The sequence below is a fragment of the Microbacterium cucumeris genome, assembly GCF_058349845.2.
This window is the reverse complement of the sequence record NZ_JBYRIZ020000005.1, coordinates 1-57671: the sequence shown is the minus strand read 5'-3', so window position 1 is coordinate 57671 and position 57671 is coordinate 1. Positions and strand designations below refer to the sequence as shown.

The window sequence follows — 57671 nt, the reverse complement described above, 5'->3', positions numbered from 1 at the left end:
GCGCTCCGCCGCGGCGGGGAGACCGGTTATCACGTCGTCGGGGCGACGCTGTTCGACCGGAACGCGGCCGAGCTCAGCGTCGACGGGGATCGGTACGCCGTGCTGGGCAACGTCAACACGGTCGCGACCGTGGCGACGCAGCTCAGCGCGGACACGATCATCGTGGCGAGCCGTCCGGATGGGGATCCGGACTTCGTCAAGCAGCTGGGCTGGCAGCTGGAGGGCACGGCGGCCGAGCTGGTGCTCTCCAGCCGCCTGACCGACGTCGCCGGCCCCCGGGTCTCGCTGCGGCAGGTGGAGGGCCTGCCGCTGATCCAGGTGAAGATCCCGACGTACGAAGGCGGCCTGCACGTGCTCAAGCGTCTGCTCGACGTCGCCGTCGCCGCGATCGCGCTCGTCCCGATCGCCCTGATGGCGCCGCTTCTGGCGCTCATCATCAAGCTGGACTCCCCCGGGCCGGTGTTCTTCTTCCAGGAGCGGGTCGGGCGGGACGGAAGGACGTTCCGGATGGTGAAGTTCCGGTCGATGCGGACGGATGCCGAGCAGCGGCTTGCGGAACTCAAAGAGCAGAACGAGGGCGCCGGCGTCCTGTTCAAGATGAAGGACGACCCCCGCGTCACTCGAGTGGGCAGGGTGCTGCGCAAGCTCTCGCTCGACGAGCTCCCGCAGTTCTGGAACGTGCTGGTCGGCGACATGAGCGTCGTCGGCCCGCGCCCGCCGCTGCCCAGCGAGGTCACCGCCTACGACGGCACCGTCTACCGGCGGCTGTACATCAAGCCCGGCATCACGGGCCTCTGGCAGGTGTCCGGACGCAGCGATCTGTCGTGGGACGAGAGCGTGCGCCTCGACCTGCGGTACGTGGAGAACTGGTCGGTCATGAACGATCTGCAGATCATGTGGCGCACGGCGAAGGTCATGGCGCGACCGAGCGGAGCATACTGAGCACATGAGGAGTGGGGACACCCTCACCATCGCGATGGTGGGGACTCGCGGGGTACCCGCGGCATACGGAGGGTTCGAGACGGCGGTCGAGGAGGTCGGTCGTCGGCTCGTGGAGCGCGGCCATCGGGTCGTCGTCTACACGCGAGGCTCCGCGCTGCGCGAGAAGGAGTACCTCGGGATGCAGGTCGTGCACCTGCCCGCGGTCCCCGTCAAGCAGGTCGAGACGCTCAGCCACACGGGTCTGTCGGCGCTGCATCTGGCGCTGCGCCGCAAGCCGGACGCGACGTTCGTCTTCAACGCCGCGAATTCCCCGTTCCTGCCTCTGCTGCGTCTACGCGGAGCGCGCGTGGCGCTGCACATGGACGGGCTGGAGTGGCGCCGGTCGAAATGGGGCGCACGGGGCAAGGCCTACTACCGGTGGGCGGAACAGTTCGGAGTGCGCACGGCGGACGCCCTGATCGCGGACGCCCCCGGCATCGCCGACTACTACCGCCACCAGTTCGGAGTGCCGACCGAGCTGATCCGCTACGGAGCGCCGATCCTGGACACGCTGCCCGAGCGCGGCGTCGCGGAGTTGGACCTCATCCCGCATGGCTACCATCTCGTCGTCGCCCGCTTCGAGCCGGAGAACCACGTGCTCGAGATCGTGGAGGGCTACCGTCGCAGCGCCGCGAAGCTGCCGCTCGTGGTGGTGGGTTCCGCGCCGTACAGCGCCGAGTACACCCGCGCCATCGACGCGGCCGCAGACGGCGACGATCGCATCCGCCTCGTCGGAGGTGTCTACGACCAGGAGCTCCTCGACGCTCTCTACGCGCATGCGGCCTCGTATCTGCACGGTCACTCGGTGGGCGGCACCAATCCGTCGCTGCTGCGTGCGATGGGGGCGGGGACCGCAGTGATCGCCTACGACGTGCCGTTCAACCGGGAGGTGCTGGACGATCGGGGCTGGTTCTTCACCGACGCCGACGACGTCGCGGCGCAGCTCGCCGAGGCCGAGGCGGATACCGAGGCGCTCGTCGAGATCGGTGCCGGAGTTCGCGAACGGGCCCGAGAGCAGTTCCGCTGGGACGACGTGGCAGCCGCGTACGAGGCGCTGGCGCGTCGGCTCGCGGACGGCGCCACCATCCATGGATCGGCGCGCCGGGCGAGGCGCCGGGCGGATGAATGGGAGCCGGACGACGTCAGGGCGTCTCTCTCATGACGTCATCACCGCGGCCGACCGTCTTGCTCGCTCATCCGGGCGCGGAGATGTTCGGTTCGGACCGCATGCTCCTCGAAAGCGCGACCGGGTTGGTGGATGCGGGCGCGAGAGTGGTCGTCGCCCTGCCGGAGAGGGGGATGCTCGTCGCATCGCTTCGCGCGATCGGGGCGGAGGTGGTGATCGTCCCGATGCTCGTCCTACGCAAGACCCTGCTGTCGGTCCGGGGGCTGCCTGTCCTGCTGCGCGACCTTCTCCGGGGGTGGGGCGCGGCGTGGCGACTGCTCAGACGCATCCGACCCGACGTGGTGTACGTGTCGACGATCATCGTGCCGCAGTGGCCCCTCGTGTCACGGCTGCTTCGGATCCGAGCCGTCAGCCACGTACACGAAGCCGAGGCGTCAGCGCACCGACTGATCAACGCCGTCCTCTACCTCCCGCATCTGGCCTCGCGGCGCGTTCTGGTGAACAGCCGGTTCAGCCTGGAGACGATTCGCGCCGCACTGCCGCCGCTCGCCCGACGCGCAGAAGTGGTCTACAACGGGGTCGCCTCACCCCAGAGCCCGCCTGAGCCGCGCGAGCTGCTCGACGGGCCCCTGCGCGTCCTCTTCGTCGGACGTCTCTCCCCGCGCAAGGGACCGGACCTCGTCATCGACGCCGCAGCCGCCCTGAAGTCGCGGGGCGAAGACGTCAGGGTGACGCTCCTGGGCGCCGCATTCACGGGATACGAGTGGTTCGAGGACGCCTTGCACGACAAGGCCCGCGTGTCCGGGGTCGACGTACGATTCGCCGGATTCCACGCGGAGATCTGGCCGTTCCTCGCCGACACGGACGTACTCGTCGTGCCCTCCAGGGTGGACGAGCCGTTCGGCAACACCGCTGTCGAGGGCATCCTGGCCCGACGCCCCGTCATCGCAAGTGACAGCAGCGGTCTACGAGAGGCCGCCGGCGGCTACCGCACCGCCTGGCTCACCCCCGCGGGAGATGCCGCAGAGATCGCCGCAGCGTTGGAGCGGATCTCGGCGCGGTGGCCCGAGGTCGCAGACGGCGTCGACGACAGCCGCGCCGCCGCGCTGAAACGGCACTCGCCGACGAGCTATCGCAACGCGGTCCGGAGGATGGTCCTGGATGCGCCAGACGTTTGACGGCCCGGACTTATCGGAGACCACCACCGGAGGCCGAGGCCGTGAACGCGCGCGCGAACATTCCGACGGCGTCCTCGATGGACCGGTACACCACGGAATGCCGCTGCGTCTCACCGATGTGCGCATCGGGGATCGCGATACCGAAACGCGCCGAACGCGTCGTCCATCGTCCGCGATGCACGGGCGGGAGCGTCACACGGCCTCTTCGGGCGTTCATCATCTCGGCGAGTCCCGCCAGCGTGGACGGTCGTTCGGTCTCGCTGAGAGCCTTCGCACTGTGCGCCGCTTCGACCAGCGTGAAGGTTCGCGTGCGAGCCTCGGGCGACCGGACCGCGACCGCGGAGCGTTCGCTCGGCGATGCGGTCAGAATCAGGTCCGCCCGGCCGATGAGATCTGTGTCGAGCCGCCGCACCACGTGCTGCTGCACGAAGCGGGAGCCGTCCGGCAGCGCAGTGATGCGCTGCCGGGTGAAACGGCAGAGCGCGTCTCCCGCGCGAGCGGCGACCCCGGCGCTCTCGACCAGAAGCCCGGGAAGCTCTCGTCCGAGCAGGAAAGCGGCGAACGGGGAACGACAGACGTTGGCCGCGCACACGATCAGCACGGTCCCGTCGACAGATGCAGACACGGCGATCGCTCCGGCTCGGCTAGACTCACGTTAGGGGCAGCCTTCATGATAGTGCTCCTGCGGGGGTGGGGATCATGACAGTCGGCGACTACGCCCGCGCGGTGCTTCGGAGTTGGCTGGTGGTGGTCGTTCTGGCCGTACTCGGCGCGACAGGCGGTTTCGTGCTCGCGAAGCTGACCCCCGAGACGTACAGTTCGACCGGAGCGCTCCTCGTCACCAGCGACCGCGGGGAGAGCACGTCCGAGCTCGTCCAGGGAAGCGCCTACGTCCAGGATCTGGTCGCGACCTACGTCCTCCTGGCGCGATCCGAACTCGTACTCCAGCCGGTCATCGACGAACTCGAGCTCGACACGACTCCGCGCGCTCTCGCTTCGACGATCACTGCGTCGTCTCCGCTCAATTCGGTCGTGATCGAGGTGAGCGCCACGAGCAGGTCGCCGCGCCTCGCGCAGGAGATCACGTCAGCGGTGATGGCGAGCCTTGCGGTTGTCGTCACCAATGACGTCGCACCCTTGGATGCGAACGGCAACCCCACCGTTCGCCTGACCGTCATCGAGAATGCGAACGAACCGCGCTTCGCCGTCTCGCCGAGCACCCGGAACTACGTCCTCATCGGCGGCCTGATCGGACTTGCGCTGGGCATCGCCTTCAGCGTGCTGCGCGCCTTCGCCTGGCAGACGGTCCGCGACCGTGGCGACGTCCAGCGATTGACGACGGTCCCGGTGCTCGGCGAGGTCGTGGAGACGCGGCGCGGAACGACGCTTCCTGCGGCGATCCTGAACAACCCGCTCGGCATCGAGGCGGAGTCCGTCCGCGCCGTCGCCGCGAACCTCAACTTCCTCAAGGTGGACGGCGGCCTCCGATCGATCGTCGTGACATCGGCGGCCTCTGGCGAGGCCAAGAGTTCGCTGGTGATCGCGCTCGGCCTGATGATCGCCGAATCCTCCAAAAGGGTTCTCCTCGTCGACGCCGACCTCCGCAGCCCGTCGCTGGCCGAGTACACCCAACTCGACGGCGGCCTCGGTCTCACCAATGTGCTCATCGGCGAGTCCTCCCTGGCTGAGGCCGCCCAGGATTGGGGTACCGATGGCCTGTCGGTGCTCACCAGCGGCGCGAGCGCTCCGAACCCCAGTCAGCTGCTGACCAGTCAGCGGATGACCGACCTGCTGGCGGAAGCGCGCAAGGAGTTCGACTTCGTTCTCATCGACTGCGCTCCCCTGCTCGCTGTCACCGATGCGACGTGGCTGGGCAATCAGACGGACGGTGCCGTGCTCGCCGTGCTGTACAACAAGACCACCATGCGCGGGCTCGAGAAGGTCCTTCACGCAGCGGAGGTGGGCGGGCTCTCTCTGCTGGGATCCGTGCTGACGCGAGTTCCACGGCGCGGCGTGAGTCGCTACGGTGTGGGCAGCTACGGAACCCAGCCGGCGCAGGACCCGACCGGCCTCACCCAGCGCCTGCGCCGACGCGGGCGCGCCCGGTAGCTGCGATGTCTCTGTCGGTCCTGCCCGGGCTGCAGCCCGATACCCCCCGCAATGAGACGCGGACGCGGCTGGCGCAGGCCGCGGCGCTTGTCGTCACCTTCCTGATCGGGATGCGGATCGACGTGGACTACGGTCTCACGATCGGCGGCGTGGCCGCCGTCGCGCTCGCGCCGGTGTGGTTCGGAACGCTGCTGCGAAGCGCGTGGAGCCGTGCGCTCGTGGCGCTCGCGCTCACGGCAGCGCTGGCGGGCGTGCTGCTGACGACCCTCAATGCCGCCGATCACTCCGCGGTGACGGCGAACCTCATCGAGCGGTCGATCGAAGTCGTCCAGCTCGGCGTCCTCGTGGCTTTCCTGGTATGGGCCTACCGAGTGACCTCAGTGGCACGGGTCTGCGTCGCCTTCGCGTCAGGCCTCGCCGCAGCGATCCCCCTGCATTTCAGCGCAGACCCGAACGTCTGGCGCTTCACGCTCTCGATCCCCCTCGGCGTTCTGGTCCTCGCCATCTGTTCGCTGACCGACCGGCTCATCGTCACGCTCACCGCCGTGGTCGCACTCGCCGCTGTCGGACTCGTCAACGACTCCCGCTCGAACTCAGCCTTCCTGCTTCTGACCGGGGTGGTGATCCTGTGGCAACGTCTCTCCGTCGCCGGCTCCCGCCGAGCACGAGGATGGGGCGGCATACTCTCGCTGCTCGCGGCCGGCCTGGCACTCGCACTGCTCCTGCAGGGTGCCATCCTCGAAGGCTACTTCGGCGAGGTGACCCGCACGCGCACGGCGGAGCAGATCGAACGCGGCGGAAGCGTGATCGTCGGTGGACGCCCCGAGATCGCGGCGAGTCTCGCGCTGATCTCGCGATATCCCTGGGGCCTCGGGTCGGGTCTCCGAGCGAACTATGACGATGTTCTGGCCGCCAAGACGGCGATGTCCGAGATCGGCTACGACCCCGACAACGGCTACGTCGAGCGGTTCATGTTCGGCGCGGGAATCGAACTGCACTCCGTCATCGGAGACCTCTGGATCTGGTTCGGACTCGTGGGCGTCGCGCTCGTCGCCCTCGTGCTCGTGCTGCTCATCCTCGCGACCAAGCGCGGATACGCGGCGGGCGCTCTCACGCCCCTCCTGGTCTATCTCATCCTGCGCGCCCTGTGGGATCTGCCCTTCAGTCCGTTCGATTCCGCGATGCGTCTCTGGCCGCTCACTCTCGCGCTGTCCATCGCCTATGCGACGTGCCGGTTCTCTCGGCCCCGCGCCGATCTGCACGTCCTGATCCCTGTTCTCGCCGCGCAGCCGTACCGGGAGAGCCATCGGTGAATCACGCCACGAAACCGCGGATCGATTGGGTGGATGCCGGGCGAGGCCTGGCGATCGCACTCGTCGTGCTCTTCCACTCCACGAACTGGTTGGGCGAGGCGGGACTCGACGTCGTCGGGTGGCAGGTCTTCGACGACACGATCGCTTCGATCCGGCTCCCTCTCTTCTTCACGATGTCCGGCCTGTTCGCCGTGAAATGGATGCGCGCGAGCTGGCGCGACCTCTGGCGCGCGAAGATCTCGCTCTTCGTATGGGTCTTCGCACTCTGGAGCGTGATCGCGACGTTCTCCTTCATGCTCGGCCTGAATCTCCAGGGCGCAGAGGGGAACTACCTCGGCCAGCTGAAGGACCTTCTCTGGGCACCGTTGCTCCCGCGTTTCGAACTGTGGTTCATCTGGGCGCTGGCGCTGTTCTTCGTGGTGGCGAAGCTCATCCGCCGGCTTCCCGTCGTGGTCCAGCTCGGCGTCACCGGCATCCTCTCCGTCGTCGCGCTCTCCGATCTCCTGATCGGCAACGCCGGGTGGGTCGGCAGCGCGAAGTACTTCTTCTTCTTCCTCTGCGGCATCCTCCTGCGCGATCGGATCATCGGATGGAGCACCAGCGCTCGCCCGCTGACGCTCGTCGTCTGTTTCGTCGCCTGGGTCGTGCTGGCCGTGTCCGGGACCGTATTCGCGCTGAGCGCGGTTCCCGGCTATTACTTCCTCTGCTGCATCGCCGGGGTCTTCGGCGGGGTGGCGGTCAGCCATGTTCTGGCGAAGATTCCCGGTCCGCGGTTTCTGGGCACGCGTACGCTGCCGGTCTATCTGACGCATACGACGGTGATCCTCGTCCTCGTCTGGATCCTGTGGTGGACCCTTCCGCTCGAGGATCTCAGCGGACTCGGAACCGTGCTGCCTCCCGTCATCGCAGCGGCGGCCATCGCGACTTCCCTCTGGATCAGCCGAGTCGTCGCGACCCGGCCCGTCCTGCGTCACCTCTACGAGCAGCCCGCGTGGTTCGCTCGCTGAGATTCACACCGCGACGGCGTCCGACTGCAGATTCGCGCGGCGTCGACGTCGAAGATCGACCCGGACGTAGATCAGATTCGGGACCACCTGGCATACGGCCACCGCGACGCAGACCGCGGCAAGGTTGCCCGCCGCACCCATCGACGGTACGAGCAGCAGCGAGCCGGCCCACACGATCGGGATCATCGCGATCGTCGGCAGGACCTGGAACCGCAGACCGGCGAGATCCGTCATGTACATGCCGACGGGGTACTTGGCGGATTGCAGAGCGACGAACACGACGAACGCGGCGATCAGCATCCATGGCAGCTGCAGCGCACCATCGGAGATGACAGCCGCCAGCCACGGCGAGATCACGGCCATGCCGCCCGCGATCACCAGTCCACCGGCGAGGAACCACACGGTCGGGACCCACGGGGTCTCGATCCGGCCCGATGCTCGGGCGCGGGCGAAGACCGGCCACAGCGCGACACCTGCGGCGGAGACCGTCTGCAAGGCGATGCCGAAGATCTGATAACCGAGGTTGTACGCAGCCAGTTCCGTGACGCCGCCCAGGTGGCTGACCAGGATGCGCCCGGTCTGCATCGCCACGGGCAGGGCCAGAAGCTGTACGAGCATCGGCCAGGCCATGTTGATCACCGGGACCCCTGGCGCCTGGCGGATCCGAGGGAGCTCCCTCACCAGCAGACCGAACTGCGGTGAGATGAGCCGCGCGGCGACCGCGAGGGCGACGCCGGCCACGGCGGTGGACGCGAGGTAGGTCGCGACCGCGAGATACTGATCCGCCGGGATGCCGAAAAGCACGCAGGCTCCGATCATCACGAAGATCAAGGGAGCCGTGATCACCTGCGTGGCGATCTGCGTCGTGTTGCGGCCCAGTCCGATGAGGATTCGCGGTCCCAGCGTCAAGGGCAGCGCCAGTCCGAAGAGCGCCAGGCAGATGCCGGCGACGATGTTCCCGCCGGGAAGAAGGCCTTCCCCGAGGATCAGCGGCCACGCCTCGAGCAGCGTGAGCAGGAATGCGACGGCGACGATCACAGCACCCGCGAGCATCAGCAGTCGAACGGTGCTGACGAGAGTCCGCCGCATCTTCGCATCACGCCGCGGATCATCCGACTCGGCGACGGCGTTGATCACCACGGCGGCGAGTCCGAGATCGGCGAACGGCAGAAGTGTCGGCAGGCTGGCGAGCAGTCCGTACTGGGCATACGCTTCGACCCCGTACCCCTGGATGATGAGACGGCTCGTCACGAGGCCGACGAGACCGGTCAGTCCCATGACGGCGACCTTCACGACGGCCGCTGAGCCGACGTTGCGCCACATGCTCATCCCCCGGTCTCCCCGGTCAGGATCCAGTGCTCGGCATCCGCTCTCCCGTCGCGCGGCGGCAGATCCGCGACGATGTCCGCAGGAGAACGAGTGCTCAGCAGAGCGGTCTGAATCGCCTGAGCGAATTCGCTCGCGTCCGAAGGGTCCTCGATCACCGCGTGCCCGTGCTCCTCAAGCCATCGGGCGAGCCCCGTCTCGGACGTCGTCGCGATGAGGCAGCCCCTGCCGAGCGCCTCGACGATGGGCAGCCCCACCTGTTCCCGCCATCGCGGCCGCGGCTGCGACGCGAACGCGAGCACCTTGGTCTGGGCGAGCAGAGCGAAGATCCGCGCACGAGGGGGATCGATCTCCACCGTGACGGCGTCGTCGCGTGCCGCCAGGTCATGCGCCTCCGTTTCCCCCCCTCCTTTTCCGATCAGCACGAGTCGCGCCCCGGGCACCGCGCTCTTCACCTCCGGCCAGGCGCGGAGCAGCAGCGGGAAACCCTTGCGTTCCGAGAACTCACCCAGGAAGGTCACCGTACGCTCGCGCGGGGTCGAGCCAGCCTGCGCGATATCGGCCACCGGCAGAGCAGGGATGAGCCGCTGATCCGCACGCGAGGCACCGAGAAGCCGGGTGTACAGGTTCTGCGACTGAGATGTCCCGTACGCCACGCGATCGAGCATCGACCACACGCGCCGCACGAACAGGCGTTGCGCCCGCCATTTCATGCGCGTCCGCGACGGCAGCGTCTCGAAGCCGTCCCGAGGGTCCTTGTTCTCGATCGCGTAGGTGACGATCATCGGTCGCGCGCCGCGAAATCCTGCTCGGACGCGCGCGCCCACGATCGCGGCGAACGACCGCGGCGCCGCGCGGACGAGCAGCGGTTCCGCCACCTCGAGCACGTCGATGTGATTTCGCAGCGTGTACCAGAACGCGCCGAGCAGACCGGTGCGGCGGGCCCCGGTCTGCTCGGCGAGGCGGGCATCGAAGTCGTATCGCCGTTCGGAGTAGAGGACCGTCGTCGGAGATCCCGACCGCAGAATGCGCTCGAAATGGGCCGTCCGGGCGACGTCGTACACCTGAACGTGCTGAAGAGGGCGGATCACGAGCCGGTCAGTTCGGGTCGGTGACGGTCACCGAATGGAACGACACCTTCCCCCCGGCGACGTTGTTCGGCACGTACGTGAACAGGGAGACCGCTCCGGGTGCCTGCAGGTCGGCCTGCGCGTTGGTGCCCTCGCGCTGCCATGCCGGCTCGGCCTCGGACTGCTTCCACGCCTTGGCCTTGATGGTTGTCGGGCTGGTGCCGGTGACTTCCATGCTCAGCACATACGGCACACCGGGCTCGATGGTCAGAGGCAGCAGGACCGACGGCGTGATCGAGGTGGCGCCGTCCTGGAGGAGATACATCCTCACACCGCCATCCGCCTGAAGCCGCAGCCGCGCGATGTAGTTGTACGCCCCTGTCCGGCGGCCGACGACAGCGACGTACTGCCCCTCGGTGAGCGCATCGACGCTGAACACGGCGTCCACTCGCGTGCTCGTGCTGGACACGCCGTTCAGGTCCGCATAGACGGTCTGCGCCGTCGCCGCCGGGATGGTCATGGTCCCCGCGCCGTCCGCGACCGCGAATCGGCTCGCCGTGCCGCGCAGGGTCCAGGCCCCGCCGACATCCGCGGTACCCCATCCGTTGGACACCGTGCGATCGAAGTCGTCGCTCGCGAGCAGCCCCGCGCCGATCTCCGCCACGACCACCTCGTGGGTGTCCGTCCCGGTCGCACCTTCGTCATCCGTGACGGTCAGTGTGATGGTGTACGTGCCTTCGGAGGCGTAGTCGTGCGTCGCCGAAGCTCCGGAAGCTGTCCCGCCATCGCCGAAGTCCCAGGCATACGACGCGATCGAGCCGTCCGGGTCGTTCGACGCGGAGCCGTTGACGGTGACCGACAATCCGTCAACAACCGGTGATCCGATGTCGGCGATCGGCGCCTGATTGGGCACCGGGGCCACGGTGACCTCCGTGGTCTTGCTGCCGGTCGCGCCCTCGTCATCGGTGACGGTCAGCGTGATCGTGTACGTGCCGGCCGTGTCGTAGGTGTTGGTCGCGGTCGCTCCCGTAGCCGTCGTGCCGTCGCCGAAGTCCCAGGCGTAGGACGCGATGGTGCCGTCCGGGTCGGAACCGCTGCCGGTCACGGACACCTCGAGCCCGTTGACGACAGGAGCGGCGATCGACGCCGTCGGCGGGGCGTTCGGGATCGTCGCGGTGGTGCCGACCGTGTAGTGGGATGCGACCCGCTGCGGGGACAGCGCCCCGGAGTAGACCGCGACCTCGTCCACGGTGCCTTCGAACTGTGCGCTCGACGGCGCACTCGGCCAGCCGCTGAGGGTGTCGTTGCCCACCCGCCAGTATCCGTCATAGGCCTGGCCGTACGTGGTGTCGGCTCGCTGTGCGGCGAGCTCCCCATCGACGTACAGACGCATCCCGTCAGCGCCGAGCGTGGCGACGACGTGGTGCCAGTCGCCGTCGCGGTAGGTCTCCGTGGTGTTGATCGTCCGCACTTCGCCTGGATAGACGCCGAAGTACAGCTGCCCGGAGTTGTTCATGTAGACGTGGCGATCGTAGGAGCTCGAGGAACCGGTCTGGGCGCTGCCGAAGCCGATGATCTTCCCGCCACTGCTCGTGGTGGTCTTGAACCATGCCTCGACGGAGAAGGAGTTGGGTCCCGTCTCTCGCGTCGAGGAGTACCCGTTCCCGTTGTTCTGGCTCGCGAAGACGCTGTTGTTGAACGTGATCGCCGTGTTCGGATCATCCGTCAGCGCGCCGCTCTGGCCTCGGGACATCCGTCCCGCGAGGTTCAGGTTCGACGTGCCGAAGACGTCGGTCGACGCGCCGCTCGACTCTCCGAGCCGCCACAGGTGCGTGACGCTGTCGCTCGCGATGTCCTGGACGTACGGCGACACGGCGCCTTCGGAAACCGTGGCATTGACCCAGTCCGACTTGAAGCTGTTGCCATACGGGTCGCTCACCACCACACGCATGCGGTGAGTGGACCCTGGTTCGAGTCCGCTCGCGACCGCCGAGAGGGTCTGGTACTGCCAGAAGGGCGTGTCGAGTTCGATCTCCTTCACAAGTCCCGAGGCGTTCTCGGTGTCGAGATAGACGCGGTAGGTCAGGTCAGCGTCATCCCGATCGAAGACGGTGGTGAACGAGGCCCGCAGCGTCCCGGGGATCGTATTGCTGACCTTCGGCGCCCACCACGTGCTGAAGGACTGCCCTGCGTCGTGGGCCTGGCGCTCCTGCTCCTGCGACGGTCGTGGCCCCTCGTCGTTGGGCGCATTCGACTTGACGGTGTATCGCACCAGTCCCTGCTGCGCCGTCCCGTTCACCGAGGTGAACTCGCCGCCATACACGACGTACTGCTGGTTGCCGTCCACGGTCCACACCGCCTGGTTCTTCCCCGTGTACGACCCGGCGGGAGTGTACGGGAACCAGTACAGCAACTGCGGGTGAGCAGTGCCGGGGTGATCCGGGTACCCGTAGGTGTCCGGAGTGTTCACTCCTGCCGCGACTTTGCTCCACGCGGTGGAGTGGTAATACGTCCACCCGCTGTCCACCTGCGGGAATCCACCCGAGTTGGCGCAGTAATGCTTATGCGAGGCGGTGTACACCATTTCACCGACGGATGCGATGTCGTAGGTGTCGCCGTGGCAGTCGTCGATCCAGCCGATCTCGCCATCGGACCAGTCGATAGCGAAGGAGCCCTCGATCGTCCCTGCGCTGCCCCAGTGCCCACCCGTGCCGTAGGCATAGGTGCCGTCCGATGTGAGGGAGAACAGCCAGGCGTTGCCGCCCGCGTTGCGTACGGCCGTGTTGGCGTTGATCGGGATCGCCCGCGAGCCATCCGCGGTGTCGAACATGGCGAGACCGTAACCCTGGGAGTTCCCGTCACGACCGTTCGATGTCGTGTAGGCGACGGTCCCCGCTCCATTGGCGAAGCCGGCGCGGGTGAAGTTGCCGCCGGCGATCAGCCGCGTCCCGTCGCCGTTGACGGTCAGGGCGAGGACCTGGTTGTCGGGGATGGTGGGCTGACGCGTGCCGTTCGTGTCCGTGAACCGCGTCCGGAACCCGGTGACGATGTTGCCGTTGGTCAGCCGGACGGCGCCGAGCCGTGCGCTGGATTCACCGTTGACGGCGCTGAAGTAGCCGCCGACGTAGGCGACCGTGTCCGTGACCGCGACGACCCCGGCCGGACCGTTCAGATCGGGCGTCCTCGAGAGGCTCGCGAGCTGCCCGGTGGCAAGATCGAAGATCGCGATCCGGTTGCGGGTCTGGCCGTTCACCTGGGTGAAGTTGCCGACGACGACGAGCTTCGAGCCGTCCGGTGTGACGGCGACGTCCTTGACGACGGCATTGAAGGTCGGAGCGAAGGGCAGCAGTTCCCCGGTCGTGACGTCGAACGCGAGGAAGTTGCCCCGCGAGACCTGACCGGTGCCCGCCGGTGCGCCTGCGGGACGCGCTGTGCTGAACTCTCCGCCCGCATACGCCACATTTCCCGACACCTCGACGCTCCAGATCACGCCGTCGCCGATCTGCACCGTCGGCAGAGCATCGGCCGAGACCGGTTCCGGCCACTCCTCGCGTGGGAGCTGATCCTCCCAGGGCGCGGCGTTCGCGGCGGTGACGGGGACGAGCGCGAGCATCGCCCCGACAAGCGCGGCAGCGATCACGGCTGCCAGCGGTTTCCGAACTGACGTACTCGTGCGCATGGACGTTCCCCAACTCCCATGAGGCCGTCGAACGGCCTGTCCCCAGTAAAGTGCCGCCTGTTTCCCCGACAGGTCGACTTATTGACTCTAGAACTCCGAGCCTGCGAAGTAAAGCACGAATATGACAAATCGTCCGAAGCGGATCACGCCGGACGGCTAGGACACGGCCCCCTCGAACAGGACGACGGGAACGTCGAGCGAGAGGTCGACCTCGACCACGACGTGCCCCCGAGCGTCCGTCGGCACGCTGAAGGCGTACACCCCTTCCGCGGACGCGCCCGCTTTCACCGAGAGCGGCAGCTCTTCACGAGGGCGCACGAGGATGTTCGCCGGTGTGGCGTCGTCGCCGTAGTACACGTTGACGATGAGGGTGTTGGTCAGCGCTTCACTTTCCCCGAGATTCTCCACCTTCACGGTGATCTCGAGGGCAGGACCGGCCACTTCACCGGGGACCGATGCCTCCCCGGTGATCGCTTCAATGGAGGACAGAGAAACGCGCACGTCCTCGACGGGTTCGATCGACTCGTCGAGCGCCACGGGCGGAGCGGTCTCGCGGGCGCCGTCCGCCGGCGGCTCGTCCGTATCCGACGGCGCAGGGCTCTGACTCGCGGACGGCTCAGGCGACCCGTCCGCGGTCTGCTGAGGCGCCGGACTCTCGGTCGCGCCGCCGCCCGGCTGCGGCGCGCCGGCACCCCATCCCGTCGCGAAGCCGATCACCAGTATCACGGCGACGGCGGCCGCCGCGGCGCCGGCGATCCACCACCAGCGCCGGGTGCTTCGCGCGTCGGCAGGAGCTTCTTCAGTCATCCATGGCCCCCTGCCTGCGTCGTACTGCCTCGGGAACACTGTAGCCCCGGCCGTCGCGGACGCCCCGGAAGGCGGCCCGCAGAGGCTTCCATGGGCGAAGGAACTGTCGACGCCCGCCGCGCAGCAGGACCTCTCGCGCGGACGCCCACGCGCCTCGACGCCACCGTCGCGCGTCGTCCGTATCGAGGTGTTTGGCGGCGAACAGGAGCCGGTTGCGGATGTTGTAGTAGTAATAGCCCTCGGACTTGGCGCGTTGCGGCGCACCCACTCGCTGGGTACCGCCTTCGTCGTGGATGGCCGTCGCCTCCGGCACGACGTACAAGGAGCCGCCCGCCCCCACGATTCGACGGGAGAAGTCCACGTCCTCCCAGTACAGGAAGTAGTCCTCGTCGAAGCCGCCGCTCATGCGCCAAGCGGCGTCGGTGACGAGCAGGCATGCACCGGAGAGCCATTCCCATCGCACCTCGCCCGGACGCTCGAACCGTTTGCGCACGCTTCGGGTCACGCCGTCGGACAGGTACACATCCGCACCGTCGAACCAGACCTTTCCGTCGCTGTCGAGCACGAGGGGCGAGAAGACCGCGTCGCGCTCGGTGGACGCACGCTCCTGAAGGATCCGCACCGACTCGGCCGAGATGGAGGCGTCCGGGTTCAGCAGCAGGATGTCCTCGGCGCCGAGCTGCAACGCGCGCTGCACTCCGAGATTCACGCCCCCGCCGAAGCCGAGGTTCGATTCCGCGGCCACCAGATCCCAGCCCTGGCTCCGGGCGAGCTGGCCGACGCGATCGAGCTCGGCTCTCGATGACCAGTTGTCCACGACGACGACATGATCAGGTCGCACGTCGGTCGCGGTCTTCACGAGGTGTTGTCGCAACAGGCCCGTGGACGCGAAGTTGACCACCACGATGGCGAGGGGCGCGGCCATCTCAGACCGTCCGCATCTCGCGGAACCAGCGGCGCGCCGCCAGGATCAGGAACGCAGACGCAGCCGCAGCGAGCAGCGAGTACACGATGAGGAACGCGTTCGGCCAGCCCCAGAGGACGAACACGAGGCAGACGACGCCGAAGTCGGTCGGCAGCAGCAGGAGGGAGCGGCCGGCGGTGCCACCACCGCGAGCGTGAGTCGATGCGATGCCACGGGAGGCCTTGAGCAGGTCGTTCAGGAGCATCCCGACGAACGTCACGGTCGAGACCGCGGAGAACAGCAGTGGCACGATCAGCCACGGGGTGTCGCGCAGCGGGGTGTGCAGCCAGAGCCCGACCAGCACCGCCAGGTGCAGCACTGACAGCTTCGCCGCGTCGACGAAGTGATCCAGCCACTCCCCGGCCGCACTGCCGCCTCCGGACAGTCGTGCCACCTGACCGTCCGCGGAGTCCCAGGCGTAGCCGCCCGCGAGCAGCAGGGCCACCAGGAATCCCGACCACCATGACGGCGGGAGTGCGACGATGAGCACGATCGCGGCGAGCGTGTGAAGTGCGCTGATGGCGGTGACCTGGTTGGGTGTCCATCCTCGCGCGAACGCGAAGGCGGCGAACACGCGCCCGATCCTCCGATTGACGTAGACCGAGTACGCCGGAGCCCCCCGCGCATGCCCCTTCTGCGCCGCCTTCAGTCCGGCGAAGGCGTCCTGGAACGTCGTTCTCTGCTCCGGCATGCGTGTCCCCTTGTCCCCTGTGTCCGCACCCGTTCTTCCCGAACGCGACTATCGGTCCCCGCCACCACCGTACAACTCCGGCGATCGATTCAGTGCGCCTTCGAGGCTGCCTGTTCCCCGGGCGCACTCGCGACGACCGATCGCGTCAAGACGTTCCGAACGAAGCAGACCACCGGCGATGACTCGAGCGACGCCGCCCGCCCATCGTCCGACGCCGGCGACGACGGCCTTGATCCTCACCCGCGCTCGGGCCGCCGGCGAATCGGCGAGAGCGAGTGCTACCGTCACGCCGACGGTCGCCATACCGCGTGTGCGTCGGAGTGCGTGCTCCCTGGTGCGACGCTGCGCGGGGAGGTGGTCCAGAACTCCCGCCTCCGCGCACCAGACCATGCGGCCGCCGCGGCGATGCAGCTGCGACGTGAACAGGGAGTCCTCGCCACCGCTGCGCGCGAACCGGGGGTCGAACCTCAGCGCTTCGCGACGGACGAAGCGCATGTCGAGCAGCAGATTGTTCGTCGCAGCACGGGCGATCCCGTCCCCTGTTCCGAGCCTGGCGCGATGCGCCCGAGCGAAGAACTCGCCCGCGACGATCCAGGAGTCGAGCGGATCATCTGCGACGGTCCGCACGGGACCGGCGACAGCTTGCGCGTCGTATGTCCGCCAAGCGCTCAGCAGCCTGCTGAGCCACTGCTCGTCCGCGGGCGTCTCATCGTCGTCGATGAAGACGAGGACGTCGGCATCGGCGGACTCGTCGAGCGCACGGTTGCGCACGGCGACGACGCCGCGTTCGGCCTCGACCGCGTAGCGGCACGCGATCGGCGCAGCCCGCGCGACATCCCGAGCGCCAGCCGAAGGGTCGTTGTCGATCACGATGACGTCCACGCGGCCGGCGCGCCCGCTGCGCTGCGCCGCAGCGATCGTGGCCGGCAGCAGCGAAAGCAGCCGCGAGAGATCGTCCGGGCGCTGGAATGTGGGAACGCAGATCGCGACGTTCGGCACCTCCGCTGCAGTCGTCACCGGACACCCTCCCCAGATCGGGCCCCCTTGCGGATGGACAGACTCATCCGGTGCCCTGTATGACTTAGTATTCAACAAGTCGTGCTTCGGGGACAGGCGCGACGAGCCGACTGGGGTTGGGCGAGGGGGACATCATGCGTGCGCACGCGGATCCGGGCGCGGACGATCGGCGCCTGCACGTGCTGATCGGAGCATACGCCTGCGGGCCCGTGTCCGAACCCGAAGCTCGTGCTGGATGGGAGTTCGCGCGCGCTGCAGCGCGAGATCATGATGTATGGGTCATCACCCGCGAGCGGTTCCGGGGCCCGATCGAATCCGCCTTGGCCGCGGACCACGAGCTCAGCGCGCATCTGCACGTCGAGTACCTGGATCTGTCTCCTCGCGTCATGCGGTGGAAGAAGCACTCCTGGGACCTGTACTGGTACTACGCCGCATGGCAGCGGGCGCTCGGGCGCGTCGCCCGGAAGCTGCACGCGGCGCACGGGTTCGATGTGACCCACCACGTCTCCTTCGCGAACGACTGGATGCCGTGCGGGCTGCGTCGGTTGAGCGACGTGCCCCTGGTCTGGGGCCCCGTCGGCGGCGCGAGCGCGCCGCCGGTTCGCCGCCTGGCCCGGTGGCTCGGAGTGCGCGGGACCGTAACCGAAGTCGTACGCGCGACGTTCACCGGGATCGTCCGGCAGTTCGTCGGCGACCGTGTCGCCCGTCGCGCTGCGCTCATCGTCTGTCAGAACGATCAAGTCGCCTCTCATTTCCGCAGGCGCTCGTCCTCGGTCGTCGTCGAGCCGAACGCCGCTCTGGAAGACCTCCCGGCACGCGCGGCGCGGATCATCCCCTACCGGGCGGTTTTCGCGGGCCGTCTGATCGCGCTCAAGGGCGCCTCGCTCGCGATCGACGCGATCGCGCGAACCGACGAATGGACGTTGCAGATCTACGGAAGGGGATACGAAGAGCAGCGACTGCGCACGCGCGCCGCCCGCCTCCAGGTCAGCGAGCGGGTGGAGTTCCTCGGTCATCGTCCTCGCGCCGAGGTGCTGGCCGCGATCGCAGAGGCTCAGGCCTTCCTGTTCCCCTCGATGCGGGACCAGGCCGGCTGGGTCGTAGCCGAGGCGAGCTCGATGGGCTGCCCCGTGGTGTGCCTGCCCCTCGGTGGTCCGCCTGCTCTGGCCGGCACCAACGGACACGTCGCGTCGCTCGACGGAGACATCGTGCAGAACATCGTCGATGCACTCGACGATGCCCGCGTCGTCGGCGGTGCACCGACCGATCGATGGGCGACGTCACGACTTCCCGGGCTGGTCCGGACCTGGTACCAAAGCGCCCTCTCCACCGGAGCACCGCGATGACCACGCCGCAGACGCGGCTGCGCGTGCTGGAGTCGTTCCGCGAGCCCAAGGCCACGACCAATCCGTACATCACCCAGCTCTTCCGGGCCCTGAGCGAAGACGCGGACGTGATCCCCTACCGGCCGAAAGCCGCGCTGTTCGGTCGGTACGACGTGGTGCACCTGCACTGGCCCGAACTGCTCGTCGGCGGCCATACCTGGCGCGGGAGGGCCGCGCGACGTGCCGCCACCCTGCTGCTGCTGGCACGATGGGGGATCACGCGGGTCCCGATCGTCCGCACCGTGCACAATCTCGAGCGACCGACGAACATCAGCGCCTTCGATCAGTTCGTCCTGGACCGGATCGACGGGTTGACCACCCTCGACATCCGACTCAACGACCAGACCCCGCAGCGCGATGAGATCCCCGGGGTCACCATCGAGCATGGTCACTACCGGGACTGGTTCGCCGAGTTCCCTCGGAGCGCGACGACCCGCGGTCGTTTCGGCTACGTCGGCCTGATCCGGCGCTACAAGGGAGTCGAAGACCTCGTGAGCGCCTTCGTCCGCCTCGATGACCCGTCGCTGACTCTCCGCATCGCCGGAAAGCCCTCGTCGGACGACCTCGTGGCGGCTCTGTATGCGACGTCGGAGGGTGACCCCCGAGTGGACGTCGATCCGCGGTTCCTGTCGGACGCCGAACTCGTCGCGGCGATCACCGCGGCGGAACTGATCGTCCTTCCCTACCGGCACATGCACAACAGCGGCACCGTGCTGGCCGCTCTCTCGGCGGATCGGCCCGTTCTCGTGCCCGACAACGCCGTCAATCGGGCTCTCGCCCACGAGGTGGGGCCGGGTTGGGTTGTCACTTTCGAGGGCACTCTGACCGCGTGTGACCTCGAGCGCGGGCTCAGAACCGTCCGCAACCGCGGGGAGCGGCCGGACCTGTCCGCGCGGGACTGGCAGGTGTCCCGGCACAAGCACATCGCCGCATTCCGGCGCGCGATCGCCATCGCGCGCGACAACGAAGGAGTCGACTCGTGAAACTGTCCGTCATCGGCTGCGGCTACCTGGGTGCGGTGCACGCGGCCGCCATGGCATCCATCGGCCACGAGGTCGTGGGCATCGACGTCGACGACCGCAAGGTCGCCTCGCTGTCCTCGGGCGTCGCACCGTTCTTCGAACCGGGCCTTCAGGAGATTCTCACGGCGGGGCTGGCCTCGGGGAACCTCCGCTTCACGACCGACATCTCGGAGGCTCGCGGTGCCGAGGTGCACTTCATCGGCGTGGGAACGCCTCAGCAGAAGGACGGGCACGCAGCAGATCTCACGTTCGTCAACGCCGCGGTCGATGGCCTGCTTCCCCACCTGGCCGCCGGAGATGTCGTCGCCGGTAAGTCCACGGTTCCTGTCGGAACGGCAGCGGCGCTGTCGCCGCGGATCGAGGCGGCCGGTGCCGTGCTCGTCTGGAACCCGGAGTTCCTCCGCGAAGGCTTCGCGGTCACCGACACCGTCGATCCCGATCGGCTGGTCGTCGGGATCGACGCGAACGCTACCGGCGCCGAACCCGCCATCGAGAAGATCCGGTCCGTCTATCGCCCCGCAGTGGCCAAGGGCACACCGTTCATCGTCACCGACCTCGCCACAGCCGAACTCGTCAAGGTCGCAGCGAACGCCTTCCTGGCCACGAAGATCTCGTTCATCAACGCGATGGCCGAGATCGCCGAGGTCACGGGCGCCGACGTCACGCAACTCGCCGACGCCATCGGACACGATGTCCGTATCGGGCGCCGGTTCCTCGGCGCCGGCATCGGCTTCGGCGGGGGTTGCCTGCCCAAGGACATCCGAGCGTTCGCCGCACGTGCTGAGGAACTCGGACGACGCGATTCGGTCGGGTTCCTCCGCGAGGTCGACGCCATCAATCTCCGGCGACGCGAACGGGCCGCTGCGCTTGTCGTCGACGCCCTAGGCGGCTCCGTGGTCGGCAAGAGGGTCACGGTGCTCGGCGCGGCCTTCAAGCCGTACAGCGACGACATCCGGGACTCACCGGCTCTCGATGTCGCCGTGCGTCTGCGCGGTCTCGGAGCTGACGTGACGGTCACCGATCCCCAGGCCATCGAGAACGCTCGGCGTCAGCACCCTCAGCTCACGTATGTTCAGGATCGGGACGACGCCCTGCGCAACGCGGATGCGGTGATCATCGTCACCGAATGGGACGAGTACCGTCGCCATCTCACCCCCGAGCATGCCGGCAGCCTTGTGGCGGGGCGGGTCATCATCGACGGCCGCAATTGCCTCGATGCCGTGGCGTGGAGAGCGGCCGGCTGGAGCTATCACGGGATGGGGCGCCCCTAGAGCTCCCCCGGCTTCATCGCCTCGGCGTCGATCGCCCGGATGATCCGCTGCGCGGCGGTGTCCGCCTTCGGCTCCACCGCCGCCCCGGTAGCCGCGGCATCCGCCTTCCGCGCCCGTCGCGGCGCGTAGACCACGAGGGAGTGGAACAGGAACCGCGCGAAGAAGGCGACGACCAGGGAGATCGCCGTCGCGAGCACGCTGGAGATGTGCCAGCTCTCGACCATGAGCGCCATGACGGGGATGCGCAGCGCCGCCTCGACGTTGTTGAACGCGAACGATGCCGCGAATCGGGCGCCGAGGGCTCGCGCATCCGGACGCATGTCCGCGAAGACGAACCGCTCCTGCAGCAGGAAGTTGCCGATGATCGTAACCTCGGCGCCGATGATCGCGGCCCAGATGTACGGCGTCCCGAGGGATGTCAGGATCCACATGATCGCCAGATTCGCCACCGCACCGACCAGCCCGATGACGGCGAACAGCGACATCTTTCCGAAGCGCAGCCGGGTCAGATGCGCGACGAAGGTCACGCCCTGACGCAGCGAGGCCTTGGATGTGCCGTGGCGCCGCTCGTGGAACCGCATCGGCACCTCGGCGGCGCGCACGTCCGACCGGGCGAGGATCTCGAGGAGGATCTTGAACCCCTGCGGCTTCAGATCGGCGAGCTCGATGCGACGGCGATCCACAAGGAAGAACCCCGTCATCGGGTCGGTGCAGCCGGCCAGCCGGCGCGGGAACATCGCCTTGGTCAGCCAGGTGGACGCGCGCGAGACCCCGAACCGCACGGCCGTGCCGAGTCCGTGCGAGTCCCCGCCGCCGATGTAGCGCGACGCCGCCACGACATCCGCATCTCCGGCGGCATGCCTCTCCAACATGGCCGGGATGAGCTCGGGCGGATGCTGGAGGTCGCCGTCCATCACGACGCAGATGTCCGCCTCCGCCTCGGCGAGACCTCGGACCACCGCGCCGCCGAGCCCGCCGGTGTTGCGCTCGCGGCGGACCACTCGCACCGGCAGCGGCGCGGACGCCGCGACCCGCACGACCTCGTCGGCCGTCGCGTCGGTGCTGTCGTCGACGACGAGGATCTCAGCGCGCCTCCCGGCGAGCGCCGCGCCCACGCGGTCAACGAGCTCGGCGATGTTGTCGCGCTCGTTGTAGGTCGGGATGACGACGGTGACGTCGACGGTCACGTGTCCCCCTTCCCGATCCGGGCCTTGTTCCTGGCGCGCCGGTTGCCGGCATCCATCGTGTCATGTCCGGCTATGCGTTCGCGCCACGGTTCGTACCGCCGAGAGAAATGTGGTGCGCCGCGTGCGCCCGCCCGCTACACTGACCGGATACGGCTGTGGGAGCCGTCGTCGCCGGCCGTGGGGGCCGTGCTTCTGGGGAATCTGATCTGGGGAGATCATGGGGACGCGTATCGGCTATGCCGCCGGAGCATTCGACCTGTTCCATGTCGGCCATCTGAACCTTCTGCGCCATGCCAGCCGGCAGTGCGACGTGCTCGTCGCAGGCGTCGTGAGCGATGAGATGCTGCGGGAGGTGAAGGGCATCGAAGCCGTCGTCCCGACCGCCGAGCGCGTCGAGATCGTCCGGCACATCTCCTTCGTGGACGACGTGCACGTCGAGACCACGCCGTCGAAGATGGACGCCTGGCGGGAGGTCGGGTTCACGCACTTCTTCAAGGGCGACGACTGGCGCGGCACCGAGAAGGGCCTGCGCCTGGAGCGCGAGTTCCAGGCTGTCGGCGTCGAGGTCGTGTACTTCCCGTACACCGCGCACACCTCGAGCACGGCCCTGCGCCGCGCTCTCGACGCCCTCACCGCCGGCACCGCGCCCGCTCTGGCTGCGCAGCGCTGACGGCCGGTCAGGATGCCGGAGGCGTCCTGACTCCCAGCAGACTGCGCGCCATCTGTGCGACGCGGGGAGGCGTGTGCGGTCCCAGCCACAGGGTCCACGCCGCCGCGGGCTCGTCGCTGCAGGTCCACTCCACGCACCACGCGTGCACGGCCGCTGCCAGCCGCTCTCCGCGCGGCCGGGCCCGCGTGCCCTCGCCCCGCAGCAGCCACCGCACCGACATCCCTTCGGGAACATCGAGGTGCCGCTGCTGCACCCGCGCCACGGCCTCGATGAGCACGACCCCCTGCGCGTCCCAGGGCAGTCGCGCGCAGATGTCGCGGATCCCGGCGACGTCGTGGGAATCGCCGGCGATGAGCACGGCTCCCTCGAGGTTCTCCCAGTCGGGATCGTCCAGATGCTCGCATGCTGAGGTCACGGTACGACTCTAGGTAAGGGTTACCTAACTTGGCAAGACCCGTTCGACGCCCGCCCAGCCGGACGGCCATATCCTGGAACCATGACCTCTCCCGCCGCAGACACGATCACGATGTTCGGTGCCGACTGGTGCCGCGATTGCATCCGCACCAAGAAGCAGCTCGACGAGCTGGGCATCGCCTACACCTACGTCGACCTCGTCGCGGACCCTGCCGCCGCCGACGTCGCCAAGGAGATCTCCGGCCGCACCAACATCCCTGTCGTGGTGTACCCGGATGCCTCGCACCACGTCGAGCCGTCCAACGCCGACGTCGAAGCGAAGCTCCGCGAGCTGTCGCTGATCTGAAGCGGCGCCCCGCGCGTGGCCTCGCGGCCTTCGCGACCACGCACCGAGAGGGCAGCAACGCACCGTCAGGCGCAGCCGCATTGTCCTTGATTGCACTTGCGGTGCGGCATCCGGCGTTCACCCGCCGCATCCAGCGCTTCGGCGCGGCATAGGCTGAGAGCACGCGACAAGGAGGCGACGATGGCTTCGACGACCAAGGCGACCGAGGACGGACTCGATCAGGCGGAGCGCGACGCACTCGACGCCGCGATCTCGGACCTGACGGCGGGCTCACGCACCTGGTCGCACCTGTCGGTCGCGCAGCGCGTGACACTGCTGCGCGCGGTGCGTGCGAGTGTCGCGGCGTCCGCGGACGAGTGGGCGAACACGGCCGCGGATACGAAGGGCCTCACCGGCGGGCATCCGCTGCGCGGCGAGGAATGGCTGAGCGGCCCGTACAGCACCCTCGGCGCCCTGGACGCGTACATCGAGACGCTGTCGCGCATCGCGGACGGCCGCAATCCGCTCGAAGGCGTCCGCATCGACCGTGCCCCGGGCGGACGAACGCGCGTGCACGCCTTCCCGCTCATGGGCATCGACCGGATGCTGCTGTCGGGCTTCACCGGCGAGGTGTGGCTGGAACCGGGCATCACCCCTCGGCAGGTGCGTGCGGCATCCGGCCTCGCCCAGCGCACTCCGCACGAGCCGGGCGGCGTCGGACTCGTGCTGGGCGCAGGGAACGTCACGTCGATCCCTGTGCTGGACGTGCTCTACGAGCTGCTGGCGCACAACCGCGTCGCGCTGCTGAAGGTGAACCCGACCCAGGACCGCCTGGTCTCCGTGTTCGAGCACGCCCTCGCCCCGCTCGTCGAACCCGGCTTCCTGCGGATCGTGCGCGGAGGGCCGGCCGTCGGCGCTTTCCTGACCGCGCACAAGACGTTCGCACACGTGCACATCACGGGCTCTGCCGCAACGTTCGATGCGATCGTCTGGGGGCGGGATGCCGCAGGCCGGCGCCGCCGACGCGAGAATCGTCCGCTGCTCAAGAAGCCCATCACGGCCGAGCTCGGCGGCGTCTCGCCCATCATCGTCGTGCCCGGCGACTGGACCGATGCCGACCTCACCTTCCACGCCGAGCACATCGCGACCATGCGACTGCAGAACAGTGGCCACAACTGCATCGCGGGCCAGGTCGTCATCCTGTCCCGCGACTGGGCGCAGCGCGACCAGTTCCTGGCTGCCCTGCGGCACGCGTACGCGAAGGCCCCCGAGCGTCCGATCTGGTACCCGGGGTCGTCATCGCGCATGACGCAGGCGGCCGAGGACTACCCGGGGGCGCTGGCGCTCGGCGACCGCGTGCTGGTGGAGATCGGTGAGGACGAGGACGCCGCAGCTCTCGAGAGCACCGAGTACTTCGCCCCCGTGCTCGGCGTGGTCGAGGTGGCCGGGCTCGGGCAGGACTTCCTGGATGCCGCGGTGGAGCACGCGAACCAGAAGCTGCAGGGCACCCTCGGCGCGAATCTGCTCATCGACCCGGCGACCGAGCGCGCGCTCGGAACGGGATTCGAGCGTGCCCTGACGGCGCTGCGCTACGGATCGATCGCGGTGAACGCCTGGACGGCGTTCGGCTTCATCACCCCGACACTGACCTGGGGTGCCTTCCCCGGGGGCACCGTCCAGGATGTCGGCAGCGGCATCGGCGTGGTCCACAACGCCCTGCTGCTGGACGGTGTGGAGCGCTCGATCGTGCGCGGGCCGTTCCGCCCCTTCCCCCGCTCGTTCCCGATCGTGAACGGCGGCGGTCGATTCACGATCCTGCCGAAGCCGCCGTGGTTCGTGACGGCGAGGACCGGCGCGCAGGTCAGCGAGGGCCTGACGCGCTTCCGCGCGGACGGCGGCGTCCCAGGCCTCGTGAAGACGCTCCTGCAGGCGCTGCGCGCCTGACGAGGCCTGTCCCGTCTTCGTCACCGCGTTTCGACTCGCTCCGCTCGCTCAACGAACGAAAGGGGCGGGCGCAGTCAGTCGTCGGCAAACCGATCGGTCGCGCCGCGCAGGGCGCGCTGGATTCCGGGTTCGGATGCCGCATGGCCGGCGTCCTCGACCATCACGAACTCGGCCTCCGGCCACGCGCGATGCAGGTCCCACGCCGTCATCATCGGTGTGCACGCGTCGTAGCGCCCCTGCACGATGACCGCGGGGATGTGCCGGATCGCCTCCACGCCGGCGATCAGCTGCCCCTCGGAGAACCAGCCCCGGTTGACGAAGAAGTGGTTCTCGATGCGCGCGAACGCGACGGCCGCTTCCGGCTCGGACATGCGCGCGATGGTCTCGGCATCCGGTCTCAGCGTGATCGTGGACGCCTCCCAGGTGCTCCACGCCACCGCCGCCGGTACGTGCACGGCCGGATCGGGATCGGCGAGCCGGCGGTGATAGGCCTCGAGCATCCGATTGCGCTCGAGCACGGGGATCGGTGCGAGGAAGTCCTCCCACAGGTCGGGGAACAGCGCCGCGGCTCCACCCTCGTAGAACCACTCGAGCTCCGCACGACGCAGCGTGAAGATGCCGCGGAGGATCAGCTCCGTCACGGCATCCGGATGCGCCTGCGCATACGCCAGCGCGAGGGCGCTCCCCCACGAGCCGCCGAACACCTGCCACTTCGCGATGCCGAGGTTCCGGCGCAGCAGCTCGAGGTCCGCGATGAGGTGCGCGGTCGTCACGAACCGCAGGTCCGCCCCCGGGGCGCTCGCGTGCGGCGTGCTGCGACCGCAGCCGCGCTGGTCGAACAGCACGATCCGGTACTTCTCGGGGTCGAAGAACCGCCGATGCCATTCGCTGGTTCCCGCGCCGGGCCCGCCGTGCAGGAAGACGACCGGCTTGCCGTCCGGGTTGCCGCTGACCTCCCACGCGACGCGATGCCCGTCGCCGACGAGCAGCACCCCATCGTCGTACGGCTCGATCGGCGGATACAGCGCATCCAGGTTCATCGGCTTCGACCCCCCGGTCTTCGTTCTCCAGCTGCGATTCACGCTACCGCGTGCGTCAGCGCGCTTCGAGTTCAGCGGCCGGCACGGCGAACGTGTCGCAGCTCCCGAGCCCCTCCTGGTACCCCGTCGCGAACCAGAACTGCCGCTGCGCGCTGGAGCCGTGCGTGAACGACTCCGGGTTCGAGAACCCGGACATCTCCTGGATGTGGTCATCGCCGACGACGAGGGCGGCGTTGAGCGCGTCCTCCAGCTGCCGCTCGGTGGGCGTCTCGAGATACGGGACGCCCTGATCGTCCGTCTGCTCGGTCATGTCGCCGATCCATGCCCCGGCGAAGCAGTCCGCCTGGAGCTCCATGCGCACGCCGTTGCTCGCCGGGCCCGTGCCGTTGTTCGGGTACTGCGCCATCGTGCCGCGGATGTTCTGGATGTGGTGCCCCCATTCGTGCCCGACGATGTAGAGCTGCGCGAGGTCCCCCGCAGAGGCGCCGAACTGCTGCTGCATGAGATCGAAGAAGGTGGGGTCGATGTACACCGTCGTGTCGGCCGGGCAGTAGAACGGGCCGACCGCATTGGATGCCGTGCCGCACGCCGTGGGCGTCGAACCGTCGACCACGATCATGCCCGGAACCGTGTACCCGCTGAGGTTCTCTGCCCAGTACTCGTCAAGGGCGACCTGCGCGCCGGCGATGCGGCATTCGACCGTGGCGTTGGCGTCCGCACCGGAGTCGCAGTCCAGCAGCGCACCGTCCGAGCTGCTCGTCTCCTGCTCGCCCGTGCCACCGCCGAGGAACGGCGACAGGTCGATCTCTCCGCCCGACAGCAGGCTGACGACCAGCACCGCGATCGCGCCGAGACCCACCGCGCCGCCGCCGGCGATCGCGGCGGTGCGTCCGCGGCGCTTCGTGCGATGCCCGGAGATGTCGGCATCCGGATTGAACGTCATGGCAACGAGAGTAGCGCGCGGCGTAGTCTCGGGACATGAGCACCACGATCACCATCACGGGCGCGGGCGGGCAGATCGGCTACGCGCTGCTGTTCCGCATCGCGGCCGGCGACCTGCTCGGTCCCGACGAGAAGGTCCGGCTGCGGCTTCTGGAGATCCCGCAGGGCCTGAAGTCGGCCGAGGGCGCGGCCCTCGAGCTGCAAGACGGCGCGTTCGGGCTGCTCGAGGACGTCGAGGTGACCGACTCGGCGGCCGTCGCGTTCGACCGCTGCGACCTCGCCCTCCTGGTCGGCGCGAGGCCGCGCGGTCCCGGCATGGAGCGCGGCGACCTGCTGGCCGCCAACGCCGGCATCTTCGGCCCGCAGGGCGCCGCGATCGCCGAGAACGCCTCCCCCGGCGTGCGGGTCACGGTGGTCGGCAACCCTGCCAACACGAACGCCCTGATCGCGGCGGCGTCCGCCGACGGCGTCCCGGCCGAGCGCTTCACCGCCCTCACCCGGCTGGACGAGAACCGCGCCAGAGCACAGCTGGCCCTGGCGCTGGAGGCTCCCGTCGCCGCCGTCCGCCGTGTGCCGATCTGGGGGAACCACTCGGCCACCCAGTTCCCCGACGTGTCGCACGCTACCGTCGACGGGCGTCCCGCCGCGGCGGCGCTCGCCGAGCGCGTCGGGGATGTCACCGCGTGGCTCGAGACGACGTTCATCCCGCGTGTGGCCAAGCGCGGCGCCGAGATCATCGATGTGCGGGGATCTTCGTCAGTGGCCTCGGCCGCGAACGCGACGATCGACCACGTGCGCGACTGGGTGCGCGGCACGGACGACTGGACGAGCGCGGGCGTCGTCTCGCACGGCGAGTACGGCGTCCCGGAGGGGCTGATCTGCTCGTTCCCGGTGCGCTCGGTGGACGGCGAGTGGCGCATCGTCGAGGACCTGGAACCGGATGACTGGGCGCGCGAGCGCATCGCGGCATCGGTCGCCGAGCTCGTGGACGAGCGGGAGGCGGTGCGTTCGCTCGGTCTGCTGTGATTTCCGGCCGCCCGCGGGCAGAATGGATGCTGGAGGTGCGCGGATGAGTGAAACGACGGATCTGACGACGGGGTCGGTGCCGGTGCCGGACGCCCTGACGAGCCCCTTGCACCTTCCGCATCCCGCGGCGGAATGCCCGAAGTGCTTCACCGAGCTGCAGCAGAACCACGACTGGTGGCACGCGCGCCCCAAGGGCTCGCGCCTGGTCGGTCTCGTGGTCGCCCGCGAGGGTATGCCGCCGGTGGTCCAGCAGCGCAACGACCTCACGCGTTTCGGCGTCCCGATCGAGGGGTTCCGGCATCCGGCTCCGGAGATCCTGGAGAGCTGGAACGATCGCCTGGCACGCTTCATCGCGACCCTGAACCGCGGCGACGTCCTCGTCGTCGCCAACGTGCATGCGCTGGGACGGGACCGCGACGAGGAGACCCGCACGGTCGCCGAACTGCGCCGGCGCGGTGTCATGGTGAAGGTGCTCAGCACGGACTCGCGGCACCTCGCCGACGCCGTGCGCTGAGGCCTATTCCGCGTAGGGCGCCTCGGGGAACGCGGACGGCGTGGGCTGCGGCTCCAGCGGCGTGCCCTCCTCGTCCCAGTACACCGGACTGCCGTCCTCCGGGAAGTAGAACCGCGGCTGCCAGTCCGGCCCCTCGAAGGCCGGGAACCGCCGCCAGGCGTCCTCGTAGACCAGGCCGTCGAAGATCATGTCCGAGAGCTCACCGGCATCGCCGGGAAAGCATGCGGGGGATGCCGAGACCTCGATCATGCCCCGATGCGGTCGCACGGTCACCACACCGCGCACGACCGGCCCGCCCGTGGCGATCACGTTGGTCTCGGCCCGATCACCGCTCCCGTATGTCACCGTCTGCGCCTCCATGCCGGCCTCTTCGAAGGCGGCGGTGGCCGAGCTGACCACGGCGTCGACGTCGAGCTGCTCCTGCTGGAGCACACGGACCCACGAGAACCCGTAGCCGGTCGGCCTCTCGTCCAGTTCGCCGTTCACGCGGCACGGGATCGGGTCCGAGCCCCACGACTCGACCTCCCACTCGCCCTCGTGCACGGCCATGATCACGGAGTGCATCACGGTCGCGTACTCCGTGTACCGCTTCTCACCGTCCCGGTACAGGTCCTCGCCCGTGGGCGCGGCCGGTCCGCAACTCGTCATGGTCACCACCATCCCGACGGCCAGCGCCGCCAGCAGTCCTCGACGGAACACTCCGCGCATCCGTTCACCGCCACTCAGAAGTCGATGAGTGCGTACTCATCGCTGATCCACCAGTTCCCAGCATCCCAGAACCCCCGGGTGTTGCCCTCGCCACCGCGCTCCGTGCCCGGCTCACCGCTCCGGATGATCTCGGACACGTTGTGGAAGGACTCCGACCCCGGCTCGAGGTAGGCCCCGGGTCCGAGGGCACCGTGTCCGGTCGATGCGGCGAGCGGCTCGCCCGCACTGTCCACGCCGCCGTCGCTGTCGAAGACCGTCACGTGGTCGATCGTCTCCGGGGAGGTCGAGTGGCCGAACGCCGTGCCCCGACCGATGCGCGCGACGGCGTCGTCCTCCGAGATCGTGGCGTACACGCGCGGTTCTCCCGGGCGCGTCAGATTCTCGATGACGGTGTCATCGTCCGGGAACCCTGCGGAGCCCACCGCGATGAACGCGGTCACGCCGAAGCCGTCGGCCCGGGATCCGATCGCCTGCGCCGCTGTCGTGCTGCCGTAGGAATGGGCGATCACGTTCACGTCCGCGTCGGGCGAGAGCGTCCGGAGACCGCCCAGATAGGCGCCGAGCGCGGCGGCGCCGTTCTCGGCCCGATCCATGAACGGCTCCTCCGCCAGGTTGGGCGTGTCGTATCCGAACCACACGACCGTCGCGGATCCCGGTCCCGCCGACCGGTTGAGGGCGCGAGCCGACTCCCCCCACGCCTGCATGTCCTCGACCGTCGCGTTCATGCCGGGCACGAGCGTGTTGATCTCGGATGCCGTGGTGAGATCCCCGTGGGCGATGGCTGCGGTCACCTGCTCCGACCCGTCGGGGTCGAAGCTGAGGAGTGCGGGCCGCTGCGACCCCTGGCCCTGCATCAGGGCCCGCTGGATCGCCTCCAGCTCGTCGCGACGGCGTCCCGGCGGCTCGGTCTCGAGGAGGTCCTCCAGGCGCTGCATGTTCACCTCGGCACGCACGGCGTACGGGATGCCGTCGAGATTGCCGATCAGGTCCGGATGGGCCGCGATCAGCTCGTCGTGCACATCCGGATGCGCGTTCCAGAGTTCGAGGACCTCGGCGCTGCCGTCGGCGCTGAGAAGGCGTTCGAGAACGCGCAGCTCCTGCGGGGTGAGCGATGCTGCACCGGCGAGTGCCATGACCGCGTCGTCATAAGCGCTGTCCCAGCCTCCATGGAGCCGTTCGTACTCCGTCCACAGCGCAGCGAGAGCCTGCGCGGCGTCATCGCGGGCGGCGGCTGCCTCTTCCGCGGCCTGCTCGGTCAGCGCCGTCAGGCCGCCATCGCCGGCCTGCGCCGCGTCGTCGGCGCTGGACTGCGCGTCGTCGGCGTCCGCGGCGCAGCGGAGCCACTCCGCGTGCGCGGCCTCGATGTCGTCGATCATCGCGTTCGCCGGCTGTGCGTACTGGTCGTGCGCATCGGCGTAGGACTGCAGCACGCGCGCGAGCAGGTCCGCTTCATCCATGTCGACGTCGAGGGCTGCGACGAGCTTCGTCGCGTCCGCGCGCACCGCGCTCACGGCCTGACCAACGCCCGGGAGGCCGTGCGTCTGCACCGCGGCCTCGCGCAGCGTCTCGAGTCGGTCCTGCACGCGTGCGAACTCCCCCGACCACCACGACATCGAGCCGGTGTCGCCGTCGAGCCGCTCCAGGGCATATCCGCGGTTCGGGGAGATCAGCGTCATGACGACTCCTGCCCCGACAGTTCGACATCCAGATCCTGGAAGCGGTCGGCGATCCGCTGCGTCGCCGCCGCGAGACCGCTGCCCTCCTCGGTGCGCGCGAGCGCGCTCCGCCGCAGCGCCGACACGCGTCGATGCATCTCGAGACGCAGCATCGGTCGCGACGCGGGGTTCTGGATGCCGACATCCTCCGTCTGGAGGGCGGCCGACTGGTTCAGCAGCTCTGACGCCGCCTGGCCCGAGGACCCCGACGCGGCCGTCAACTCGGCGCGGAAGATCTCGACGTCACCCATGCCCACCCCTCCACGCGAACCCCTGCGGTTCGCCGTAACGCTATCGGCGGAGCAGTGCGTCACACGATGGGCACGAGTACCCATCCCCGGCGGTCACCCGGAATCACAGGAACGAAGTGGCCCGGTGCCCCAGGCGCGCGGCCAGCGCGATGATCTCGTCGACGTGCCCGATCGGAACAGCGACCAGCGGATGCGCGTCCGGCTCCTCCTCCAGGTGGACGAGGCGCAGACCATGCGGGGCCAGGACCGCGTCGGCGCGCACGATCGCCGCGACCAGATCGCCGTCGATGTCCTCGACCGTATCGAGATCCGCCCCCGCTCGGAACACGCGGGGAAGACCAGCCAGGGCCTCGGCGAGCTCCGGCCCGGCATCCTCCTCGTCCAGGTAGGCGAGGGCGCCGGCATCGTCCAGCCCGTCGATCAGCGCTTCCCACGGATCTTCGCCGGTCATGCGCACCGCCTCGGCAAGTTCCGCGTCGTCGTCGATCAGCGCGCACAGCCGCGCCCAGTCACGACCGGTGGCGGCGTCAGTCGCCATCCGCGTCGGCCTGGTTCCGGAGGGTCTCGTCGTCGAGCAGGGGCAGATCGGCGCGCGTGATCACCTGCGAGGTCACGGCGTACTCGACCAGACGCGCCCGACGGTTGGTCGCGAGCTTGCCCGGACCGCCGCGGAGCCCCTGCACCCCCATGCGGTCGAGCTTGTCGCACACGTTGTCGAGCTTGCGGTTGAACTTGCTCATGGTCCAGCCCAGACGCTGGGCAGCGGCGCTCGATGACGGGAGCTCGTTCATGCTCACACCCTCGCGCAGCAGCATGGGCTCCGCGAGCGCGACCATCAACTGCTTCTGCAAAGGCGTGAAGCTGGCGGGCATCACCGTCGTCTCACCGCTCATAGAGGCCTCGACCTGGCGGGACACCTCGTACGGCGCCTCCTCGGTGTGCAGGTTGAGCTCGTAGGTGATCGGACCAGCCGTGAAGACGATCACGTTGCGCTCGAACACGAGAGGCATGCGCGCACCGGGAGAGAGCCAGGACTGCACCGCGCCGCCGGCGCTGGAGACCGTCGCCGCGAGACGCACGCCGATGTTGGCGAGCCACCACAGTCCGTCCCGATGCTGCAGCTCGAGGAAATGGCGATGCAGGTACGGGTTGTCGTCGATTCCGAGGTCGCCTTCACGTCCGACGATGAACGGCTGCCCGACCGGCACGTCGTGCCATTCTCCGGCGAACTCCAGACGCAGCGGCGCCGCCTGCTTCTTCTCCGTCGGCCGGACGGCCTCCTCAGGCTCCACTGCAGGATTCAGATCAGTCACGTGAGGACCCCCTCGGCAATACATCCTGCCACGGAGGGGGCGCGACCGTGGGCGTCAGGCGCCGGGGACGTCGATCTCCACGCTGACGAAGGGGGAGCCCGGGATCTCCTTCACCTGGATGTCCGCCCCCTGCAGGGATGCCGGATCCACACCGAACCTCGCCGCGATCTCGGCCGTGCTGAGACCGCGGAGCACCGCGGCCTCGCTGGCGGGGGCCAGGAAGGACGCGTCCCCCTGGGCGGTGGCGCCGTACTTGTCGGGGTTGTCCTGCCCGATGGCGTCCTCGTAGAGCTCCTCGACGACCTGCCCCGGGACGTTCTTCGGGATGCCCTTCACCTCGTCGAGGACGTCCCCGGGCACGGCACGGATCTCCTGACCGACGGATCGGCCGAAGTCGCGAGCGAGGTCGTAGTCCGGATCACGGTGCCGAGGTGTCTTCCCGGACAGCTGATACTCGCGCCCGCGCGTGACGTCCTCGAGCATGTCGTACTTCTTCGCGTGCGAGGCGGGCTTTCCGTCCGCGCGGTGCTTGGGCACCTGACCGGCGTTGCGCCGGTCCAGGCCGCGGATGGCGTCCGCATCGGCGCGGTGCTTGCCGCCGCGCTTGCGGAAGGCGCCGGAGAATCCCTTCTTGAACTCGTGCCCGGTGTCGTCGACGGCATCCATGATGTCCCGGATCAGCTTCTTCATCGACATCGCTCACTCCCCCGAGATCTGCAGGTTGGCCAGGTCCGCGAGCAGGCGATCGGTCAGCTCCTCGACGTCGTCCGCGTGCGCGTCCATGTCGGCGGCGGCCTGGTCGAGGGCGACCAGGTCGGCGTAGAGCTCGTCGACGTCGCCGACGTTGTCCTCGACGACCGGCGCGTCGAGAAGGGACATCACGAGGCCCGGGACCTGGTCGACGAGCGGTTCGAGCGCCAGGGGCATCACCTCGTCGATGACCTTCTCCAGGGTCGCCTCCATCAGCATCGAGAACAGCTTCTTGCGCACGAGGATGAGCGCGGCCGCTCCACCGGCGCCGAAGGGACCGGCGGCGAGCAGCGGGATGAGCTGAGCGAGCGTCAGCGTCACCTCGGCGATGACCTTGACCTTGAGCGCGAGCACGATGTCCGCGGCGATGTCGATGCCCGACGCGGCGGGGCCCAGGACGTCCAGCAGCTGCTGCACGTTCTCGGAGCGGTTGCTGTTCCACGCGGTGACGTGGGCGGTCCCGGCCTGACCGCGCATCGCCGCAGCGATGTCGCCGTTGATCCGGCGGTCGGCCGCCTGGACGAGGGTCTCCATGTCGTCCCGGTATCCGCGAACGAGCACAGCGGCCTTGCGGACCTCGTCCTCGTCGATGTCCGGCCACTCCAGGCCCATCTTGTCCATGACCCAGATGAGCTCGTTCGGCAGCATCATGCCCACGCGACCACCTCCGCCTTCGACGCTATCCGCGGCGTGCGGGACACGCGATGGGGAGTTCAACCCATGAAACGCGTTCAGGCGTGCGCGGCGTCGCCCTGCGCCCTGGGCGGCTCGCCAGGGACGAAATAGCGCGCCGGCGAGAGTCCGGTGCGGACGATCGCGTCACCCGCAGCCTCCAGGAAGTCCTCCATCGTCGCAACGCTGAGCGCCCCGGACGGATCCGCGACCATCACGTTGTCCACCACGGGGAGGAGCGTCGCAGTGTCCTTCGGCCAAGCCGCGAACGTGATCGTCACGCCGTCCTCGCGCACGTGGATCTTCGGGTCCGCGATGTGCACGTCGGGGCGTCGCAGGGCGACCGTCTGCGCCTCGTACGCCCGCACGCTGAACAGGCGCAGCACCCGCTCGAAGCGCATCTGAAGCGACGGGAACCTCTCCCGCCACGGGAACGGCGCCCATGCGCCCTCCGCGAGGATCACCGGGTGGGCGCTGACGAGCGGACCGCCGGCTTCGTACAGCTCCTCGGCGAGATCCAGCGCCGAGGCCATCGCGGCCTCGTCGTTCTCCCCGACGATCAGCAGGCGGTCGCGCGCGAAGGCGAACACGACCGGCGCCCCCTCCAGGGGCACGGCCGCCGTGCGCGGCCGGTCGAACAGCACGGATGCGGCGAGGATCTCGTCGTCGACGCGGATCACCCCGCCGATCGGGGCCGGGATCCGGCCCGCCACCGCGATGGCCGTCGCCACGGCATCCGGGAACGGTCGCGCCGCCTTCTCGTCGTCGCCTCGTGTGACCGGCGTCCCGTCGTCCGCTCGGTCGAGTCCGATGAACAGCTCGCCGCCGACGTACTCCACGCGAGGGTGGGCGTCTCCCGGCGCGGTGATCGACAGCACGCCGAGTTCACCGGCGCCGTACACCCGCGGGACGGCCTTCACGTCGACGTTCCCGAACGCACCTGTCATGAGCCCTCACCCTCTCGTCGGCCTGCTCCGAGACTATCCGCTGATGACGCGGCGTCACGCCACGCGGCGATGTCGTTCCAGGACCAGTGCGCGTCGATCCCGGAGTGCTCGCCCTCCGCACGCCGCTCCGAGACCCAGCTCACCGGCACGATCTGCAAGGCCAGCGACCGGGAGCCCGTGCCGTCGTCCGAGGTCACGAGAACGACGCCATGCGTCTGCCCGTACTCCCACCAGAGGGCCTCGACGGCGTGCGCAGCCTTCACCGCGGCGGCGTACGACGCCACGCTGCCGGGTCCCCAGTCCTCGAGATCCGCAGCGATGCCGCGACCCTCCCGCTGCTCGAGCGCGTCGGCGACGCTCGTGGCGAGCGTCGCCATCCGGCGCCGCTGCTCGTCGCCGCCCGACGAGACATCCTGCAGCATGAGGGGCAGGATCTTCAGCGGTCCGCGATCGACGACCGGGATGCGGCCTGCACCGGAGGTTCCGTCCAGCAGTTCGTCGAGCCCCTTCAGGATGTCGCGGGCGCCCACGGGAACGCGCCACTCGCCGCCCGTCCGTGAGAAGTCACCGCGGGATGCCGAGCGCGTGACCGAGGCCTCCACGAGTGCGAGGGACTCGTCGATCGCGTCGAGTCCGAACCGGTGTTCGGTGCTCGGCTCCATGGCGGCGACGAGCGTGTCCCACTCGCCGAACGCCGGGGTCCCGGTGCGGAAGCGCTCCACGGGCTCATCGGATGCCGTACGGACGTCGTCGTCGCCCAGCGGGGACGACAGCGTCACCTCGATCACTCCGTCCGGCGAGATCTCCCGGGTGACGGTGACGACCTCGCTCGACGGCACGGTGCCGCCGGGGTCGCCGTCGGGATAGAAGAGGTCGACGGTCCGCCGGCAGAACAGACCGTCCCCCTCGCTCTCCCAGGTCGCCGTCCGGAGCGGTGTGCGGCCGGGCGTGTAGAACGTCACCGTGAAGCGGTGCCGCTTCGGGGCGACGATCAGGTACCAGCTCGGCGGATCCTGATCGGGAACGACGTTGAGGCTCCGGCCCTCGTCGTAGCGCGTCCGTGCTTCATCGACCCCGAGATAAGCGGGGTCGCCGAGCGCCTCGAGCCGGAACTTCTCGAACCGGGCGGGATAGCGCGCGCTAATCGACATAGAACTGCGTGTAGGTGCCCGTGCCCATGTCCGACACGTTGAAGACGGCTTCCGGCAGGCCTTCAGGGAGGTAACCGCCGGGGATCCATTGCGCATTCGCGCCGGCCTCGTTGCCCTGGGGCATCCGGAGGTTGCCGTTCATGATCTCCTCGAAGCTGAAGTCCGCACGAACGATGTCCACGGCATTGCCGTCCGAATCGACGAAGAAGTCCTCGCCGAGTCCGAGCATCTCGCCGAGCCTGCGCGGATCGCCGCCCGCCTGATCGATGATGTTGTCGATCTCGCTCGTCGGGAAGACGAAGGTCGTCCCTTGATTGCCAGGACCGTACTTCCCGAGGCTCTCCGCTCGGTAGAAGCGCGTGGCGCCGCCGTCGAACCGCGCGAGATGCTGTCGGATGTAGTCGGCATCGAGGTACTCGGCCGGATACGGCCGGTTCGGCTTGCCTGCGCCGACCACGCGGTCCGGCGTGTGCCAACTGTCCGTCTTCCAACCGGCGCGCAGCTCCGGCGGCACTCTGTCGAGGTCGTTGACCTCGGAGTTGCTGCGTCGGTGCGCGTTCCCGTGCTTGCGGAACATCTCGGAGAGCTGCCGCACGTGGACCGGGACCCCGTCCAGTGCGTCCTTCATCGCCCGGACTACCGGCTTCATGCTCATTCTCAGTCTCCCCCGATGTTCAGGCCGGCCAGATCCGTCATCAAGCGCTCGGTCAAGGTCTCGACGTCCGCGGCGTGCTGCTCCATCTCGCCCTCCGCCTGCTCCAGTGCCTGAAGGTCGGCGTAGAACTCGTCCGGATCACCCGCCACGGCCTCCACCACCGGGGAGTCCAGTGCCGCCATGATCGCACCCGGCAGCTCTTCAGCGAGCGGTTCGATCACCATCGGCAGGATCTGGTTCAGCGCCTGCTCGACGGCGATGTCCACGGCGGCGTTGAGCAGCTTCTTCTTCAGCAGCAGCATCGGTCCGGCGCCGGCGGCCGTGATCGGATTCGTCAGCATCGCCACGAGCGTGATCATCGTCGTGGTGATGTCGGCGATCACTTTGATCTTCAGTCCGAGAACTACGTCAGCCGCGATGTCGATGCCGGTCGGCGCCGGACCGAGAAGGTCGAGCAGCTTCTGAAGGTTCTGCGACCTGTTCGTGTTCCACGCGCTCACATACGCGGGTCCTGCTTGACCGCGCATAGCGGCCACCATGTCGCCGTTGACCTTGCGGTCCATCGCCATCAGCTTGTCCTCGAGGTCGTCTCGGAACACGCGGACGATGTCGGCGCCACGGCGCAGCTCGTCTTCGTCGATGTCGGGCCAGTCGAACCCGAGCTTCTCCATCACCCAGATCAGCTCATTCGGCAGCATCATTCCCACAGCAGGACCTCCAAGAAGACTCTAGAGGGCGTCATCGCGGGTCGGCGATGGGGAGAACAACCCATGCCGGACCGTTCAGGGGACCGTCTCCCACTGCACGGCGCCGTAGGTGAGCGGAGCAGCCACACCGCTGCGCGCCGTCACACCGGTCACGTCGCGATCCACGATGGTCACGCGCGGGTTCGTGGCGAGGGGCAGCGCCACGGCCGCGCGCACGATCGTCGCCTCGATCCGCGCGAGGACCTCGCGGGCGTCGTAGACGTCCGTCGTCTGCGCGAGCTGAGCGATCAGCTCGTCACGGTCGGGGTCTGCCTGACGAGTGATGGACGCCGTCCCCTCGCTCCCCCACTGCACCGCGATCTGCTCCGGCGTCCGCGGGATCGGCACGCGGGCGATCACCGCGTCCCAGCGCCGCTGATCGAGGGCGGCGTCGAAGTCGTCCGAACCGCAGTCGACGGCCTCCCAGCCCGCTTCGGCCGCGGCCTCCCGCATGGCCGAGAAGACGCCGGTCGCGAACTCGCTGCCTCGGTCGTAGAGGACGCACACCCGCGAGCCCGCGGCGACTCCGGCCCGCTCCCGCTCCAGGGCCGGTTCATCGTCCGTCGTGCCGAGTATCTCGGTGAAACCGGAGTCCTCATTGACGATGTCGTAGGCCCGCGAACCCGGGGCCGAGACCATCGAGGTGGTCCCGGTGTACGCCGAGGCCCATTCCCCGGCACCGCGCTCGACCAGACCCGACGCCGGCACCGCGTGGATGAACGCGGTCCGCGCCTCCTTCTGGGAGAAGATGCCCGACGGCTTCAGGAGCACCGACCACATCGTCCCGTCGTGCGCCGTCTCGACGGCGAAGTCCTCGCGTTCGAGGTCGTGGATCGGGCCGCGATTGGCCGAGGTCGGCGCGACCTGCGCGACATCGAGCACGTCGGAGATCGCCGCGACCGGATTGTCACCGGGAGGCACGAGGTCGATCCGCGCCACCTTCGGCGTGACGAGCCCGCGGTAGCCGGGGTTGGGGACGAGCACCACGCTCTGCCGCTCATCGGCGACCTCGATGCCGTCCACCTGGAACGGGCCGCTGGAGATCAGCTTGTCGGCGGTGAGGTCATCCGGGTCTGCGATCTCGAATCCGGTGTTCCAGACCTCGGAGATCTTCGCCAGAGCGGCGGCGTCGCCCTCCTGGATGGCGCGGATGACCGCCTGCTTCGCGGCCATGTCGTCGTCCTCGCCGAACGCGATCCGTCCCACGATGTGCGCCGGAACCGGAACTGTGACCGCCTGCTGCCAGTCGATCCGCGGCTGCGCGAAGGTCACGTCGATCGACCGCGCGAACTCGTCGATGCTCGGGACCTCCGGGGCGTCCTCGGGGATCATCTCGGCCGCATCGGCTTCCTCGGCATCCGGGAAGTAGCCGGATGCCCCGGCCCAGCCGAGCAGCAGGTCCGCGGCGTCGAGCGGGATGCCGTCGGACCACGCCGGCTCCGCGAGGTCGTATCGGACGGTGAACGGATCCTCGCCCACGATCGTCACCGCGCCGAAGCCCTCGTCGGGGACGAACTCGCCGTCGATCACATCGCCGAAGTCGGCGCGGATCATCTCGGCCACGTCCACGTTCCCGGCGGTCGGGGATGCGGAGGCGTTCGTCGACGTGAGCGACCCCGTCCATCCGACGACGATCTCCGAACCGGGGACGACCGTCTCCGGCAGCGCGGGCGCGCACGCGGCAAGCCCGAGAACGAGCAGCACGGCCAGCGGAGCCGCACGGCGACGATGTCGCGTCATGACGTCGCCGTCACGCGTAGTCGATGCCGTCGTCGCTCTCGGCGGCCATCTGGCGGAACGGCTCGCTCTCCTCGCTCTCGAGCCACGCGCGCGCGTGCTCCAGCAGAACGGCGGGAGAATCCTCGGCCTCCGCCGCGGTCGCGAACGGTCCGAGCGTGTCCTCCGACGGACGCTCGTCCGCGCGCTGGACGGACTGGGTGCTCAGGTTGTACCAGTAGGGCTGCGACCCGCTCATCGGCTCTGTGCTCCGTTCATCTTGTCGATTGTATGCGCCGGCGGTGCGCGGCGCCTGCAAAGAGAGAGGTCGTGACGTCGGTGCTCACACCGACGTCACGACCTCTCGGGGTGCGTGGGCTCAGGCGCCGCCGGCCAGCTGCGCGTCCGTGTCGCGGATCGCGTCGGCCATGCGGTCGAGGGCCTGCGCCATGTCGTTGACGGCCTCAGCCGCGTCGTCCAGGGACGTCGTGAGCTCCTCGTACGCGGAGGAGTACGCCTCCGACGCGTTCTCGGTCTTGAAGCCGTCCTGCACGAGGTCGTCGATGACGCCCTGCAGCTCCTTGAGGGTGTCCGTGACAGAGCTGCGTCCGTCGCGCAGACGCGCGGCCGCGCTCTCCATCTCGCTGTACGTTGCACCAAAATCGTGGGCCATGAGATCCGCCTCCAGCTTTCTTCGTCTTCAGGCCGCTCGGCCTCTTTACACATGAGGTTAGCTGGCGATGCCCCCCGGTCAAATGGGGAGCGCTACCCATGAACCCCTACCCATTCGCCGGGGCGTCCGGCACGAACGGCATCTGCATCGTGACCGTACGCCCGGCCTGCACGAAGATGCCGCGACCCGCGGGGAAGTCCGAGCGCTTCACGCGACCGAACGGCGTCTTGAAGATGCCGTCGCCGTCGTACGTGTCCGGCTTGAGCACGATTCCCTGCCGGCCGGCCTTCCATTCGCCGAGCACGCCGATGCTGCCGCTGGCGCGACTGACCTCGGCGTCGCCGATCAGCATGTGGTCGCTGTTGTTCATGGCCTGCAGCAGCGCCCGCATGGGACGATCCGCCGGCCCGTCGGAGAGGTGCGGGATGTCCTCGATCACGATGAGGATGCGCCCGCCGGGGTCCTCGCTGACGACGAGCTCGACCAGCTCCGCGGCGAGCTCTTTCTCGTCCTCGGGGCGCGTGGCGCTGCGCACCCAGGGCCGGAAGTCCTTGAGCTCGGAGCGCCGGCTGCCGAAGTGATACATCTGCACCTTCGGGTTGAACCGCTCCATGGCGATGACGAGCGCCTTGAGCGCGTTCGTCCGACCCGAGGCGGGAGGCCCGGTGATGACGAAGGAGCCGAGCGGCTCGAACCCGCGCGGCGCCAGAGTGTCGTCCGCGACGCCGAAAACCGGCATCCCGTCCACCTGGGCGGGCATGTCGGAGACCGGCACCATCGTCGGCAGTGCGCCGATCTCGGGCAGGTCCCGGACCCCCTGGGCGCGCAGGCTGTCGCCGAGCGCTCCAAGCGCCTTGGTCTGCTCGACCACGTTCGGCGTCCCTCCGAGGACGGCGATCTGCGCCTCGTGCCCGTCGATCACCGCGCGCCCCGGTGCGGACTGCTCGTCCAGCACGTCGCGCGGCGCGCCCAGCAACATGTACTGGCTGGCATCGCCCATGCGCAGGACGACACGACGCGGGATGTTCGCCGCGACCGCGCTGGGCACCGCGTTGCCGCGGTCCGCCGTGATCACCGCGTGCACGCCGAGCGTGCGGCCCTCGCCGAGGATCCGCATGAAGTGACGGTAGAACGGGCTGCGTCCCGGAGACACCTCCCAGTCCTTCTTGAACTCGGGATAGTTGTCGATCAGCAGCAGGATGCGCGGCATGTTCGGGTCCGCGAGCTCGCGGTACTCCTGCACGGATGCGGCGCTGGCCGCCGAGAAGGCCGCCGCCCGGCGATCCATCTCCCCGTCGAGCGTGCGCAGCAGACGCTGGATGCGCTCGACGTCGCCGCCGTCCACGACCGATCCGACGTGCGGCAGGGTCGACAGCGCGCCGAGCGCGCCGGTGGCGAAGTCGAGGCAGTACACCTGCACGCGTCCGAGGTCGGGACGCATGCCTGCTGCGGTGCCGATCGTCTTGAGGACGGTCGACTTGCCGGAGCCGGATGTTCCGTAGACCACCATCGACCCGTCCCGGTCAGGGACGAACGCCGCCGCCTCCTGCAGCTGCTTCTCCGGGACATCCAGCAGGGCGATCGGGATGCGCGTGTCCCCCTCGTTGGGCAGATCGCGCAGGTCCACGACGGTCGCCAGGTCGTCGAGCCACGGCCGGCGCGGCGCGGGGAGGCCGGCGACGTCCGCGGCGCGGATGAGCGTCGAAACGATCCGCTTCTGGTCGTTCGGACCGAGATCCTCCTCGTGCGAATCCGATTCGGCGGGGCGGTCGGGCTCCCACTCCGCGGTGGCGCCGAAGCGGAGCTCGGCGACGCGGACGTCCGCCACGGCGGCCTCGTCGTCGGCCGTCCAGCCGCCGGCGTAGGCGGACTGGAAGGGCACGAGACGACCGGGTCCGGTCTTGGCGATGGCACGACCGGGGATCGCCGCCGAGAACGTGGACGCGATCGCGTCGTCGACCACGTCTCGGGAATCGGCCTCGTCCGCCATGCGCAGGGCGATGCGCAGGTTCGTGTTCGCGCGCAGGTTGTCCTTGATGACGCCGGCCGGGCGCTGCGTCGCCATGATCAGGTGGATGCCGAGCGAGCGGCCTCGCTGGGCGATGTCGACGACGCCGTCGACGAACTCCGGCATCTCCGACGCCAGCGCCGCGAACTCGTCGATCACCAGGACCAGCGCAGGCGGGCACTCCGGGTCCTGCCGCTTCTCGAGTTCGAGCAGGTCCTTGGCCTTCTTGCGGTTGAGAAGGTGCTCGCGGTGCTGGAGCTCCGCGCGCAGGCTCGTCAGGGCGCGACGCACGAGATGCGGGCTCAGGTCCGTCACCAGTCCCACGCAGTGCGGCAGCTCGACGCAGTCGGCGAACGCGGAGCCGCCCTTGTAGTCGACGAACAGGAACGTGACGCGGTCGGGGCTGTGCGCCGCCGCCATGCCGAGCACCCAGGCCTGCAGGAACTCCGACTTTCCGGCACCGGTCGTACCTCCGACGAGGGCGTGCGGTCCCTGCATCCGCAGATCCAGAGCCATGGCGTCGCTCGCGCCCTGGCCGATGATCGCCCGGAGCGTGCCCGCCTTCTTGAGGCGCGGCCTCGGCGCCGGGGTGCGGTCGACGATCGTGTTGTTCTGCCGCCAGCGCTCGATCACGACGCGGGGGTCCTCGGCGATCGCGGGATCGACGAGCTGGAGGAACATCACCGAGTTGGGGATGTCCGAGGCGTCGTGCACGACGGTGCTGGCGTCCACCACGGGCGCGAGCCGGCGCGCGAGCATGTGCATGTACGCATTGGACACGCCCTCGACGCGGGTGTGCTCGAAGTTCTCGCCGTTGCGCACCAGACCCACGTGCGCGTCTTCGAGGCCGGCTGTGACGTCGATGTAGCTGCGGCACACGGCCGGCAGCGACTCGACCGTGGGCGAGACGAAGACCGCGTGGACCCCGTGATCCGCACCGCGCTCGAGCACGTCGGTGAGGCGACCGCGATCGACCGGCGCGTCGGCCGTCACGAACACGATGACCGAGACAGGCGGCGTCTTCTGATGGTCACCGGCGGCGCGCGACACGTCAGTGCCGTACAGCAGCGGGTTCCAGTCCTCCTTGAACGGACCGCGCGGCTCTCCGCCCGGTCCGTCGCCTGCGGCGCGGCGCACGTACTCCTCGAGGGAGCTGAGCAGCGCCGCCCCCGTCGGAGCCGAATCCGCCAGTGCCATGTCGCGGAAGGGGCTCTTCTCGCTGGACGTGTGCGGCATCCACTTCAGCCAGTCCAGCTCCGGCGTCCAGGCCGAGTCGGCGAAGGCGACGGCCACGACGTCATTGGGCGCGTGCAGGCCGAACAGTTGGACGGCGATGCCGCGCATCGTGTCGGCGACGGGGCCCTGCGGCCCCGCGATCCCGATCGAGCCCGCATCGGCCAGGGTGTCGAACACCGGGACGTCGTCGACGAAGGCATAGCGTTCGCGCAGGCGGTCGACGCGATCGATGAACTCCGGCAGACCCTCAGGCGTCTCGGCGTCGTCGATCGTGTTGCGCGCCGGGAGGCGGCAGGACCCCAGCCGCAGGCCGAGGAAGTTCCAGTGCTCCGGGCGCCTCGTCCAGAGCATCGGGCCCAGCCGCATCGCGTGGTCGAAGATCTCGGCCACCGGCGGCGCCTCTTCGTTGCGCGCGCGCTCCTCCTCGGGCTTGCCCCGGAAGAAGTCCTCTTCGAGCTGCTCGAACTGCCGCTCGAAGAGGAGGAACTCGTGGTTCGAGCTCTTCTTGCTCTGCACGGCCTGGTTGATGATGTTTCCGAACGCCATGAGCGGGGTCATGACGATCATGAGCAGCGACCGCGGGTTCTCGTTCAGCGCGTACAGCGCCAATCCCATGAGGATCGGCGCTACGAGGATCGGCCAGGGGAACATCTTGCCGATCTTCTCGGCCGGCAGGCGCGGCGGCTTGAAGTTCGTCCCGGGGTAGCGCACCTCCACGCGAGGGCTGCGGTTGAAGAGCAGGCCGCCGCCGCGTTCGATGATCGGGTCCTCCACGGCCGACCCGTCGAACGACCGCGCCAGGCGCAGCACGAGGGTCGTGCCTCCGATGACGAACGGCTCGCCCTCCTCGACCCGCACGCGCTGCACCGCCATGCCGTCCACGAGCACGCCGTTCGCCGAGTTCAGGTCGACGACCTCGATGTGCGCACCCACCTCGAGCCGGGCGTGGCGCTTGGAGACCATCGGGTCGGCCAGCACGACGTCATTGTCCGCCTCACGACCCAGGAAAACGTGCCCGGATCTGATCGGGAACTCCTGACCGGCGAGCGTCCCCGCCGTCGCGACCAGGACGCCTGCGACGTCCCGGCGGTCGGCCGAGGCGTAGTCGGGGCCGTAGTTCACGATGGATGCCGCGAAGCCGGACCCCACCGCAGCCTCGCCGATCGGGACGTCCGGCTGCAGCGGCACGAGGCGCTCACCGGTCGGAGGTGCGACGGCGAGCGTGAGCACGTCCCCCTCGGCGAACGCGACGGATCGGGTCGGGTCGGCCTCGGCGACGTGGCGGGCCACGTCGCCGGCGGTGGCCGTCGAGTCCGTCGTGATCACGATGTCGACGGGATCGCCCGCCGCTCGATGCAGGGTCAGCTTCAGTCTCATGCGTCTTCCTCGATGTCGCGGCGCCCGCGGGCCGTCCTCTGCGTGCTCACGCTCACACCCGGATCACGGCGGCCACGCGGTCGCCGAGCCGGATCATGTCGCCCTCGGTCGTCATGACCGGCGCCCCGGCCGTGACGGCGTACTCGGTGCCCGCCCTGACCAGCCCGGATCCGTTCGTGGAGCCGCAGTCGACGATCTCGAGTCCCCCCTCGGCGGGCCGCACCAGCAGATGCGTCTTCGAGAGGGACCGGCTGTCGTCGGCGAGCGCGACGGGTCGCGCTCCGGGATGCCCCGCCGCGTCGGGATTGCGCCCCAGCAGGACGGGCTCGGAGACCAGGATGCTCTCGCCGCTGTCGAGGCGCAGACCGAAGCGGGCCGCGGGAGCGCGACGCGGCTCGGCCGGCGGCGGGGTCGGTCGTGCGGCGGGTGATGCCGTCTGGACCGCCGGCACCGCAGCCGGCTCGGGGGCCGTCGGCTGGGCACGCACAGGTGCCGGAGCGGGCTGCGCCGGGGCCTGCGGCTGCACGACGGCCTGCGGTTGCGGGGCGGGCTGCTGTGCCGGGGCGGGCTGCGCGGGGGCTTGCGGTTGCGGGTCCGCCGGCGGTGCGGGGTTCTTCGGGACCGCGGCCGCGGACACCGGAGCAGCCGGCGTCGGCATCGCCGGCGCGTACGGGAATCCGGCGGGCGCCGTGCCGGTGAGGCTCTCGCGCGCCCCCCGATACCCGCCGAGCACGGGCTTGCCCGTCTCGATCGGCGCCGGAGCGGCGGCCGAAGCCTGCGGCAGGCCGACGGCCGGACGCTCGTCGGATCGATGCGGCCGCGCGACGCCGAGCACGCCCGCGCTGATCCGATTCCCCGGCCGGTAGGCGGGCTGCGGGCCGGGACCCACCGGAGTGGCCAGCGACGGCAGCTCCGACCGCTCGGGGGTGGGATCGGCCTTCACGACCTTGCGGGCGACGCGCATCCGCTTCTCGTCGTACGGGTTCAGCCCCTTGCGCACGTCCACGAGCCAGACCTTCGTCGCCTTGTCGTGCCAGCCGCGGCCGCGGCCCTCCGGGTCGAAGGTCGGCGAGGCGAGGAACGCCGCAGGGCCGATGACGGGCACCAGGCCCGAGGCCCACACGATGATCAGGCGCAGAAGCACCTGCCCGACTCCGGGGCGCTCGAGCGTTCGCACGTTCACGCTCCGGATGCCGGTGATCGCCTTGCCGATCGTGAGGCCCTTGCGTCCGTGGAGGACCAGCTGCACGACGGAGTAGATCAGCGTGAGTCCGACCGTGACGGCGGCCATGGCGACGCTGAGCCCGAACCCCGGGTGGTTGAGGAAGCCGTAGGGCGAGATGGATCCCGTCGCGAGCTTGAGCACCAGCGGCATCGCGCCGAGCCACAGCGGCAGCTGCAGCAGCAGCCACAGTCCGAGGTCGCACACCAGCGCGAGCGCGCGGCGGCCGAACGGCGCGGACAGCAGTCCGAGCGCCGCGGCATATGCGGGGTCCGGACGTCCGGCCGCGTCGAGGCCCTCGATCGTCGGCCTGCTGTCGTCGATCTCCCAGATCATGCCGTCGGATGCCCTCCCCCGCGCTCATCTCGCCGTCTGCGGCCGAGGTCAAGAATACTGAGTCGTGTCATGTCGAATCGCTTGTCGCTGCGGCCCCTGCGGGCCCGCCCGGTCAGTCGATGCATCCCCGGACGGGTTCGGACGATCGTCCTCCCGTGCGCACCAGAGTGACGTCTATGCAGACCTCGCCCTCGCCCTCCGGCGTGAACGTCACGGTCGGCTCCTGTGCCTTCTCCGAGCTCGTCTCGCCCGACAGCACGACCTGCTGCCAGATGTAGTAGTCGCCGTCCTGCTCGTCGGGGTTGGCCCAGGTGAAGGTCACCTCGGACCCGCTGCGCTCCCCGGCGAGGTCGGTGACCTGCGGGATGATGCTTCCCACGACGTCCTGCGGGTCGACGACGTCCGTGGTCTCCTCCGGCTCCGGAGCGGCGTTGAGCGAGTTCGCCGCGAGCGTGATCCCGGCGACGCCGCCCGCGATGATCACGACCGCCGCGGCGATCCCGCCGATGACGAGGCCGATCCGGCGGCGCGGTTTCTGCTCGGCGTCCACTGCGGCCTCGGGTGCCGCGGCCGACGGGGCGGCCGGTGCGGGAGAGGCCGGATTCAGCACGCGCGGCGGACGCAGCAGAGTGCGGTCGTCGTCCGCGCCGGCGGCGGGAGCCGCCGCGCCCGAAGGCGGGCGGATCACGGTCTCGTCCACCGCGGCCGTCCCGGCGGAGGGCAGGTCGAACACCGGGATCTCGGACGCCGGTGTCGGTGCGGGCGTGCCCAGCGGACCGGCGGCGAACGGCTGCGTCAGCGCGGAGGGCCGAGTCGACCCGGCATCCGGATCGATGCTGACGACCTCGCGGACCCTGGTCAGGCCGTCGTCGTCATCCTCGATCTGCTCGATCGGGTGATCGTCGACGATGTCGATCGGCGTCACCGAGTGCGACAGCTCGATCTGCACCTTCTGCAGCGCCCGCGCGAACGCGACGGCACTCGGATAGCGGTCGGCCGGGTTCTTCGCCATCGCCCGCTCCAGCACGCGCTGCAGGCTCGCCGGGGAGTCGGGTCGCCCGATCGGCGGCAGCGACACCCGCTCGATGCGCTCGATCAGGTCGGCACTGGAGTTGCGCTCCCCGGGGCGCTCGAACGGCGAACGCCGAGCCAGCAGCGTGTACAGCGTGGCGCCGAGGGCCCACACGTCGGAACGGGTGCCGCTCTGCGGCGGGTCCCCGAACGACTCGGGCGGAGACCAGGGGATCGACATGCCGGTCGCCTCGGTGATCGCCCCCGTCGTCGACGCGATGCCGAAGTCCGTCAGGGCCGGACGGTTGTACTCCGTGACGAGGATGTTCGCCGGCTTGATGTCTCGGTGGAGCACCCCGGCGCGATGCGCCGTCTCCACGGCCCCGGCGACCTGGATGCCGACGCGCAGCGCCTCGGCGACCGAGAACGCCTCCTTGCGGGCGCGCAGCTGCAGGTTCGGGCGCGGGCAGTACTCCATGACCAGGTACGGCCGGCCGTCGCCGGCGACACCCGCCTGATAGATGGTGACGATCGCGGGATGCGTGGACAGCATCGCCATGACGTTCGCCTCGTCGGTGAACTCCTGGGCGGAGCCGCTCGCGATGCGGTCGGCGAGCAGCACCTTGACGGCCACCCGCCGGCGGGGCATCTGCTGCTCGTACAGGAAGACGTCCGCGAATCCGCCGGTCCCCAGCGGCTCCACGTAGGTGAAGCCGGGCAGCTCGGGCGGCGGAGAGGGGGGCCTGCTCACGGGAGGTCCTCGAAGGCGACGGTCACGCCGTCGCCGAGATCGATCACGTCTCCGGACAGCACGAGGGTCTGCTCCCCCGGGTGCAGGCGCACCGGGTCCGCACCGGGACGCAGCAGCGTCGAGCCGTTCGTCGTGTGCAGATCGATCACCACGACGGTGTCGCCCTCGGGCCGGATCTCCAGGTGGCTGCGGGAGATGTCCTGCTGCGGGCTCTCGACCGCGATCAGGTGAGGAAGACTCGCGCCGCTCGCGCGCGGCGCGCGCGGCCGGCGGCCGATGACGACCGTGCGGTCGAGGGCCACGACCTGACCGGTGGACACCCGGATCCGTCCGCCGCCGACGGCGGGCATCAGCGCGGTCGCGGCCTCGGGCTCGATCTGCGGGACCGGCGGGAGGTCGCCGCGCAGGGCGCGCGCCTCGGCGACCGAGATCGTCGCGCCGTCATGGTCGCCGGCCACCGGAGGCGCGGGCGGAGCCGACGGCACGGAATGCACGGTGTCGCCGAACAGCTGCTGGAACTCGTCGAAGTCGCTGCCCAGGGTCTGCTCGGCCGGGATGAGCGTCTGATCGCTCACGACGTCGTCGGACGCCTCGGCAGGGGCCGCGGGATCGACGTCGATGGCCGCTGTCGCGGCATCCGCGGAGGTCTCCTCGGGCTGGTCGCTCTCGACAGCGGCCTCCTCGGATTCGACAGCGGCCTCCTCGTCGGACTCCTCGGTCCCGGCATCCGTCCCGTCGACCTCTTCCAGCGCGTCGGTCTCCTCGGCCGTCGCGTCCTCGGGCGCCGACGGGGCCTCGGTCGTCACCGGCGCAGGGAGGGGCACGACCGGAGGAGGCGGGACCGCCGCCGCGAAGGCGGGTGCGGCCGCCGCTTCCGCGGCAGGCGCGGGCTCGACCTCAGGCGCCGCGCCGCCCGCGGCTGCCTCCACCGCAGACCCGTCGCCGGGTTCGAGGTCCGCCGAGACCTCGGCCGCACGGACGATTCCGCCCAGGACCGGCAACTCCGCCTCGCCCGCATCCGCCGCCAGCCTCAGCACGACCCGGTCAGCGCCCGGGATGAAGCGCTCGCTCCAGGTCGTCACGTCGGCGCCGGAGAGGGTCTGGAGCCCATCGGAACCCGTGACCTCGGCGACGATGTCGCCGCGGACGGCGACCCGGGCGTTCGCCCCCTCGCGCACGGCGGCCACGAACGGGGGCATCGCGGTGAACGATCCTCCTGCGCTGTCGGTGATGGCGTCGACGACCGCGGCCAGCGTCCGCTCGTCGTTCAGGCGCTCCCACAGGGTCGAGACCAGTGCGTGCGGGACCTCGGGCGGCAGTGCGACGAGCGCCCCAGGGACGACGAGTGCGTTCCAGGACCCTGGTCGGTAGTTCGTCTGCATCAGCGAATCCCTCCTGCTGCGGCTTCCCTCGGTCGGGTGTCGGCATCGATGTCGTCGTCCGCCTGCAGCGGACGCCCCGGCTTCGAGGCGACCAGTACGGCATCGGCGACCACGACGGTCACGTTGTCCCGTCCCCCGGCTCTGACGGCCTCGTCCACGAGGAGGTCGGCGGCGGTCTGAGGGTCCGGCTCCGTCGACAGCACCTCGCGGATGCGCGCGTCGTCGAGCTCCGACGACAGCCCGTCCGAGCAGACCAGCATCCGGTCGCCCAGTTCGGCGGGGAACATCCAGTAGTCCGCCTCGCCGGTGCTGCCGGCTCCGATGGCGCGGGTGATGATGTTGCGACGGTGATCGGTCGCGGCGTCCTCGGCGGTCAGCTCTCCGGAGTCGATCAGCTCCTGGACGACCGAATGGTCGACGCTGATCTGCTCCAGCTCCCCACCGGAGAGCCGGTAGGTGCGGGAGTCGCCGATGTTCAGCGCCAGCCAGTAGCCCATGCCGTCCACCGAGGCGATGACGGCCCCGCTGAGCGTCGTCCCGGCGCGTCCGTTCCCGGAGGTCGACAGCGCCTCGACCGCGTCGCGTGCCCGGCTGAGCGCCGTGCGGACGTCGTCCAGGGTCAGGTCCGGTCGACCGATGAAGCGCGAGAACTCCTCGATGACCGCGGCGCTGGCGACCTCGCCCGCCTCGTGTCCGCCCATGCCGTCCGCCACCAGGAACACGGGGGCGCTCGCCAGCAGCGAGTCCTCGTTGAGCGGGCGGCGGTTGCCCGGATGGGTCGCGGACCCGGTCGACACGATGAGGGACGGGATCATTCGTAGCCCCCGACCGTGACGATGCGGTCTCCGATCGAGATCACGTCGCCGAGTTTGATGCTCACGCGCTCGCCCGGGGTGCAGGTGATCTCGACCCCGTCGCGGATGATCGTGGTGCCGTTGGTCGAGTTGCGGTCCATCAGCCATCCGCCCGAGGTGTCCGCCGCCGCCTCGAAATGGGTCTTCGAGAGCGAAAGGGTCTCATCGCGCACGGGGACGATGACGGCGCCCTCCTCCGAGGCCGGATTGCGGCCGAAGACGGTGCGGCGCGACACCGAGACGCGGGCCCCGTCGTCCCAGGTGAACACGAGCCGGTGGCCGGGGATGCTGATCCGGGTCTGTTCGACGTCGTCGTCCTCGGCGGGCGTGATAGCCGCCGCGGCGGGCGTCTGCACGGAAGTCCCGGATGCCGGGACGGGCGTCTCGGCGGTCTCGGGCGCGGCAGCTGCTGCCTCCTCCTCGAACGGCGCTTCGGCCGGCGCCGCCGGCGCGGGGCGGAGCGGAGCGTCCTGCGTGATGCCGGGCACGAACGCGATGAGGGACGAGTCCGCAGGCAACTGAGGCGCGGGCTCGGGCGTCACGGGCAGCGGCGGACGCGGCGGGACGATCGTCTCGTCCAGGGCGCTCGACGAGAGATCCGGAGCGGCCGGTGCCGTTTCGGGCAGCGGCGGCGCGGGAGCGGCGAACGACGGCTGTGCCGGGGCCGGGTTCCCGAACGGCAGAGCCGGTGCGGGCGACTGCGGGAACGGCTGGCCCGCGGGCTGCTGCGGCAACGGCTGGCCCGCCGGCGGCGCGGGGTACCCCGGGGACAGCGGGGGCTGCCCGCCGAAGCCACCGGCCTCGGGCACCGGAGGCAGCGGCATGGCCTGCGTCACCGGGGCGGTCGGCGCGGAGACCCGCGCATCGATCACGAGCGTCTTCGCCACTTTGTCGTGCCACCCCTGGTAGCGGCCGGTGCCGTCGAAGAGCGGGGTGAAGTAGCCGACCACGATCGAACCGGCCAGCCAGAAGATCACGTTGCGCAGCAGTGCGCGGCCGAATCCGATCGAGTCGCCGGTCGCGGCATCCACCAGGCGCACGCCCTGGGCGCGCATGCCGATGGAGCCGGCGCCGACCTGCATGTACGTGTAGACCAGCAGCCAGCCGATCTCCAACGCGACGACGACCGGGGCGCCGATCGCGAGGACCAGCAGCATGCCCTCGACGCTGCCGCTGAGCACCGCGATGGTGACGAGGATGCCGCTCAGCACGATCGCGAGACCGGCGGCGATGAGGGCGTCGAGCACGTACGCCACGGCGCGTCGGGAGATCGGGGCGATCTGCCCGAAGGGAAGCATCGTCATGCGCTCTCGCTCTCGGATGTCGGGGAACTGTTCTTGTCGATGGTGCCAGGTTCTCGCCGAACGCGCGCGGTCGCGGCATCCTTCAATCCCTGGAAGCGTTCGGCCAGCGACGAATCCTTGAGCAGCGAGCGCAGGCTCAGCCGGGCCTTCAGGCGCGTGAAGAAGCCGGCATCTCTGCTGAGCCCCCCGACGATGCCGTCGACCTCTGCCCAGAACGCGTCCACCTGCTCGGGCGTCGGCTCGCTCGGTCCGAACACCTCGGCATCGGCCCGCTGGGCGAGCACGGTCACCGCGGGCACCGTGAGGGCCTCGACGACCTGCCCCGCCTCCTCGGCACGCGTGGCCCCAGGGGTGATCCGCGCGCCGTAGTCGACGGCGCGGTCGGTGAGCTCGTCCCATCCGCCGCTGATCCGGTCGGCGGTGCGCTCCGCCGCGCGTCGCGCACGACGACGGGCGGCCTTCCATGCGCCGATCACGATGAACGGCGACGCGAGAAGGGCGATGATGCCGAGCGAGATGCCGCCGATCGCGAGGATCGTGCCGATGAGGCCGGCGAGGTTGAAGTCGTCCTCCTCCGCCTCGCGGTCGTCCGGAAGCGTCGGGGGCAGATCCACCGGCTCCTGCGGCGGGGGCGGCGGCTGCAGCACCTGCGGCTTGGGGTCGGCGCGCGGTTTGGTGTTCTGGTCGTTCGGGACCTTGTCCTCGGGCGGCGTGGGGTCGAAGGCGACCCAGCCGTGGCCTGCGAAGTTGACCTCGACCCAGGCGTGCAGGTCATCCCCGCTCGCCGCGAACGTCGCCGACGCTGCGTCCTCCTCGTCTGGGTAGAACCCCATGACGACACGGGCGGGGATGTCGAGCTCCCGCGCGAGAAGCGCCATGGCGACCGCGTACTGCTCGTCGTCGCCGATCATCTGGTCGCCGCCGATCAGCGTCGAGATCCGCTCGGAGGTGTGCCCGGCGCGGGAGATGACCTCGCCCTCCAGACCGTGACTGAAGAAGCCGCCTTCGGCGAGGAAGGTCTCGAGCGCCGCGACCTTCTCGATCGGCGTCTCGGCGTCCTCGGTCGTCTCGGCGGCGAGGGTCGTCAGCTCTTCGGGCACGTTGCTCTGCTTGGGCATCGAGATCTCGCCGAACTCGGCTTCGGCGAGATCCTCGTCCTTACGCTCGGCCGGCAGCGTGGTCTCGATCGTGTAGGTGTCCCCTTCGGTCAGCGGCACCGTCGAGATCGCGGTCGCGCTCGCCTCGTTGTAGTACGTCGCACGGCGGAGCTCCTCGGCGCGGCCGCCGGTGAAGTCGAGCTCGTTCACCTGCCCGGCGATCGGGATCCAGACCTCCTCGTACTCGCCGATCTCGAACTGCAGCGTCGCGCGCGCCCCCTCGGCGTCGACGGACATGTTGCCGCGCAACGGCGTGAACGCCCCCGACGAGCCGGTGCCGGCGTCCGAGACGTTGTACACCTGGCCGTTGAAGTCGTCCATCGCCGCGAGGCGGACGCGCGACCCCTCGGGCAGGCCCTTGACGGTGAAGAGCGTGTCCTCCAGGTGGTCGCGCACGATCTTGCGGTGGGACTGCAGCGGGCTGGGGTACTCGCGGATGTTGAACGGAGGGATGATGGTGTCGCGGAAGACATGGCGCGGGGCGGCCGGTTGCGCCACGGCGCTCGTGGCGACCCCGGCGCCGGTGGCGACGACGAGCACGGCGGCACCCGCCCCGATCCGCCGCCAGCGCATGTGAGCGGCGCGGGTCGGGTCGACCTCGCCGACCGAGACGGCGGCGTTCTGCGGTGCCCAGATCTGGCGCAGCGACAGCCAGCCGACGCTGACCAGCGCGAACACGGCGCCCTGCACGAGCGGCGCGGCGGGCGACGGCACGCCCAGGGCGATGCCGAACATCACGGCCGCACCGGCCGGGATCAGCGCCCAGCCCGCGTGGTTCAGTCGCAGCGCGAGGGACCCGGTGAGCACGCTCGCCGTGAGAAGGAGCAGGAACGGCACGAGGAGGTGGCCGTCCGACACCGCGACGGGAGCGACCGTGGTCAGCAGCTGCTTCCATGAGGTGATGGTGCCGACCGCGAGCCGCTGGAGCGTGTCGACGGTCGGGATGAAGCCCACGATCGTCGTGAAGGGCAGCGCCAGCGCGCCGCCGAAGACGAAGTAGGCCGCGATCGTGAGTCCGGCGATGATGAGGATGCCCCACCGCCGCCAGGCGCTCACGGCGGCGATGCCGAGCCCGAGGATGACCGCGCCGACGGCAGCGGGGAGATAGCTCGGCGAGGCGAAGGTGGGCCAGAACCCGACGACGGCGACCCCGAGCAGGAGCGCGGACGCCGTGAGGTCGATGAGGTAACGGCGCGGACTGATCGGCGTGGTCGCGGCGGTCATGCGAGCACCTTCTGCAGAGCGAGGGGCAGCTGTTCGAGCGCGGCCACGGTGACGACGTCGGCGTCGCCGATGCGGCGAAGAGTCGGATTCTCGGCGCGCAGGTCGACGACGATCGCCAGCGCCCGCGCCCCGAAGGGGACGCGCGAGCACGCCGCGCGGAGATCCTCGGTCGACGTCTTGGAGCCGGTCACGAGCACGACGAAGCTGGCGAGCGGCATGGTGGCGGCCATCACCCCGGCGAGCTCGGTGATGCCGCCCTCTTTGGGCTTGGAGAACTCGACCGTCGACAGGGAGTCCAGCAGCTGTTTGCCGGTGCCGGCCGGAAGATCCCGCCCCTGCACCCGCAGGTCGACGCGCTGCGAGTCGCGCAGGGCTCGCAGGCCGACCGAGCCCGCCATGGACACGGCGCGCTCGAACTCCTCGTCCTCGGCGTACTCCGCCGTGTTGCGGGACAGGCCGATTACGAAATGGGAGCGGCGGGTCTCCTCGAACTGCCGGACCATCATGACCCCGGTGCGCGCGGTCGAGCGCCAGTGCACGTGGCGCAGGTCGTCGCCGGGCTGGTACTCGAGCAGAGCGTGGAAGGACACGTCGTCACGGGAGAGGTCGGCGGCAGGCATCCCCTCGAGGTCGCGGAGGAATCCGAGCGACTGCCCGTCGAAGAGCACCGTCTTGGGGTGGACGTACAGGTCGACCGGCTCGTCGCGCCGGTGGGCCCGCTCGAACAGTCCGAGGGGGTCGCCTCGGACCACGCTGACCGGCCCGACCTTCACGACGCTGCGCTTCTGGGTCGGGATCGCGAACAGCTCCTCCGCCTGCTCCCCGGGGGCGAGGCGCTGGATGCCGAACTCGCCGCGACCCGAGCCCACCGGCAGAACGACGCGGGAGGGCAGGATGGCTCGCGTGCTGCGGTTCGCGAGGGTCAGCGCGCCGACCGCGCGCTCGCCCACGACCACACGGGTGCGGGCGAGGTCCAGGGCCACGTCGTACTCGGTGCGGCCGATGAGGAACAGCGCGCACAGCACCACGGTGACGCCGATGATGACGGCCGCGACGGCGAGCTCCCACCACCCGAACACCTGACCGACGATCCAGAGGCCGAGACCCAGGCCGATCAGGACCCAGGCCAGCGGCCGGATGGCCGCCAGGATCACTCGGAGACGCGCCCCGAGGCGCGTGCCGACGACCGCCGCGATGTCGCGCCAGCCGGCGTCGCGTCGGGTCGTCGGCGCCGCGGCCGGGAGGGTCTCCGAGGTCATCACGCCGCCGCTCGTGCCTGCGGAGCCGCCACGGAGTCCAGGACGCGGGAGATCACGACGTCGGCGGTCGTGCCGGCGAACTCCGCCTCGGCATCCAGCAGCAGACGGTGCTGCCAGACGGAGCGGGCCAGCGCCTTGATGTCGTCGGGCAGCACGTAGTGGCGCCCGTGGGCGGCGGCCCACACCTTCGCGATGCGGACCATGGCGATCGCGCCACGGACCGAGACGCCCAGCCGCACGCTGCCGTCGGCACGGGTCGCTTCGGTGAGCTCGGCGACGTAGCGCAGCACGGCGGGTTCGACATGGGCGGAGGCCGCCAGATCCGCCATGTCGGCGACGGCGCTGGTCGTGATGATCGCGGACAGGCTCGCCGACGGGTTGCGGTCGGATGCTCCGGCCAGGATGCTCTGGGTGACGTCGAGGTCGGGGTAGCCGATCGACGTCTTGATGAGGAAGCGGTCCAGCTGCGCCTCGGGGAGCTTGTAGGTTCCGGCCTGCTCGACGGGGTTCTGCGTGGCGATCACCAGGAACGGGCGCCCGGTCTCGTGCGTGACGCCGTCGACCGTGACCCGGGACTCCTCCATGACCTCGAGCAGGGCGGACTGCGTCTTCGGCGAGGCGCGGTTGATCTCGTCCGCCAGCACGATGGACGCGAAGATCGGTCCCTTGTGGAACTCGAACCGGTGCGCCTGCTGGTCGTAGATCGTGACGCCGGTCACATCGGACGGCAGCAGGTCCGGCGTGAACTGGATGCGGGCGCTCGTGCCCTGGACCGTGGCGGCGAGGGCCTTGGCGAGGCTGGTCTTGCCCGTGCCCGGTGCGTCCTCGAGGAGCACGTGGCCCTCGGCGAGCATCGAGGCGAGCACGAGGCTCACGATCTCGCGCTTGCCCTGGAGCGCCTTGTCGACGTTGTCGACGAGGCGATGGAAGGTGCCCTGGAACCAGGCTGCCTGTTCGGGGGTCATGGTCATGTGCGGGGTGTCCTTAGTCGTGGAGATGCGGGGATGCTGCGGGGCCGGGAACGGAGCTACCAGTCTCTGCGCTCGTACGCCTTGCCGTCGATGACGACCCAGACCTGGTGGGGCGGGTTCCTGAGCATGTCGCCGTGGTGGCAGTACAGATCGAAGGATGCGTTCGCGCCGAAGTTGTAGGTGTTCGTGCTCCACCCGTTGGGGAACGCCGAGCTATAGCAGCGGACCGTGTGCGAGCCGCCCGGGAACGTGCTGTTCGTGTTCAGGTGGAACTTGTGGCAGCCGTCCGCGCAGTCAGAGGATCCGACGTACGCGCCGTTGGTGACCCACGCGTTCGGCGGATCGGGCGGCGGGGGCGGATCGTTCGTCCGCGCAGAGGCGGTGCCGGATGCCGACCAGCCGGCCTTGTTGTGCACCTGCACCTCGATCGAGTGCGTCTTCGAGTACGCGGACCCGGTCGTCGTGGAGCCGTTCGCGCTGACCGACTGCCATCCGCCGCCGTTGATGCTGATCCGGGCACCGTCGGTCGATGCGCCGTTGTCCCCGTTGGGGCTCCAGGAGAACGTCACGGTCGTGCCGTTGTTCCTGGCCGTCACGTTCGGCTTCGGCGGGAGGCCGTACGGTGTCACGGCGGCGGACGCGGGAGACGGGTCGCTGGTGTACTGCACGCCGTCGACGGTCGTCACGGCCCGTATGCGCACCGTGTAGGAGGTGCCGTTGTTCAGGCCGTTGATCCTCGAACCGTCCCAGCTGGTGCTGCTCTGCCATCCCGCGCCGTTGAGGCTGTACTGGTACACGGTCTCCGACGCCGACGCGCCGTTGAGCTCCGCCGCGGTGAGCGTGTACGAGTTCTTGTTCACGATGAGGTGACGGTCGCCGTAGTCACTGATCGTCGGCCGTGAAGGGGCGTCGGGCTTGATCGCGGCGCGACGCGGCGCGGAGGCGGGACTGTAGTCGCCCCAGCCCGCCTTGTTCTCCGCGCGAACCTTATAGGTGTACGCGGTCGTCGACGTGTCGACGACGACGGCCTGCGAGGTCTTCCCCGCCGCGACGTCGATGGTCTGCACGACGCTGGACCCGTTGATCACCTGCAGCTGGTATCCGTCGATGGCATCGCCGTTGTCGTTCGGCGCGACCCAGCTGACCTGCATCTGCGCACGGTCGTCGACCGCGGTGAGAGATGACGTGGTGGGGGCTGCGGGTTGCAGAGGAGGCCCGGCCGGGACCTCGGGCAGCGACGGCTGACTCCAGCTCGACGGCTCCGGAGCCAGGTT

At 69.6% G+C, this 57671-nt stretch carries 50 protein-coding genes (1 of these 50 running past the window's edge); 14 read left to right on the top strand and 36 right to left on the bottom strand.

Going from position 1 to position 57671, the window contains the following annotated elements:
• The 3 genes from AC3RXZ_RS13940 to AC3RXZ_RS13930 all read left to right on the top strand — a co-directional run.
• Positions 1 to 942: the 3' portion of a sugar transferase gene (locus AC3RXZ_RS13940; RefSeq protein ID WP_491494391.1), read on the top strand. It extends 594 nt beyond the left edge of the window; 942 of the gene's 1536 nt are visible here — the last part of the coding sequence; the start codon falls outside the window, past its left edge; its stop codon occupies positions 940 to 942.
• Positions 943 to 946: 4 nt separating this feature from the next.
• Entirely contained in the window at positions 947 to 2143 is a 1197-nt protein-coding gene (locus AC3RXZ_RS13935) for a DUF1972 domain-containing protein (protein ID WP_491494390.1), read from the top strand.
• A 65-nt stretch (positions 2144 to 2208) separates the two neighbouring features.
• Positions 2209 to 3285 (top strand): glycosyltransferase family 4 protein, encoded by a 1077-nt coding sequence (locus tag AC3RXZ_RS13930; protein WP_243231854.1) that lies wholly within the window; start codon positions 2209 to 2211, stop codon positions 3283 to 3285.
• A 10-nt stretch (positions 3286 to 3295) separates the two neighbouring features.
• On the opposite strand, the gene AC3RXZ_RS13925 is transcribed toward AC3RXZ_RS13930, so the two are convergent.
• Positions 3296 to 3910: an arsenate reductase/protein-tyrosine-phosphatase family protein gene (locus AC3RXZ_RS13925; protein WP_243231855.1), complete on the bottom strand. Its 615-nt coding sequence runs from the start codon at positions 3908 to 3910 to the stop codon at positions 3296 to 3298.
• 74 nt (positions 3911 to 3984) lie between these two features.
• Here AC3RXZ_RS13925 and AC3RXZ_RS13920 point away from each other — a divergent pair, with 74 nt between their 5' ends.
• The 3 genes from AC3RXZ_RS13920 to AC3RXZ_RS13910 are packed head-to-tail and all read left to right on the top strand — an operon-like array spanning position 3985 to position 7714.
• Positions 3985 to 5394: a tyrosine-protein kinase domain-containing protein gene (locus AC3RXZ_RS13920; RefSeq protein ID WP_243231856.1), complete on the top strand. Its 1410-nt coding sequence runs from the start codon at positions 3985 to 3987 to the stop codon at positions 5392 to 5394.
• Positions 5395 to 5399: 5 nt separating this feature from the next.
• The gene (locus tag AC3RXZ_RS13915; RefSeq protein ID WP_243231857.1) at positions 5400 to 6707 is read left to right on the top strand and encodes a hypothetical protein; all 1308 of its coding nucleotides are present in this window, start codon (positions 5400 to 5402) and stop codon (positions 6705 to 6707) included.
• A gap of 29 nt (positions 6708 to 6736) precedes the next feature.
• On the top strand, positions 6737 to 7714 hold the full coding sequence (locus AC3RXZ_RS13910) for an acyltransferase family protein (protein WP_243231858.1): 978 nt from the start codon (positions 6737 to 6739) through the stop codon (positions 7712 to 7714).
• Between the two features lie 3 nt (positions 7715 to 7717).
• Here AC3RXZ_RS13910 and AC3RXZ_RS13905 read toward each other — a convergent pair whose 3' ends face one another.
• The 7 genes from AC3RXZ_RS13905 to AC3RXZ_RS13875 form a co-directional block, all read right to left on the bottom strand.
• A complete protein-coding gene (locus tag AC3RXZ_RS13905) occupies positions 7718 to 9043 on the bottom strand; it encodes an MATE family efflux transporter (RefSeq protein WP_491494389.1) in 1326 nt (441 codons plus the stop codon).
• Positions 9040 to 10131 carry a glycosyltransferase gene (locus AC3RXZ_RS13900; protein ID WP_243231863.1) on the bottom strand — a complete coding sequence of 364 codons (1092 nt, stop codon included), beginning with the start codon at positions 10129 to 10131 and terminating at the stop codon, positions 9040 to 9042. The genes AC3RXZ_RS13905 and AC3RXZ_RS13900 overlap by 4 nt, the downstream gene beginning before the upstream one ends.
• A gap of 7 nt (positions 10132 to 10138) precedes the next feature.
• Positions 10139 to 13750: a PKD domain-containing protein gene (locus AC3RXZ_RS13895; RefSeq protein ID WP_491494388.1), complete on the bottom strand. Its 3612-nt coding sequence runs from the start codon at positions 13748 to 13750 to the stop codon at positions 10139 to 10141.
• 195 nt (positions 13751 to 13945) lie between these two features.
• Positions 13946 to 14596 carry a hypothetical protein gene (locus tag AC3RXZ_RS13890; RefSeq protein WP_243231866.1) on the bottom strand — a complete coding sequence of 217 codons (651 nt, stop codon included), beginning with the start codon at positions 14594 to 14596 and terminating at the stop codon, positions 13946 to 13948.
• Positions 14589 to 15521, bottom strand: a complete 933-nt coding sequence (locus tag AC3RXZ_RS13885) for a glycosyltransferase family 2 protein (RefSeq protein ID WP_491494387.1) — start codon at positions 15519 to 15521, stop codon at positions 14589 to 14591. Before AC3RXZ_RS13885 ends, AC3RXZ_RS13890 begins: the two co-directional genes overlap by 8 nt.
• Before the next feature lies 1 nt (position 15522).
• Positions 15523 to 16251: a CDP-alcohol phosphatidyltransferase family protein gene (locus tag AC3RXZ_RS13880; protein ID WP_243231870.1), complete on the bottom strand. Its 729-nt coding sequence runs from the start codon at positions 16249 to 16251 to the stop codon at positions 15523 to 15525.
• 48 nt (positions 16252 to 16299) lie between these two features.
• Complete coding sequence (locus AC3RXZ_RS13875) at positions 16300 to 17268, bottom strand: glycosyltransferase family 2 protein (protein ID WP_243231871.1); 969 nt, start codon at positions 17266 to 17268, stop codon at positions 16300 to 16302.
• A gap of 320 nt (positions 17269 to 17588) precedes the next feature.
• Here AC3RXZ_RS13875 and AC3RXZ_RS13870 point away from each other — a divergent pair, with 320 nt between their 5' ends.
• The 3 genes from AC3RXZ_RS13870 to AC3RXZ_RS13860 are packed head-to-tail and all read left to right on the top strand — an operon-like array spanning position 17589 to position 20946.
• Entirely contained in the window at positions 17589 to 18614 is a 1026-nt protein-coding gene (locus AC3RXZ_RS13870) for a glycosyltransferase family 4 protein (RefSeq protein ID WP_243231873.1), read from the top strand.
• Positions 18611 to 19636, top strand: coding sequence for a glycosyltransferase (locus AC3RXZ_RS13865; RefSeq protein ID WP_243231875.1), 1026 nt, complete (start codon positions 18611 to 18613; stop codon positions 19634 to 19636). Before AC3RXZ_RS13870 ends, AC3RXZ_RS13865 begins: the two co-directional genes overlap by 4 nt.
• Positions 19633 to 20946, top strand: coding sequence for a UDP-glucose dehydrogenase family protein (locus AC3RXZ_RS13860; RefSeq protein ID WP_243231876.1), 1314 nt, complete (start codon positions 19633 to 19635; stop codon positions 20944 to 20946). Before AC3RXZ_RS13865 ends, AC3RXZ_RS13860 begins: the two co-directional genes overlap by 4 nt.
• Here AC3RXZ_RS13860 and AC3RXZ_RS13855 read toward each other — a convergent pair.
• Positions 20943 to 22133 carry a glycosyltransferase gene (locus AC3RXZ_RS13855; RefSeq protein WP_243231878.1) on the bottom strand — a complete coding sequence of 397 codons (1191 nt, stop codon included), beginning with the start codon at positions 22131 to 22133 and terminating at the stop codon, positions 20943 to 20945. The two genes, AC3RXZ_RS13860 and AC3RXZ_RS13855, sit on opposite strands and share 4 nt — an antisense overlap.
• A gap of 217 nt (positions 22134 to 22350) precedes the next feature.
• Here AC3RXZ_RS13855 and AC3RXZ_RS13850 point away from each other — a divergent pair, with 217 nt between their 5' ends.
• Positions 22351 to 22803 carry an FAD synthase family protein gene (locus AC3RXZ_RS13850; protein WP_243231879.1) on the top strand — a complete coding sequence of 151 codons (453 nt, stop codon included), beginning with the start codon at positions 22351 to 22353 and terminating at the stop codon, positions 22801 to 22803.
• Between the two features lie 7 nt (positions 22804 to 22810).
• Here the strand turns inward: AC3RXZ_RS13850 and AC3RXZ_RS13845 are convergent, their stop codons facing one another.
• The gene (locus tag AC3RXZ_RS13845; RefSeq protein ID WP_243231888.1) at positions 22811 to 23218 is read right to left on the bottom strand and encodes an SIP domain-containing protein; all 408 of its coding nucleotides are present in this window, start codon (positions 23216 to 23218) and stop codon (positions 22811 to 22813) included.
• A gap of 81 nt (positions 23219 to 23299) precedes the next feature.
• Between AC3RXZ_RS13845 and AC3RXZ_RS13840 the strand changes: the two genes are divergently transcribed.
• Both AC3RXZ_RS13840 and AC3RXZ_RS13835 read left to right on the top strand, forming a co-directional pair.
• Complete coding sequence (locus tag AC3RXZ_RS13840) at positions 23300 to 23563, top strand: glutaredoxin family protein (protein WP_243231889.1); 264 nt, start codon at positions 23300 to 23302, stop codon at positions 23561 to 23563.
• A 180-nt stretch (positions 23564 to 23743) separates the two neighbouring features.
• A complete protein-coding gene (locus AC3RXZ_RS13835) occupies positions 23744 to 25486 on the top strand; it encodes an aldehyde dehydrogenase family protein (protein WP_243231891.1) in 1743 nt (580 codons plus the stop codon).
• A 74-nt stretch (positions 25487 to 25560) separates the two neighbouring features.
• On the opposite strand, the gene pip is transcribed toward AC3RXZ_RS13835, so the two are convergent.
• A complete protein-coding gene (gene pip / locus AC3RXZ_RS13830) occupies positions 25561 to 26526 on the bottom strand; it encodes a prolyl aminopeptidase (protein ID WP_243231893.1) in 966 nt (321 codons plus the stop codon).
• Positions 26527 to 26581: 55 nt separating this feature from the next.
• Positions 26582 to 27469 (bottom strand): KPN_02809 family neutral zinc metallopeptidase, encoded by an 888-nt coding sequence (ypfJ, locus tag AC3RXZ_RS13825; protein ID WP_243231895.1) that lies wholly within the window; start codon positions 27467 to 27469, stop codon positions 26582 to 26584.
• A gap of 35 nt (positions 27470 to 27504) precedes the next feature.
• Between ypfJ and AC3RXZ_RS13820 the strand changes: the two genes are divergently transcribed.
• Both AC3RXZ_RS13820 and AC3RXZ_RS13815 read left to right on the top strand, forming a co-directional pair.
• Positions 27505 to 28494, top strand: a complete 990-nt coding sequence (locus AC3RXZ_RS13820; protein WP_243231901.1) for a malate dehydrogenase — start codon at positions 27505 to 27507, stop codon at positions 28492 to 28494.
• A gap of 43 nt (positions 28495 to 28537) precedes the next feature.
• Positions 28538 to 29008, top strand: a complete 471-nt coding sequence (locus AC3RXZ_RS13815) for a recombinase family protein (RefSeq protein WP_243231903.1) — start codon at positions 28538 to 28540, stop codon at positions 29006 to 29008.
• Between the two features lie 3 nt (positions 29009 to 29011).
• Here the strand turns inward: AC3RXZ_RS13815 and AC3RXZ_RS13810 are convergent, their stop codons facing one another.
• From AC3RXZ_RS13810 to AC3RXZ_RS13695, 24 genes are all read right to left on the bottom strand, one after another.
• On the bottom strand, positions 29012 to 29707 hold the full coding sequence (locus tag AC3RXZ_RS13810; protein WP_498265591.1) for a hypothetical protein: 696 nt from the start codon (positions 29705 to 29707) through the stop codon (positions 29012 to 29014).
• Between the two features lie 23 nt (positions 29708 to 29730).
• Positions 29731 to 31392: an alpha/beta hydrolase gene (locus AC3RXZ_RS13805; protein WP_491494385.1), complete on the bottom strand. Its 1662-nt coding sequence runs from the start codon at positions 31390 to 31392 to the stop codon at positions 29731 to 29733.
• The gene (locus AC3RXZ_RS13800; RefSeq protein ID WP_243231911.1) at positions 31389 to 31682 is read right to left on the bottom strand and encodes a hypothetical protein; all 294 of its coding nucleotides are present in this window, start codon (positions 31680 to 31682) and stop codon (positions 31389 to 31391) included. The genes AC3RXZ_RS13805 and AC3RXZ_RS13800 overlap by 4 nt, the downstream gene beginning before the upstream one ends.
• 103 nt (positions 31683 to 31785) lie before the next feature.
• Positions 31786 to 32220 (bottom strand): DUF6630 family protein, encoded by a 435-nt coding sequence (locus tag AC3RXZ_RS13795; protein WP_491494384.1) that lies wholly within the window; start codon positions 32218 to 32220, stop codon positions 31786 to 31788.
• Positions 32210 to 32995 carry an FHA domain-containing protein gene (locus AC3RXZ_RS13790; protein WP_374208997.1) on the bottom strand — a complete coding sequence of 262 codons (786 nt, stop codon included), beginning with the start codon at positions 32993 to 32995 and terminating at the stop codon, positions 32210 to 32212. The genes AC3RXZ_RS13795 and AC3RXZ_RS13790 overlap by 11 nt, the downstream gene beginning before the upstream one ends.
• A gap of 54 nt (positions 32996 to 33049) precedes the next feature.
• On the bottom strand, positions 33050 to 33691 hold the full coding sequence (locus AC3RXZ_RS13785) for a hypothetical protein (protein ID WP_491494383.1): 642 nt from the start codon (positions 33689 to 33691) through the stop codon (positions 33050 to 33052).
• Positions 33692 to 33694: 3 nt separating this feature from the next.
• On the bottom strand, positions 33695 to 34396 hold the full coding sequence (locus AC3RXZ_RS13780; protein WP_491494382.1) for a WXG100-like domain-containing protein: 702 nt from the start codon (positions 34394 to 34396) through the stop codon (positions 33695 to 33697).
• An 80-nt stretch (positions 34397 to 34476) separates the two neighbouring features.
• Complete coding sequence (locus AC3RXZ_RS13775; RefSeq protein WP_243231919.1) at positions 34477 to 35364, bottom strand: hypothetical protein; 888 nt, start codon at positions 35362 to 35364, stop codon at positions 34477 to 34479.
• A complete protein-coding gene (locus tag AC3RXZ_RS13770) occupies positions 35361 to 36515 on the bottom strand; it encodes a hypothetical protein (RefSeq protein WP_491494381.1) in 1155 nt (384 codons plus the stop codon). The genes AC3RXZ_RS13775 and AC3RXZ_RS13770 overlap by 4 nt, the downstream gene beginning before the upstream one ends.
• Positions 36505 to 37164, bottom strand: a complete 660-nt coding sequence (locus AC3RXZ_RS13765; RefSeq protein WP_491494380.1) for a hypothetical protein — start codon at positions 37162 to 37164, stop codon at positions 36505 to 36507. Before AC3RXZ_RS13765 ends, AC3RXZ_RS13770 begins: the two co-directional genes overlap by 11 nt.
• An 8-nt stretch (positions 37165 to 37172) precedes the next feature.
• On the bottom strand, positions 37173 to 37871 hold the full coding sequence (locus AC3RXZ_RS13760; RefSeq protein WP_243231924.1) for a WXG100-like domain-containing protein: 699 nt from the start codon (positions 37869 to 37871) through the stop codon (positions 37173 to 37175).
• A gap of 81 nt (positions 37872 to 37952) precedes the next feature.
• The gene (locus AC3RXZ_RS13755; RefSeq protein ID WP_491494379.1) at positions 37953 to 39656 is read right to left on the bottom strand and encodes an ABC transporter substrate-binding protein; all 1704 of its coding nucleotides are present in this window, start codon (positions 39654 to 39656) and stop codon (positions 37953 to 37955) included.
• A 10-nt stretch (positions 39657 to 39666) separates the two neighbouring features.
• Positions 39667 to 39891, bottom strand: a complete 225-nt coding sequence (locus AC3RXZ_RS13750) for a hypothetical protein (RefSeq protein ID WP_243231927.1) — start codon at positions 39889 to 39891, stop codon at positions 39667 to 39669.
• Positions 39892 to 40011: 120 nt separating this feature from the next.
• Complete coding sequence (locus tag AC3RXZ_RS13745; protein WP_243231929.1) at positions 40012 to 40305, bottom strand: WXG100 family type VII secretion target; 294 nt, start codon at positions 40303 to 40305, stop codon at positions 40012 to 40014.
• 106 nt (positions 40306 to 40411) lie between these two features.
• A complete protein-coding gene (locus AC3RXZ_RS13740) occupies positions 40412 to 44926 on the bottom strand; it encodes a type VII secretion EssC family protein (RefSeq protein ID WP_491494378.1) in 4515 nt (1504 codons plus the stop codon).
• 52 nt (positions 44927 to 44978) lie between these two features.
• Positions 44979 to 46484 carry an RDD family protein gene (locus AC3RXZ_RS13735; protein WP_491494377.1) on the bottom strand — a complete coding sequence of 502 codons (1506 nt, stop codon included), beginning with the start codon at positions 46482 to 46484 and terminating at the stop codon, positions 44979 to 44981.
• 112 nt (positions 46485 to 46596) lie between these two features.
• Complete coding sequence (locus AC3RXZ_RS13730) at positions 46597 to 48246, bottom strand: serine/threonine-protein kinase (protein ID WP_491494376.1); 1650 nt, start codon at positions 48244 to 48246, stop codon at positions 46597 to 46599.
• Complete coding sequence (locus AC3RXZ_RS13725) at positions 48243 to 49628, bottom strand: FHA domain-containing protein (RefSeq protein ID WP_491494375.1); 1386 nt, start codon at positions 49626 to 49628, stop codon at positions 48243 to 48245. Before AC3RXZ_RS13725 ends, AC3RXZ_RS13730 begins: the two co-directional genes overlap by 4 nt.
• On the bottom strand, positions 49628 to 50443 hold the full coding sequence (locus AC3RXZ_RS13720) for a PP2C family protein-serine/threonine phosphatase (protein ID WP_491494374.1): 816 nt from the start codon (positions 50441 to 50443) through the stop codon (positions 49628 to 49630). The genes AC3RXZ_RS13725 and AC3RXZ_RS13720 overlap by 1 nt, the downstream gene beginning before the upstream one ends.
• Entirely contained in the window at positions 50440 to 51786 is a 1347-nt protein-coding gene (locus tag AC3RXZ_RS13715) for an RDD family protein (protein WP_491494373.1), read from the bottom strand. The genes AC3RXZ_RS13720 and AC3RXZ_RS13715 overlap by 4 nt, the downstream gene beginning before the upstream one ends.
• Positions 51783 to 54167, bottom strand: coding sequence for a transglutaminase-like domain-containing protein (locus AC3RXZ_RS13710; protein ID WP_491494372.1), 2385 nt, complete (start codon positions 54165 to 54167; stop codon positions 51783 to 51785). The genes AC3RXZ_RS13715 and AC3RXZ_RS13710 overlap by 4 nt, the downstream gene beginning before the upstream one ends.
• On the bottom strand, positions 54164 to 55426 hold the full coding sequence (locus AC3RXZ_RS13705; protein WP_491494371.1) for a DUF58 domain-containing protein: 1263 nt from the start codon (positions 55424 to 55426) through the stop codon (positions 54164 to 54166). Before AC3RXZ_RS13705 ends, AC3RXZ_RS13710 begins: the two co-directional genes overlap by 4 nt.
• Positions 55426 to 56397 carry an AAA family ATPase gene (locus AC3RXZ_RS13700; RefSeq protein ID WP_243231951.1) on the bottom strand — a complete coding sequence of 324 codons (972 nt, stop codon included), beginning with the start codon at positions 56395 to 56397 and terminating at the stop codon, positions 55426 to 55428. Before AC3RXZ_RS13700 ends, AC3RXZ_RS13705 begins: the two co-directional genes overlap by 1 nt.
• 56 nt (positions 56398 to 56453) lie before the next feature.
• Positions 56454 to 57671 (bottom strand): fibronectin type III domain-containing protein (locus AC3RXZ_RS13695; RefSeq protein WP_491494370.1); only part of this gene is annotated, 1218 nt, incomplete at its 5' end.

Coding starts and splice junctions, on each gene's coding strand:
- AC3RXZ_RS13920 (WP_243231856.1), top strand. CDS start 3,985: ATGACAGTCGGCGACTACGCCCGCGCGGTGCTTCGGAGTTGGCTGGTG.
- AC3RXZ_RS13725 (WP_491494375.1), bottom strand. CDS start 49,628: ATGCAGACGAACTACCGACCAGGGTCCTGGAACGCACTCGTCGTCCCT.
- AC3RXZ_RS13735 (WP_491494377.1), bottom strand. CDS start 46,484: ATGATCTGGGAGATCGACGACAGCAGGCCGACGATCGAGGGCCTCGAC.
- AC3RXZ_RS13850 (WP_243231879.1), top strand. CDS start 22,351: ATGGGGACGCGTATCGGCTATGCCGCCGGAGCATTCGACCTGTTCCAT.
- AC3RXZ_RS13865 (WP_243231875.1), top strand. CDS start 18,611: ATGACCACGCCGCAGACGCGGCTGCGCGTGCTGGAGTCGTTCCGCGAG.
- AC3RXZ_RS13880 (WP_243231870.1), bottom strand. CDS start 16,251: ATGCCGGAGCAGAGAACGACGTTCCAGGACGCCTTCGCCGGACTGAAG.
- AC3RXZ_RS13905 (WP_491494389.1), bottom strand. CDS start 9,043: ATGAGCATGTGGCGCAACGTCGGCTCAGCGGCCGTCGTGAAGGTCGCC.
- pip (WP_243231893.1), bottom strand. CDS start 26,526: ATGAACCTGGATGCGCTGTATCCGCCGATCGAGCCGTACGACGATGGG.
- AC3RXZ_RS13765 (WP_491494380.1), bottom strand. CDS start 37,164: ATGAAGCCGGTAGTCCGGGCGATGAAGGACGCACTGGACGGGGTCCCG.
- AC3RXZ_RS13915 (WP_243231857.1), top strand. CDS start 5,400: ATGTCTCTGTCGGTCCTGCCCGGGCTGCAGCCCGATACCCCCCGCAAT.
- AC3RXZ_RS13720 (WP_491494374.1), bottom strand. CDS start 50,443: ATGATCCCGTCCCTCATCGTGTCGACCGGGTCCGCGACCCATCCGGGC.
- AC3RXZ_RS13785 (WP_491494383.1), bottom strand. CDS start 33,691: ATGTCGATGAAGAAGCTGATCCGGGACATCATGGATGCCGTCGACGAC.
- AC3RXZ_RS13840 (WP_243231889.1), top strand. CDS start 23,300: ATGACCTCTCCCGCCGCAGACACGATCACGATGTTCGGTGCCGACTGG.
- AC3RXZ_RS13770 (WP_491494381.1), bottom strand. CDS start 36,515: ATGTCGATTAGCGCGCGCTATCCCGCCCGGTTCGAGAAGTTCCGGCTC.
- AC3RXZ_RS13710 (WP_491494372.1), bottom strand. CDS start 54,167: ATGACCGCCGCGACCACGCCGATCAGTCCGCGCCGTTACCTCATCGAC.
- AC3RXZ_RS13935 (WP_491494390.1), top strand. CDS start 947: ATGAGGAGTGGGGACACCCTCACCATCGCGATGGTGGGGACTCGCGGG.
- AC3RXZ_RS13760 (WP_243231924.1), bottom strand. CDS start 37,871: ATGATGCTGCCGAATGAGCTGATCTGGGTGATGGAGAAGCTCGGGTTC.
- AC3RXZ_RS13890 (WP_243231866.1), bottom strand. CDS start 14,596: ATGACTGAAGAAGCTCCTGCCGACGCGCGAAGCACCCGGCGCTGGTGG.
- ypfJ (WP_243231895.1), bottom strand. CDS start 27,469: ATGACGTTCAATCCGGATGCCGACATCTCCGGGCATCGCACGAAGCGC.
- AC3RXZ_RS13755 (WP_491494379.1), bottom strand. CDS start 39,656: ATGACGCGACATCGTCGCCGTGCGGCTCCGCTGGCCGTGCTGCTCGTT.
- AC3RXZ_RS13820 (WP_243231901.1), top strand. CDS start 27,505: ATGAGCACCACGATCACCATCACGGGCGCGGGCGGGCAGATCGGCTAC.
- AC3RXZ_RS13795 (WP_491494384.1), bottom strand. CDS start 32,220: ATGGCGACTGACGCCGCCACCGGTCGTGACTGGGCGCGGCTGTGCGCG.
- AC3RXZ_RS13705 (WP_491494371.1), bottom strand. CDS start 55,426: ATGACCTCGGAGACCCTCCCGGCCGCGGCGCCGACGACCCGACGCGAC.
- AC3RXZ_RS13885 (WP_491494387.1), bottom strand. CDS start 15,521: ATGGCCGCGCCCCTCGCCATCGTGGTGGTCAACTTCGCGTCCACGGGC.
- AC3RXZ_RS13740 (WP_491494378.1), bottom strand. CDS start 44,926: ATGAGACTGAAGCTGACCCTGCATCGAGCGGCGGGCGATCCCGTCGAC.
- AC3RXZ_RS13800 (WP_243231911.1), bottom strand. CDS start 31,682: ATGGGTGACGTCGAGATCTTCCGCGCCGAGTTGACGGCCGCGTCGGGG.
- AC3RXZ_RS13750 (WP_243231927.1), bottom strand. CDS start 39,891: ATGAGCGGGTCGCAGCCCTACTGGTACAACCTGAGCACCCAGTCCGTC.
- AC3RXZ_RS13775 (WP_243231919.1), bottom strand. CDS start 35,364: ATGACAGGTGCGTTCGGGAACGTCGACGTGAAGGCCGTCCCGCGGGTG.
- AC3RXZ_RS13700 (WP_243231951.1), bottom strand. CDS start 56,397: ATGACCATGACCCCCGAACAGGCAGCCTGGTTCCAGGGCACCTTCCAT.
- AC3RXZ_RS13930 (WP_243231854.1), top strand. CDS start 2,209: ATGCTCCTCGAAAGCGCGACCGGGTTGGTGGATGCGGGCGCGAGAGTG.
- AC3RXZ_RS13780 (WP_491494382.1), bottom strand. CDS start 34,396: ATGATGCTGCCGAACGAGCTCATCTGGGTCATGGACAAGATGGGCCTG.
- AC3RXZ_RS13745 (WP_243231929.1), bottom strand. CDS start 40,305: ATGGCCCACGATTTTGGTGCAACGTACAGCGAGATGGAGAGCGCGGCC.
- AC3RXZ_RS13815 (WP_243231903.1), top strand. CDS start 28,538: ATGAGTGAAACGACGGATCTGACGACGGGGTCGGTGCCGGTGCCGGAC.
- AC3RXZ_RS13805 (WP_491494385.1), bottom strand. CDS start 31,392: ATGACGCTGATCTCCCCGAACCGCGGATATGCCCTGGAGCGGCTCGAC.
- AC3RXZ_RS13835 (WP_243231891.1), top strand. CDS start 23,744: ATGGCTTCGACGACCAAGGCGACCGAGGACGGACTCGATCAGGCGGAG.
- AC3RXZ_RS13715 (WP_491494373.1), bottom strand. CDS start 51,786: ATGACGATGCTTCCCTTCGGGCAGATCGCCCCGATCTCCCGACGCGCC.